The organism is Niveispirillum sp. GW835-FHT14G11, from assembly GCF_058793615.1.
Genome location: NZ_JBXAFZ010000029.1, coordinates 1 through 53,924, shown reverse-complemented (window position 1 = coordinate 53,924; position 53,924 = coordinate 1). Strand labels below are relative to the sequence as shown.

The following is a 53,924-nucleotide window of genomic DNA, read 5'->3' as shown; positions in this document are numbered from 1 at the left end:
GGCCTGACGCGGCTGATCGGCCTGCGCAAGGATTACGAGAAGATCGTCGCCGCGGAGGGCCAGAACCCCGACGAGGCGCGGGTGGCACTCAGCCGCATGGTCTTCGTGACCGACAGCAAGAAGGAAGCCGACCATTTCATCGACAGCGCCCGCTACCAGCAGCGCTTGGCGCTGAGCTTCAAGAACCGGCGCGAGAATGTCAGCGAGGACTACATCATCGGCGAGGAGCCGTTCGAGGGCGAGCCGGATTTCGAGCGCATCCGTCACAACCTGCCTGTCGGCGATGTCGATACCGTCGTGGAGAAGATGGTCCAGCTCCTGCGCGGCCTGCGGCCCTACCATGTGGCCCTGCTCATGCAGGTCGGCGACATGGAGCATCGCTCCGTCATGAAATCCATGGAGCGCTGGGCAACCGACGTCATGCCCGCAATCCATAAGGAACTCAAAAATAGCAACGCCGAAGCCGCTTAACTGCATCGGTTCGAAGGTAACGACACTGGAGCCGGTGCACGTCGTTTCCCGGTATGCCTCGCGGGTGGCGAAGACGCCGCCATGACGGCTGGTGGTCGGCTCGCTTTCGTTGAAATCGAAGTGCTCGGTGCGATCGAGGCGAGGCCGCGAGCGAAGCGCTTTCCCCGTGCCGTGATGTGGGGAGGGGCATCTCCACACCCTTTTCCTCGAGATTTCCCTGCTGACGCGGCAACCAGCCCCATGCGGGCGATGAGCGAATGGATTACATGAATGTCCAGGCTGACCGACTATACGAGCTATGCCGACGCGCAGCGAAATGCGTCATCGGCCGCGCTGTGGGATCTCTTTGACGGGAACCGTGACCGGCTGAACATCGCGCATGAATGCATCGACCGTCATGCGGACGGGTCAGGGCGGGCTGCCGTTTGTATCGCCCATGCTGACGGGGGCAGCAATGTGCTAAGCTTCGACACGATCTCGGCGGGTTCGTCGCGCTTCGCGCATTGGCTGAAGGAACGCGGCATTGAAAAAGGCGACCGGGTCGCCTTCATGCTGGAACCGTCGCTGCCCTTCTACCTGACGCTTTTCGGCGCCATCAAGGCGGGCGCGATCAGTGTTCCTCTGTTCACCTTGTTCGGCCTCGACGGGTTGAAGCTGCGCGTTGACGATTGCCGCCCGCGGCTGCTGATCACCAATGCCGACAAGGCGGAGATGGCGCGGCAGGTCGATGGCGTAGAGGTGGTCGTTGCCGACGATACGCTGCTTGCCGAACTGGAGGCTTATCCGATCCGCTATGAGCCGGACAGCAGGGCGGATGACCTTGCGGTGTTTCAATACACGTCCGGCACCACGCGCGAACTGCCCGAAGCGGTGAAGCACACGCATAAGGCCCTGGTGACGCTGATGTTCGCCGCCCTCTACGGGACGGGCATCCGTCCGGGCGACCAGTTCTTCTGCCCGTCCTCGCCAGCTTGGGGCCACGGCCTGTGGCACGGGACGCTGGCTCCCCTCGGGCTGGGGGTCACCACCGGCACGATGGGCATCGGCAGGTTCGATCCGGTTCGGCTGATGCAGGCGTTGCAGGAATTCGGCATTACCAACCTGTCGGCGGCGGCGACGCATTACCGGATGATGAAGAACAGCGGCCGGTCTGGCGAGTTCGCGTTCAAGATCGAAAAACTGTCCTTCACGGGCGAGCCGATCGATCCGGCGACACTGGACTGGATCGACGAGACATTCCATGTCCCCGCCTGCAGCATGTACGGCACAACCGAGATCGGCGTCGTGCTGGTCAATTTTCCTGGAGCGGCGGACTTCAAGGTCAAGCCCGGCTCACTGGGCAAGGCCATTCCGGGCCAGGAGTTGCAGGTACAGCGTCCCGACGGCACCGCCACCAGCCCGGACGAGATCGGCGAGCTGATGCTGAAACGCAAGGGTGGCTGGGTCTCGACCAAGGACAAGGCGAAGATCGACACGGACGGCTATTTCTATCATTGCGGTCGCGCCGATGACGTCATCATCTCCGCCGGCTGGACGATGAGCGCGGTCGAGATCGAGAACACCCTGCTCAAGCATGACGATGTCCTGGAATGCGCCGTCATCGGCGTGCCGGATGAAAAGCGTGGCCAAGTGGTCAAGGCCTTCGTCATCAGCAACCGTCCCGGTGACGATGACTTCGTGCGTGAGTTGCAGGACTTCACGCGCGAGCGCCTGGCACAGCACGAATATCCGCGCATCGTCGCATTCACTTCCGAAATTCCCAAGACGCCCGCGGGCAAGGTCCATCGCAAGAAGCTTCGCGACCTCGAAGCCCTGGCTGCGGCGCAATAAGTTCTGCAACGGAGAAAAAGTATGGCCATTTCGGCAGCAAACACGAATCGTTTCCCGAAGATCACCGAGGAAGGGCTGGACGATCTGCGCAAGCGTATCGGCGTTCGGATCACCGATACGGTTGAGCCCTGGAACTATGAAGCGACGCGCGATGGCATCCGCCACTATGCGCATGGCATTGGTGACGATAATCCGCTCTGGTGCGATCCGGCCTATGCCGAGAAGACGAGCTATGGGGATGTCGTGGCGCTGCCCAGCTTCCTGTTCTCGACCAGCCGCATCGTGTCGGGTTATTGCGGCGGTCTCGCTGGTGTGCATGCGATGTGGGCGGGTGCTGACTGGACCTGGTACAAGCCGGTGCTGCGCGGCGATGTCATCTCCACCCAGGCCCATCTCAAGGATCTGATCGAGCATCAGACCCGTTTTGCCGGCCGCTCCTTCCAGCAGATCTACCACACCGATTTTTTCAACCAGAACGGTGACAAGGTTGCGGAATGCGATAGCTGGGTGTTTCGCACCGATCGTGACGAGGCGCGTGAGCGCGGGACGAAATACACCGAGGCTCGTGGCCGCGTGGAGCCGTTCAGCGAGGAACAGCTCCAGGAATTCTACAAGCTCTATGAGGCCGAGGATATCCGTGGCGCCACGCCCCGTTATTGGGAAGATGTCACGGAAGGGGAGGCTCTGCCCCGGATGATGAAGGGGCCGATGACTGTCACCGGCTTCATCGGCTATGCGCAGGGCTGGGGCGGCCTTTACATCCGTACCAACAAGATCGCCTATAAGATGTTTGCCAAGCATCCGGGCCTGGGGATCAAGAACCGGTTCAACGTTCCCGACTGTCCCGAGCGCGTGCATTGGGACGAGGATTTCGCCCTGGCGGTTGGTGCGCCGGGTGCCTACGACTATGGTCCGGAACGGTGCTCCTGGCTGACCCACCATCTCACCAACTGGATCGGGGACGCGGGCTTCCTGCGCCAGAGCAAGTGCCAGATCCGTCGGCACAATCCTGATGGCGACGTGGTCCTGATCGACGGCACCGTCACGCGCAAGTTCCAGCAGGATGGCCGTCATCTGGTCGAGATCCAGCAGCGGGCGGAGACCCATCGCGGCGAAACATCGGCGATCGGCTCGGCGATCGTCGAACTGCCCTCGCGCGGTTGACGCCTATGTCTTGCCGGCCCGGCGTTCCGCGGGAACGCCGGGCCGGCGGTGGACGGTAGAGGAACAGACGGATGGCTGGACGCTAGTTTGACGAAAGGCAGGTTGGCGACCGGACTATCCATGAGATCCGGCGCACGGGCATGCGAGAGCGATCATAGCGGCCTTCGAGGCTGATTGGGCCGGCTCGCAACAGGAAGGACGGCGACATGTACATACGGAACTACGGTTTGGAAACGCATCCGGGCAATATTTCTGCCTTGCAGGATGCTCTTCGCGAGCTGGCCGCAAAAGTTTCTGCCGTGCCGGGTGCTGTGAGGGTCGATCTGTTCCAGGACGCCGTGAAGCAGACGCGCCTTGTTATGATGGAATATTGGGAGACGGAGGCTGCACACAAGGCGAGCAGTGCGTATCTAGGCAAAGAAGCCTTCCGGCCGGTCATGGCGCTGGTCATCGCACCACCCGAGGTCACGACGCTCCTGTCCCTGTTGCCATAGGAAGGCGGACGGAAGTCGGTCGGCATCGGATGGAAGGTGGCGATCGATTTTTAGGATCACATCAATCTTCCATCTGCTCCGTTTCCGCATCAATCCCTTGGCTGGCCGCGCTAACGGGCTGTGCAGCCGATTCCGGCCGAAGTGGCGACACTGGAGATGGATAGAATTCCCCCTTGAACTGGAGCTGCCGCCGTGCCGCATGGATCATCGCCTATGGAGCCCGCCTTGATTTCCGCCGAGACCCTGAAGATGCTGGGCCTGCTGGAGCGCAAGGTACTGTGGCTCAGCACCTGGATGATCCATAATGCCAACCATCTGCGTCCCTCGCGCGACGGGCTGAAGGTGGGCGGGCACCAGGCCTCCAGCGCTTCGGTGGCCAGCATCCTGACGGCGCTGTACTTCTCCGTGCTGCGCCCGGAGGATCGGGTGGCGGTGAAGCCGCATGCCAGCCCCATCTTCCATGCCATCCATTATCTCCTGGGCCGGCAGACTCGCGACAAGCTGGAGGGGTTCCGGGCCCTGGGCGGGGCGCAATCCTACCCGTCGCGGACCAAGGATTTCGACGATGTTGATTTCTCCACCGGCTCGGTGGGGCTGGGCGTGGCGCAGACGGCGTTCGCCTCCATCGTCCAGGATTATGTCCAGGCCAAGAACCTGTCGCCGCAGCCCGAAGGCCGCATGATCGCCATCGTCGGCGATGCCGAGCTGGACGAGGGCAATGTCTTCGAGGCCATGCTGGAGGGCTGGAAGCGCGACCTGCGCAATGCCTGGTGGATCATCGACTATAACCGTCAGAGCCTGGACAGCGTCGTCTCCGACGAGCTGTGGGTGCCCATCGAGGGCATGTTCCGCTCGCTGGGCTGGAACGTCGTCATCCTGAAGTATGGCAGGCGGCTGGAGGCGGCCTTCGCCCGGCCCGGCGGCGGGCGCCTGCGCCGCTGGATCGACCAGTGCCCCAACCAGCTCTATTCCGCCCTGACCTTCAAGGGCGGGGCCGCTTGGCGTGAGGTGCTGGTCCGCGACCTGGCTGACGATGCCGACGCCCTAGCCCTGGTCGCGGGCCATGACGACGAAGCTCTGGGCGCCCTGATGACCAATCTGGGCGGCCATTGCCTGCACAGCCTGCTGGACGCCTTCGACCGGGCCTCGCGCAACGAGGTGCCGACCTGCTTCATCGCCTATACGGTGAAGGGCAGGGGCCTGCCTTTCCAGGGCCACAAGGACAACCATGCAGGATTGATGAACCCCGACCAGGTGGCGACGTTCCGCGCCCAGTGCGGGGTCGGGCCGGGGCGGGAATGGGAGCCGTTCGCCGGGCTGGAGGCCGAGGAGGCGCGCCTGCACCGCTTCCTGGCGCAGGTGCCCTATGCGGCCCGGCCGAACCGCCGACTGTCGTCGCCGGCCCTGCCGGTGCCCGACCGGCTGGAGGTGGCGCTGGCCGAACGGATGAGCACGCAGGAAGGGTTCGGCAAAATCCTGGGCGAGTTGGCCAAATCCGATCAGGCGCTGGCGTCGCGCATCGTCACCACCAGCCCGGATGTCACCGTCTCCACCAACCTGGGCGCCTGGGTCAACCGCCGCGGCCTGTTCGACCGGCTGGGCCATGCCGACATCTTCCGCGAACAGAAGGTGGTGTCGGCCCAGCGCTGGGCCGGTGACGGGGCGGGCCAGCATATCGAACTGGGCATCGCCGAGCACAATTTATTCCTGCTGCTGGGCGCCCTGGGCCTGTCACATGACCTGTTCGGGGTGCGGCTGCTGCCCATCGGCACGCTCTACGATCCGTTCGTGAAGCGGGGGCTGGACGCGCTGAACTATGCGCTCTACCAGGATGCCCGCTTCATGCTGGTGGCCACGCCCTCGGGCGCCACCCTGGCGCCGGAGGGGGGCGCGCACCAGTCGATCATCACGCCCTTGATCGGCATGGGCCTGCCCAACCTGGCCTCGTTCGAGCCCGCCTATGTCGACGAACTGGCCGTGATCATGCGCTGGGGCCTCCAGCGTATGCAGGAGGCGGATGGCGGCTCGGTCTATCTGCGCCTCTCCACCCGCTCTTTGGAACAGCTGCGGCGGCCCATGACGCCAGCGCTGGCCACCGGCATCATCGACGGCGGCTATTGGCTGCGCCCGCCGGGCCGGGGCTGCGCCCTGGTCATCGCCTATACCGGTGCCCTGGCGCCGGAGGCGACGGAGGCCCTGCTGGAACTGGCTGAGCGCGATCCTGCCGTCGGCCTGCTGGCCATCACCTCCCCCGACCGGCTCTACCAGGGCTGGCTGGACACGCAGGCCCGGCGGCGCCAGGGGGAGGAGGGGGCCCTGTCGGCGGTGGAGCGGCTGCTGGCGCCGGTACCCGGCGATGCCGGCATCGTCTCCGTGATCGACGGCCATCCCAGCACGCTGGCCTGGCTGGGCTCCGTGCGCCGCCACGCTGTCGCCACGCTGGGGATCAGCCATTTCGGCCAATCCACCGACATCGACGACGGCTACCGGCTGCATGGCCTGGACAAGCAGGCCATCCTGGCCGCCGCGGCGGAACTGACGGTGCGGGCGAACCAGGCGAGGCTGGCTGCGCGCGCTTGAGCTGTGGCGAAAGCTGCCGCTGGGCGATGTCAATACGAAAGCAGCAGATGGTTCCCTTACTGTCGATCCTTTCGCCACTGAGAAGGCGGGACGCCGGTCGCTCTATGGAAACTGCCAGTAAAGTGGCTGGGCGTCGAATAGCCCAAGCGCAGTGCGATTTCCGTTATGCTAAGGCTTTCATCCATTAGCATTTCTTTTGCTTTATGTACCTTCCGCTGGGCGATATATCGGAATGGGGACATACCGGCGCTGGCTCTAAACGCTCTACCAAAATGATCAGAATTTAGACCTGCCACGGCTGCAAGCTCGCTAAGTGTTAGTTCATCGGTCAGATGAGTATCAATGTAATCATAAATCCGACGTTGACGAGAAAGGCCAAGGCCGCCGTTGATTGTTGGAATTGAGGTGGTAGAGTTCCCATAATTTTTGTGTATAACCCCCGCTAACATCGCGCATGGATGGGAGAGAGACATCACTGGCGATTGATGTTCCAATTTATCTTTTAGAAATTCGAAAATGCTAGACAAGCACTTATCATTGATGCCTATCCTTGGAGATAAATGAGCCAATGCATCAATTTCTGATAAAGAAATAGCTCTGGCAAAGAATCCTGATGACAATGCCACGATGAAAACGGGCTGCTTTTGACTCCACTTCACATGTACAATCTGTTCCGGCGGCATGATATGGATTTGTCCACGATGGATCTGTTGGTGGATAGGCGCGCGATGGTGTGACGGCTGCCAACTTAACGTGAATGGCTCGCCCTCGTGCTGTAACAAAGTGAACTGGGGTGAAGCCAGTTTCGCGCCAGGACATTCATCTACAATATAATGCCCAATTGAAAAACCATCCCAGCGTACCCGGCGGAGAGCGGAAATTCCGATGGGTAGCGTATCTGCTTGGAAGTCAATAAAGTTAAAGCCGTCCATGCGCCTCTCCATAAATTTTAGTATATAAGATAATTTTCTATTTTAAGTAACTTTCTTGGCTTGTGATTCGGTGTAATGGAGTTGACAGAGTTTACTCTCGTGTATATTCGGTGTATTGAGAGTCCATGGCTAATGCTCTTTAGTGGTAAGCTATATGTGGAAATTCCTGTTTAATTTATTGATATTATTGAAGTTTGTTTTGTCGATTTTGTGACGATCTAGCAGATTATATGGAAGCGTGAAATTATTCTCCTATCGATAATCATCGATATGGCGGCTACGACCGTGGCACTTGATATCGGTCGCTGTGCCGGTTTCCGACCTACCTGATAGGGAGGTAGCATACCCATGCGAAACATGAGCCTTCTCGACGCTGCATTGTCTCGCCCCGATTGGTGGCGCGCTACTTCCTACGTAAATTTAAGAACCTTGGATCGAATAGGCTGGGCGTGGCAATGGCTGCGCCGAAACAGCGACTTCAAGATGGCGCTGAAATCCAGCACCTGTTTGACCAACGTTGATCGCTCTATTGTACAAATGAATGCTAACCGGGATTGGCCCCATTGGGGGGTAATGTTTCGCCGACGTGACGGCAGAGCCTAAGGTTTATTGGGATCCTGCCATCTGCCCCGAGGTGATCACGGTTGTCGCCGAAGCAGCCGGTCAAGCTGTGCCAGCAGAAGATCTGTTTGATTTGGCCGCCGTTCGGAACATTGCGACACTCGTCAAGCTGGCCTCCGGTGACGAACATCTGCTGCTGGCCGATGGCATGCGGCACCTTCAACTTTGGGTGACAGAGGGCACCCTACTGGAAGGGCCGGTTCGGCTACGCTGCACGCTCAATGGGTTACGGGATATTGAACGAAAGGTTCTTTCCCTACGCCGCCTGTGCCTGTGCCGCCGATTTGGGCGACTGCCTCGTACTCTCTATCCGCCTGAGGCAATGGCTGTCCGGTGGATCGATAAATTGCGCGCCATTGATGCGGTCGCCGCGGGAGCGACGCAGCGGGAGATCGCCACAGCGCTCTTCGGAGAGAGACGGACAATTGTCGAATGGTCTCGTGGGTCGGACTGCCTGCGCCTGCGGGTCCAACGATTGGTTCGGGACGGCACGCAGCTGGTGCGGGGCGGATACCGCGATCTGCTGTCCTGACGGTGAACGGGAAGGCAGCGGTCAGAGCCAGAGGGCGGTAGGGAGTGGCGGGACATGGAGATTTCAGGAAAGTCCGGCCAGCGGCCCGCCTTTCGGAACTTTTAATCGGACCAGAAGGAGAATCTGTCATGAAACGGCTCAAGATTGTTCTGCCCGTGCTGGCTTTGGTCGGGGTTGGTGTCGGCGCCGTCATCTTCTGGCCCCGGGAGCGGGGCGAACAGGAGGGTCCGGCCACAGTCATCGACGCCGGCCTGCTGGAGATCGCCGGCACCCGGCACCGTCTGGCCGGCATCGTGCCGCCGTTGCCCGACCAGCACTGTGTCGACCGGAAAGGCACGACCTGGGCCTGCGGCCAGGAGGCCGTCCAGGGTTTGCGGGAACTGGTGACCGGCACACCCGTGTATTGCCGGCCCCATCCCGGCAGTGCCGACCTGTCCGATTGCTTCGTTGGTGGCACGTCCCTGTCGGAGCGGATGGTCCGTGGCGGCTGGGCCCTGGCCTGCCGGTTCGGCCGGGGCGATCTCAGCAATTGGGAGAACAATGCAAGGTTCCTGGCCTCGGGCCTGTGGCGGGGCGGGTTCGTTCCACCGACACCGACCGACCAATGTGCGGGGTGAAAGGGTGGAGAGTCAGAGGTGGGACGGATTTCCGGGTGACGGGCCACAGCCGGAGGAGAGGCTTCCGGCGCCCGTCCTGGAGATGATGTGCCATGACCCAAGTAGAAATCCTCGACGCCGCCTCTGACCGGAGCGGCGGCTACAAGGTGGACGTGACCCGTGGCCAGCGGATCGGTCGCGTGTCGTCCGAATGGTTCTCGCGGCCCGATGATGAACGTTTCCTGTCCCTGTCGGATCTCTACGCTTCCGTCCGGTCGCGGACCGAGCGCAGCCGGACCCGGACCCTGCCCAGCGCCGACATCCGCGTGGAGGCCAGGAGCGACAATCCGGAGAAACTGTCCCTGCTGCTCCCGGGCAGTGACAGGCCGGTTGCGCCCACGCATTGGAGCTTTGGCCAGTTGGCCAGCCTGGTGGGCGCGCCGGCCGCCTATTTGCGGCAGCTTCCGGCGGCACTGGCCGGGATCAATCTGCAATATGGCCTGACCTCGCACCGGGGCGAGCAGGTCAAGACGCTGGAAATCGAAGACGGCCGCACCGAACTGCGCGCCGTCACCGGCCCGGACTATGGCCGCATCTTCGACCATGAACTGGTCGAGGCTGTGCAGCGCATCGCCGGCAACGGCACGGGCGACACCCGCTGGAAGGTACCGGGTGTGCTGGACTGGTCGACGGGGGTCTATAATCCGCGCGTGGACATCACGCGGGACACGACGACACTCTACGCTTCCGACAGGGACGTCTTTCTGTTCCTCGTTGACGATCTGAATCCCATCGAGGCGGGCCGTTTGCCGGACGGCTCGCCGGATCTCTATTTCCGCGGCTTCTACTGCTGGAACAGCGAGGTGGGCGCCAAGACCCTGGGCATGGCCAGCTTCTATCTGCGGGCTGTGTGCCAGAACAGGAATATCTGGGGTGCTGAGGATTTCCAGGAGATTGCTATCCGCCACTCCAAATATGCCCCCTCCCGCTTTGCCCATGAGGCGGCCCCAGCCCTGACCCGTTTCGCCGATTCCTCGCCCATGCCCTTCATCAACGGCATCAAGGCGGCGCGGGAGCAGATCGTCGCCCGCGACGATGATGACCGCATGGAGTTTCTGCGCAAACGCGGCTTCTCCAAGGCTGAAACCGGCAGGATCATCGAGACGGTACTGGCCGAGGAGGGCCGCAAACCGGCGAGCATCTTCGATTTCGTGCAGGGCATTACGGCGGTGGCCCGTGACAAACCCCACCAGGATGCCCGGCTGGAGATGGAAACCCGGGCCAGGAAGCTGCTGGACCGGGTGGCCTGACCGGTGGCCGGGGGTTCGGCTCGGGATGGTTCGAGGCAGAGGAGGGCTGGGGGCTTTGTGGCGGGCTGCCAGGTGGGAGAGAGGCTTCCACCGGCCCGTCGTGGAGAAAACCCATGGCTGCCAATACTGCCAAGATCATCCTGAGCCGGTCCCAGGACATTCCGTTCAACAAGCTGGCCCTGTCCCAGGCCAATGTCCGCAAGGTCAAGGCCGGCGTGTCCATCGCCGACCTGGCGGAGGACATTGCCAACCGCACCCTGCTGCACGGCCTTCCCGTCCGTCCGCGGCTGGATGCCGAAGGCAAGGAAACGGGGATCTACGAAGTGGCGCCGGGCGGGCGGCGCTACCGGGCGCTGGAGCTGCTGATCAAGCAGAAGCGTCTCTCCCGTACCGCGCCCATCCCCTGTCTCATCCGCACGGAGGGGATGGGCGAGGAGGACTCCCTGGCAGAGAACCTGCAACGGGTGGCGCTGCACCCGCTCGACCAGTTCCGCACCTTCCAGACCCTGCGTGACAAGGGGTTGAGCGAGGAGGACATCGCCGCCCGGTTCTTCGTGACGTCCGCCGTGGTCAAACAGCGGCTGCGCCTGGCGTCGGTGTCGCCCAAGCTGCTGGAGCTTTATGCCGAGGACGGCATGACGCTGGAAATGGTAATGGCCTTCAGCGTCAGCAGCAATCACGAACACCAGGAGCAGGTCTGGGCCTCCCTGACCCAGTCCTGGCAGCGGGAAGCCCATCACATCCGCCGGGTGCTGACCGCCGATGCCGTCCAGGCCTATGACAAGCGGGCGCAGTTCGTGGGTCTGGATGCCTATGTCGCCGCCGGCGGTCCGGTCATGCGTGACCTGTTCACGCCCGACGATGGCGGCTGGCTGGGCGATGTGCCGTTGCTGGAACGCCTGGCGGCCGAGAAGCTGGCCAAGGAAGCCGAGGCGGTCATGGAGGAGGGGTGGAAGTGGATGGAGGTCGATACCGACTTCCTCTACGGCCATACCTCTGGCCAGCGCCGCCTGCGAGGTGAGGTGACGCCTCGCACGGAGCAGGAGGAGGCCCGCTATGCCGAGCTACAGGACGAATATGACCGGTTGGCTCAGGAGCATGACGATGATGGCGAGATTTCCGAGGAGGTCGATCAGCGGCTGACGGCGATTTCGGGCGAGATCGCCGTGCTGGAGCAACGGCCCGTGCGCTACGACCCGGAAGAGATCGAGCGGGCCGGCTGCTATGTCAGTATCGGCTCGGACGGGCAGTTGCGGGTGGAACGCGGCTATATCCGGCCGGAGGATGAACCGCGGGTCGAGGAGCCGGCGGCACCCGGCGCTGACCCTGTCGGCGAAGACGGCGATGCGGATGGCTCCCGCATCCCGGCTGCCGCCCATGCTGCCCATACCGGCGGTTCCGTCAGCCAGGAGCCCGAACCGGAAGACGAGGGGCTGAAGCCGTTGCCCGAACGGCTGGTGATGGAGTTGACGGCCTATCGGACCCTGGCCCTGCGTGACGCTCTGGCCCGGGACCCGGACACGGCTTTCATCGCCGCGCTGCACGTCCTCTGCCTCCAGTCCCTCTATCATCGCAGCTCCAACTCCTGCCTGCAGATCACGGCGCGCAGTCCGGGCTTCATGGCGGAACCTCCGGGGCTGGCAGACAGCATCCCGGCCCAGTCCATCAATGCCCGGCATGCGAACTGGGTGCAGCAGTTGCCCCAGGACCCGCGTGATCTCTGGGATGTGCTGGTGGGTTTCGATGCCGACAGCCGGGCGGCACTGTTCGCCCATTGTGTGGGCCTGACGGTGCATGCCGTGCAGTCGTCCGGTGAATACGGGCCGGAGAGCCGGCGGCACGCCGACGGGTTGGCGAGTGCCGTCCATCTCGACATGGCGGCGGTGGGCTGGATGGCGACGGCGCTGAACTATCTGGGCCGCGTCACCAAGGCCCGTATCCTGGAGGCGGTGACGGAGGCCAAGGGCGAGGCCGCCGCCCGCCAGATCGACCATCTCCGCAAGCCCGACATGGCGGTGCAGGCCGAACTGATGCTGGCCGGCACCGGCTGGCTGCCCGCGCTGCTTCGCACGCCGGGGCAGGCGGTTGTCGCACCGGAGACGCCCGACACGGTGACCGAACCGGCATCGGAACCGGAGGTGCCGCCGCAGTCGATCGCCGCCGAATAACTTCCGATCCCGCCCTTATGGAGCCTGGCCGCCCGCGCTGGGCTCCTTACCCCCACCTGGCCCGGCCTCAGCGCCGGGCCATTTTCGTTTCAGGAGACAGGAAATGGCGATACCCGACCATGCCCGCGCCAATTTCGACACCTTGTTGCGCGCCGCCCGGGACGGCAATCTGGCGCTGCTGGAGTGCAACGACGTCATCACCGGTGAGCCGCGCTACGTCATCTGTGCTGTCGGCCGAGATCAGCGCGGCATCGTCATGACCCCCTTCGGTCATCTCGCCGACGGCAATCCGTATGATGCCTACCGTCCGCCGGACGCTCCCGGTGGTCCGGGCGGCACGGGTGCCTGACCATGGGGGATGCCGGCCAACTGGCCCGCCGCCTCGCGCTGGAGGCCGAGGCGGTGTGCCGCCAGTTCCTGCCCAATGGCCGCCGGCAGGGCAATTATTGGCAGGTGGGCGACGTGCGGGGCCATCCCGGTCGCAGCCTTTATGTCCGCCTGACCGGGCCGCGCGCCGGTCGCTGGGCCGACGCCGCCCTGCTCCAGCATGGCGACCTGCTGGACCTGATCGCCCTGAATCGGGGCCTGTCCCTGCGCGATGCCATGACGGAGGCGCGGGCCTTCCTGCGGATGCCTTTGCCCGTCACCGCTCCGCCGATGCCCGCTCCCGGCGGGTCGCTCGAGGCTTGCCGGCGGCTGTTCGCGGCCAGCCGGCCCTTGCCCGGCACGCTGGCGGAACGCTATCTGGCCGGACGCGGCATCATCCTGGATGGCCCGGAACCGGCGCTGCGCTTCCATCCGCGTTGTCATTATCGCGGACCCCAGGATCGTATCAGCCTGCCGGCCCTGATCGCCGCCGTCACCGACCATGACGGCCATCTGACCGGCCTGCACCGCACCTGGCTGGACCCGTCGGGCCGGGACAAGGCACCGGTCGACCAGCCCCGCCGGGCCATGGGCCATCTGCTGGGCCATGGCGTCCGCTTCGGGTCGGGCGGTCCCGTCATGGCCGCCGGGGAAGGCATCGAGACCGTGCTGGCGCTGCGCATGGCCTTGCCCAGCCTGCCGATGGTGGCGGCCCTGTCCGCCGGCCATCTCGCCGCCCTGCTGTTCCCGCCCTGCCTGCGCCGGCTCTATGTCGCCCAGGACAGGGACGCCGCCGGTGTCCGGGCGCTGGAACGTCTGGTCGCGCGCGGCCGGGCCGGTGGCATCGACATCCGGCCGCTGCGGCCCCGCCGGGAGGATTTCAATGCCGACCTGCTGGCCTTCGGCCTGCCGGCACTGCGGGCGGATGTCGTCCGTCAGCTCCATCCCGACGATGCTCACAATGCCTGCCTCCAGCCGTGTGGGCCTTGCTGCTCGGGAGACGGACCGCGCGCCTGACCAGGCCGCAGCGGGGCAGGGGAGCATGCCGGAGCCTCCCGGTTCCGGTGGCGGGGGCCGCGCCCGCGGCCTTCCCGGGAGGGGGATCTGCCAGGGCCGGCCCAAGTCCGCAATGGCGCCCCGCTTGCTTTCTTCCCCTGCCGCCGGACGGGCCGGCGGCATTCCTCGCGGAAACAAGAAAGCGCGGGGGCACGCCATCCTCCGCTCTCGCTCCGGCCCGCAAAGCGGGTGCGGACCCGGCCTGAAGGCCCTGGCGGGCGATCCCCTGTGAAGGCCGCGGACGGCGCGGCCAGCCCAAACCCGAGGAGCCCCGCCATGACCCGTTCCATCCCCCGCCCTGCCGCCCTGGACGACGAGCCGCCCGCCGCGTCCGCCCCCACGGCCCACCTGCTGGAGGAATTGCAGCTCCGTGGCTATCGTCCCTTCCAGGACGAGCCCGATCCGCGTCCGCTGCCCGATGCCGACCAGGCCCGGGCCGAGATCGGCGCCAGCCTGGAAACCCTGGCCGGGCTGCTGACCGGCACGCGGCTGGAGGATGACCTGGCCGACCTGCTCTGGTCCTTCGTCAACCTGTTCCACCGTCGCATCGCCAGTCTGGAACGCGACCTGGACGCCAACGAGCAGGCCCAGCAGCACAGCCAGCGGGAACAGGACGGCTCGGAGATCCGCTCCGTCGAACTGGAACGGCTGACGGCCGAGGGTATCGGCCTGATCGAGCGCCGCAACGCCTTCGAGTTCTTCCGCGACATCGCCGCCGAGATGTACGAGGCCCTGACCGGCTCCACCTGGCGCCCGCGCCAGGGTTCGCAGCTGAACCACCGCGCCCTGACGGCGGCCATGATCGACAGTCGTGACTATATGGCCGCCCGCCGCCGGGCCGACACGCAACTGCTGCTGCCGGCCGGTCCCAAGGTGGCCTTCGCTGGCGGGGTCGAGTGCAACGACCATGTCCGCATATGGGAAGTGCTGGACAAGGTCCGCGCCAAGCATCCCGACATGGTGTTGCTGCACGGCGGCAGCCCGAAGGGTGCCGAGCGCATCGCCGCCTGCTGGGCCGACCATCGCCAGGTGCCGCAGATCGTCTACCGGCCCGACTGGACCCGCCATAAGAAGGCGGCTCCCTTCAAGCGCAACGACCTGATGCTGGAGGTTCTGCCCATCGGACTGGTGGCCTTCCCCGGCTCCGGCATCTCCCAGAATCTCACCGACAAGGCCCGCAAGATGGGCATCCCCGTCTGGCGGTTCGGGGCGGAGGGCGGCGCTTAGGCGCCGCCCTCCTCAGTCAATCGGTCGATCCTCATTCGCGACTGCAGGCGCCCGTTGCGAGCCGTTCAACGCAATCCCCCTGAGCCGCAGCATCAGGGATCTGGGCGGCGAGTGCCCGGAGCGATGTCCACAATCCTGTCGCTGGCCTTCTCGGCAGAGGCGCCGCGCACCGCTCAGGCGGTGGGGATGGTGCCGCCATCGATCACGTATTCGGTGCCGGTTATGGTCGCGGCGCGGTCGGAGGCGAGGAAGGCGATCAGGTTGGCGATCTCTTCGGGCTTCGATGGCCGGCCGATCGGAATACCGCCCAGCGAGTCCATGATGATGCGCTTGCCGCCCTCATAGTCCGTTCCCGCCTCCTTCGCGAGCCGTTCCGCCAGCCGCACGGAGGCTTCGGTCTCGATCCAGCCGGGGGCGACGCGCACCACGCGCACCCCCTTGGGCGAGACCTCCTTGGAGAGGCTCTTGCTGTAGGTCGACAGCGCCGCCTTCGCGGCGGCATAGGCGGTCGTCGCCTCCGGCAACGGCAGTTCGCGCTGGATGGAGGTGACATGGATGACGGTGCCGCTGCCCTGTGCCACCATCCCCGGCACGAGCGCGCGGTCGAGCCTGACGGCGGCCATCAGGTTGAGGTCGAGCTCCCGGGCCCATTCGGCGTCGCCCAGCTTCACGAAGCCACCCGCCGGGGCGGACGAACCGCCCAGCATATGGACGATGACGTCGACCCCGCCCAGACGCTCGCGCACCGCGGCAGCAAGGGTGGCGCAGCCCTCCGGCGTGGTCAGGTCGGCGGCGGCGAACATCACCCCGGAGAGCGTGTCCGGCCGGGATCGCGCCACCGTCAGGACCTGCGCGCCGAGTTCGCGAAACAGTGCCACCGTGGCCGCTCCCGCGCCGCGCGTGCCGGAGGTGATCAGCGCGCGTTTGCCTTCAAGCGTGAGGAAGCCGGTCATGCGCGGATGTCCAGATGCGAGATGCGGTCGCCGTCCAGCCGGAACAGGAAGCTGAGCAGGACGGGGCTGCCGGGGAATTGTCCGGTCACCCTGGCGCGGACCTTGGTGACATCGTCCGTCTTGTCCATCTCCAGCGGCTGGAGGATGGCCTGATACTTGTCTTTGGTTTCGCGCCACCAGGCACCGATGGCCTGATGGCCGGCATGGGTGTGGCCTTCATCCTCGACGATGGCGTTGGGTGCGAAGGTCTGGACCAGACCCGCGTCGTCGCCTCTTTCGTCGGCGTCGAAATAGGCCTGGATCGGGGAGGGCAGGTTCATCGTGCTGCTCCATCGGCTGGGTTGTCGTTTCTCTCCTCTCCCATGTAGGCGTGGACGTTCGTCCCGATAAGCAGGATAAAGAGGGATGAGGAATTGCGGATAACAGGACAATGTACCGGCCCGGATTGAACGATCTCGATGCCGTGATCGCGGTTGCCCGCAGGGCCTCGTTCCGCGTTGCTGCCCTTGACCTCGGCATGTCGACGACAGCTCTCAGCAACGCCGTGGCAAAGCTGGAGGCGAGCCTTGGTGTCCGCCTGTTCAATCGGACGACACGGAGCGTCTCACTCACCGATGCCGGCCGCCTGTTCGTCGAGCAGGTCCGCCCGGCCCTGCAGGACATCCACGGTGCCATGGAGGTCGTGCGGTCGCAGCAGGAAACGCCGTCAGGCACGCTGCGCATCAACGCCTTCGCCACGGCGGCGCGCGAGATCCTCTCGCCCCTGGTGTTGGAATTTCTCCGCCGCCATCCGCAGGTGCATGTCGACCTCGTCACCGAGGGGCGGCTGGTCGACATCGTCGCCGAGGGTTTCGATCTCGGTGTGCGGGTGGCCGACCTCGTGCCCAGCGACATGATCGCGGTTTCGCTCGGGCGTCCGCAGCGATATGCCGTCGTCGGTTCGCCAACCTATTTCGAGACGCGCGACCGGCCGCTTGTCCCGCTCGACCTCCTCGATCACCGCTGCGTCCGCGTCCGCCTGCCGAACGGCGCCCTGTATCGGTGGCAATTCGAGAAGGGCGGGCAGACGGCGCAGATCGATGTCGGCGGACCGATCACCCTGGATGAGGCCGGCCTGGCCCGAACCGCCGTGCTGGACGGCATCGGGCTGGGCTTCTTCATGGAACAGGATGTGCGATCCGACATCGAGGCAGGACACCTCGTCCGCGTGCTGGCGGACTGGACGCCGCCCTTTGCCGGCCTTTGCCTCTATTATCCTGGACGCCGTAATCCTTCGGCCGCACTGAAGGCCTTCATCCGCCTGGCCCGGGAACTCAGTGCAAGACCGGAAGCGTGATCATCCCCACGAGCACCCGGAGGTGCTTTATGATGCACCTGGGTGCCCCTCCAGTGCCACTATCGACTTGTATGGGGCCGGAAGCGGACGGGCAGATTTTAGAGCATGATAACGGAATAGCTGACATTCATCTGCGATTAAAGTTACCGATGGTCGCCATTAAATCCAACAGCTGTCCAGCGTAGATAAATTTCTACTCCACTGTTTTTAAATCATATAAACATGTGATCGCAGCCGCTGCTTGTACAGGCTAGTATCATGCTGGTTGGAAGCGAGTCCCTGGGAAAAGGTCAATGCCGCCCCTTTAATTTCGCAATGATATATCCGATTTCACCGGCCGAAAGTTGAGGAGCGAACGCATTTAATTCATTAAATGATCGACCTGAGTGAAGCAAGGCAATACCATACGTCTCCGCTAGCCCAGGGAGGAAGGGAAGCCAATTGCTCTGGTAATCCAAGTTCGTACGAGCAGAATTTAATTCATTGATAGCCTGACTAACAAGAACAGGTATTTTCGAACGTGCCAAAAAGCGCCATCGCTCAGTACGCAATTCAAATCTTGGGTCGACTTCAATAGCCCTGTCCATATATTGAACAGCGCTATTATAATCTCCTGTTAGCTCCGCCTCTTCCGCCCTCAATTCAAATGCGGCACTTCCAACACCGGGATCACTCTCAAGCGTAGAACGTGCGGCCTCCAACCTGCTATCGATATCCCGAGGGGCGGGACTTCTAGCATCCGCTCTGTACTTCCAATTTAGATACACTCTTGGCAAGGCCATCAGACTGAAAACTGTATGCCGCAGCTCAAGCCATTCTTTTGCGTAAGCCTCAGCACGGCGAAAGTCTGGACGAGACGAAAGAAGGATACATTGAATTAGCGGCCGATAAGTGCGCTCTATTCGGCTACTCTTACCTTTATTGAGCTCCAAAGATAACTCATATTGCTCAATTGCCTCTCTAAATTTCCCTTGATGATGAAGCAGGTCTGCCCTCAAAAAAGCAGCCATTCCTTTGTTGTTGTATACATTATCCAAATTCTTTATACAAGCATCCGCCTCATCGTATTTATAGTTTCTAGTCGCGCTCAGGCAAAAATATCTGATAAGTTCGACGCGTGACTCTGCTTTAAATTCTTCTCGAGTCTCAAACGCCTTCTTCAGAACGCGGTACGCAGGCCCCCTTCTTCTAGCATGATATAAACGCACCCCAGCTTGGAACCAATGCGACGCAGAGACAAACTCAATGACGCTCTTTGGAAGAAGATCGACATCTCCAAGAAGAGAAGCTTGAATTCGAGACTCTATCCTAATGTATTCATGCTGACTTGTTTCAAATTGTATCGGGTTTTTAACAAATTCCTGAAGAGCTCTCCTCAGCCAACTTAATAAATCTGCACGAATTAGGTCTCTACTTAAGCGATTTGCAAGCAATGGAGTCAGGCGATACAAATTCTCACCTTCTCTCTCAACAACCCCCAGCTCTAATAGCTTTCCCATTACACGTAGAATTGGCTTGCTAGGCCTCACAACTGATTCTATATCGATCAAATCACAAGGCGATACGTCGTTTAGAAATATTAGAACTCGCTGCTCATCCTCAGCGTTTCGTAGCTGATTGAAGGCCCACCGAACGTAAGAAGTAATTGATGCCGACATGGAACGACTATCGCGCGCAATAAACTGGTCAATGGTGTCAAAATCCTCAACCGTTGAAGCCGATCGAACCAACGAAACAAGAAAACCAATGCTTCCCCCTGATGCTTTAACCAGCCGGCGTATATCTTGATCGCTCCAGCGCTCCGGATTTTTATCAAAATAACTAACCAACTGATAGCAAAATTCGGTTAATTCATATTCTGAGATTGTGGGGACTCGCTGTACCGCAGCAGAAGATGCAATACTAATCCTACGCTCCCCCAAAATTGGCGTCTGCGAAATAATATATAATTTAGGGCGCCTCGAGGGAGGTAATAGATTAATTAAATCATCCAGCCAACGTGGAAGTTCTTCATTTTCCTCGATGACTCGCGCATGCTTAAATATAATGTAATCACCTGCTGCATGCACACGTTCAATAGCGGCCACTAATGCCGTCACTTCATCTTTGGACAAGGAATCCTTTAATTCCTTTAAGCTTTCCCTAGGTGCGCCAAACGCCTCACTCTCAATTCGTAGAAGGACTTGATTTGGTAATGATGTTTCATTGATTTCAATAAGAATCCCGCGCCCATTAGGCACAAATGCGCGATTAAAATTTCTGACCAACGTTTCTCGGCCAACTCCGTTGAAACCTGTGATCCACATGGCTGGCAAGCAATTGAAGCGATCTTTTTGAATTGCAGTGCGCCAAACTGGATCTAGATCAAGCCTGGGGAATTGAGGATGATCTGAGCGCAGAAAAGGCTCGACAGCTCGCTGAACCAGTTCGGTTGCATGAAAGAGATCAATGGAGGGAGGCGATGTTCTATACCCCAGCATCACTTTGAGTGCTTCGAATACAGGAGCAAGCGACGGATCAATCGTACCATCTATTGTAATGGGGTAGTCATCGAGCCTCAGAACGAGAGGTCTAATGCGCTCTTGTTGGACTAGTTCTTTGGCCTGCAGGATTTCCCTAACACATCCCCCTGCATTGATATAGCGCTTTGACCAAAAAATAATGACAAGGCGTGACTTGGGCAGCTCCTCTTTAGAAATCTCGTCCCACAGATGCGCACCATCGACTCCGGTTTTTGAGTACAAATATGTGGTGCCGTCTGGAATTCTTTGGAAAATACTTTCCGCAAATGAGATGTCCTTCGATGCAACTGAGAAAAATATAGGATACATGTTATTATACCCTCACGTGGCGCAATGCACAAGATACCACACCCGTACATTGCTGTGTAAAATTACCTGGAAACCAATTTAATGCGAAGGGAGCCGACTCTTCAATGAGAAACAAATTTGGGGAAAACACTTCACGTCCATTTCATCCACGATTACCACTGGTCCGAAGGCGGATTGAACCAGCAAAACTAATGGCGGCCAGCCGCCTTGGTGCTGAAAATAGACAGTCGGACCTTCTCAACCCAGCCATCTACTCGGCTAACGTTGGCACACGGTAGCGGCCGCTTCCGAGTACTACACTCGGGCGTTTAAGCGCTACAGTGGGAGGCGCTTCCCAGCCATAGCTCGGGCTTGATGAGGAGCAGGAGACCTTATCACCGCCCCGGCTCCTTGAAACGCAGGCGCAAAACCAGCATTGCGGCGACTGCGTACAGGACGACGACCGAGAGCCAGATGGCGCCGGGCCATTGCGGCCTCACCATGAAGTAGACGCTTGAAAACCCCAGCGGTGCCATGATCGACGCCAGGCTGACCACGGACGCCAGCACCCCCTGGAACTGTCCCTGCTGGCCGTCATCGACCTGGCGGCTCGCCAGGGATTGCAGGGCCGGCGTGCCGATGCCGCCGATGGCGAACAGCGGCATGATCGCGAAGACCACCCAGCCCTGCCGGGCGAACGCCATGACGGTCAGTGCGATGCACGCCCCGGCCACGCCGGTCAGAATGGCCACACGCTCGCCCAACAGCTTGACGGCGGGGCCGGGGAGAAACGCCTGGGCGAGGGTCTGGCAGACGCCGAATGTTCCCAGTGACAGGCCGATCCAAAGCCCGTTCCACCGAAAGGTGTCGCCGCCCCAAAGCGCCCAGCAGACAGCATAGGCCTCGCCGGTGGCGCTGAAGATGAAAAACACGAGGATGATCGGCAGGAGGCTCCTCACCGTAAGGACCCGGCGCAATGGCCGCAGCGGGTTCAGGGCGGCGAGGTCGATCCTCCCCTGGGTGGGCGGGCGCGATTCCGGCAGGACAAGGAATGCCAGCAGCAGGTTGCCGCCATTCAGCAAGGCCGCCGCGATGAAGGGCAGCCGCAGCCCATAGTCGCTGAGTGCGCCGCCAAGGACGGGGCCGATGATGAAGCCGATGCCGAACATGGCATTGAGCAGGCCGAAGCGGCGGGTGCGCCCGTCCTCGGGGGAAATGTCGGTGATATAGGCGGTCGCCACCGAGACATTGGCACTGGTCAGGCCGGCGATGGCACGGCCGGCGAACAGCATCCAGAGGCTGGGAGCGAACGCCAGGAACAGGTAGTTGACGACCGAGCCGGCGAGCGAGATCAGCAGAACCGGCCGCCGGCCGAGCCTGTCGCTGAGGGTCCCGAGGACCGGCGCGAAGATGAACTGCATGACCGCATAGAGGGCGATCATCATGCCGATATGAGGCGCCACATCCTGGGCATGGGTAACGTCCGCGAGCAGCGCGGGGAGGATCGGAAAGATGAGGCCGATGCCCAGGGCATCGAGGACGATGGTGATGAAGATGACGACAAGGGACCTGTTCATGATGACGTGCTCCGGTCGCCGCGAGCGTGCAGCGCCGCGAAGCGCCGATTGCTTGGCGATGAGGCCTGACGAGGGGTCAGGGGATTTCTGGGGAGTGCTGGCCGGCCCGTGCCTGCAAGGGGCATGGACGGGATATGCTTGACCGCCTGGACGCCAATCCGTCCACCTGCTTACTCCGCCATGGGGCGGATCAAGGGAGGCGGTCGCTTTTCGCGACGGCCGCAACCTACGTCCGCCGCGGGAGGACCGCAAGGCTCTTGTTTGCGATATCCCGGCACCCCGGCAATGCGGATAATGACGGCTCTCAACACCATGCGGGGCTTGCAGCATGCGTTTCGGCATCCTCCTCCTGCCGGTTCTGGTCCTGCTGTTTCCGTCACTGGCGCAGGCGCGGTGGCTGGAGGCCCGGTCGGCCAGTTTCATCGTCTACAGCGATGGCGGAGAAGATGACCTGCGCCGGTCGGTCGTGCTGCTCGAGGCCTATGACCGGCTGCTGCGGCAGGTGACCGGCACGACGGCGCCCCCGTCGCCGAACCCGCTCAGGGTCTATCGGGTCGCATCCATCGGCAAGCTCCAGCAGATCCGCGATGTGCCGTCGGCCGTGCGCGGGTTCTATTCCGCCCGCGTCGGGGGGACGGCGGCGTTCGCGGTGCGCGGCGACCGGCCGGGACTGGACGGCGAGGAGGTGCTGCTGCACGAATATGCGCACCATTTCGCGACGCGCTATTACCCCGCGTCATATCCGACCTGGTACAGCGAGGGCTTCGCCGAATATATGATGACGGCCCGGTTTGAAGCGGACCGGATCGAGATCGGCCGGTACAATCCGGCGCGCGCCGTGACGCTGCTGCGGGGCGCCTGGCTGCCGGTCGACCGGATCCTGTCCGGCGGGGTCGGCGGCCTGACTCCGGCCCAGGTCGGGCAGTATTATGCCCAGAGCTGGCTGATCGTGCATTACATCTTCGCCGCCGCCGACCGGCGCGACGCCCTGGCCCGCTATCTGGCCGACCTGCATCGCGGCGTGGCAGAGCCGGATGCGTTCCAGGCGGCCTTCGGCATGGATCATGCGACGTTCGAGGCCGACCTGAAGCGCTATATGCAGGGCGGCATCGCCTATGCCGTCATCGGCAGGCCGGCGGAACCGGCGGCGGAGATCAGTCTGCGCCCCTTGCCGGAGGCTGCCGACGATCTGCTGCTGCCCCACGCCGCCCTGATTCTGGGCATCCCCGATCCGAAGGACGAGATCGCGATGCTCCAGACGATCCGCAAGGCGGCGGCAGCCTATCCGGACGACCCCTATGCGCAACGGGTGCTGGCCCGCGCGGAGATCAGCAGCGGCGACCGCATGGCCGGGGTCGCGATGATCGACCGCCTGCTGCAACAAGCGCCGGACGATGCGGAACTGCTGTATGTCCGCGGTGTCGCGGATTTCTATTCGGGCCGGCGGGATGAGGCCCGGCGCGCGGCTTTTTTCGCCGCCGCGCGTCCCTGGTTCGCCCGCGCGGTGGCGGCCGACCCCGGCTATTACACTGCGCGCTACCGGCTCGCCCAATGCGCGCCGGCCGAGGAGGTGGCCGCGATCTCGGACGAGACTTTGGCCCATCTCATGACGGCGCAGGCGCTGGCCCCCCTGGTCGGCGACATCGCCATCGACACGGCGATAGCACTGATCGCGCGTCGGCGTTATGCCGAGGCGGAAAGGGTGCTGCTGCCCATCGCCACCAATCCGCATGGCGGCAATGTCGATCGGGCCCGGGCGCTGCTCGCCGGCATGCCACGCTCGGGCGGATGACAGAATACGCCGGCCGGTGGCGCTGCACGGGCCATGATATTCACGATCCGGTCCCGGTCTCATTGTCGGCGACATGGTGGTGCATCCGGCCGCCGTCGCAGGGCTGGCCGCCGGCAAGGCAGGAGGCGAGGCGGCGTTGAGGCCCTGGATCCGGGATGGATTGGGCGCCTGTCGATGGGGTTCGGATACAGGGAAGCGTCGGCGCCGGGCCTGACTGTGTCCTGGTGATGGGCATCGTCATCTCCTTCATCTTCGCTATTCGCAGCCCCTACCCCCGCTGTCCTCCTGATGGCGTAGAGCCCGCGGCGCCCGCGCCAACCCTCGGGGTCTTGAGAAAATTTCCCCTGCCGGGACCGCCCCGCCGAGGGCGGGGTTCGGGTCCCGGCATTCCTCGCGGGACAAATTTTCTCCCCCTCGGGTCCTCCACTTCATTGCGGCCCGTCGCTGGCGCTCGGGTGGCGCGGGACGCCCTTGCGGGCTCTGACGCCGGGGACATCGCGGGGATGGTCCCGCGACCGCAGCGAAGGAGACAGATCATGGCCATCACCCTCGGCACCTTCACCAAGGCCGATGACGGCAGCTTCACCGGCATCCTCAAGACCCTCAACGTCACGGCGGCCCTCACCATCGTCCCGGTGCAGAAGCTGTCCGACAACGCCCCCGACCATCGCGTCTATGCCGGCAATGGCCAGCGCTACGAGGTCGGCGCCGGCTGGAGCCAGGTCGCCAAGTCCAGCGGCGAGACCTACCTGAATCTCAAGCTGGGGGCACCTGAGTTTGGCCGGCAATGGTTGCGTGCCCGCCTCGTCAAGCTGGAGCATCCCGGTGAGGACGGCACCACCCATATCGCCCTCTGGGAGCCGAGCGACCGCTGACCCCGGCATCGAAGCAGCCCCGTTCCGGCACGCCCGGGACGGGGCTTTTCGTCTGTCTACGTCTGGGGGATCGAAAACAAGGGGGGCCTGATTCCGAGCGTCCCCAGCCACGCTCCCGGCCGCCATCCTCGCCTCATCTGCGGCGATACCCGCCGCTGTCGCCGAGGGAGATCGGGCATGGAGGACGAGGTCAATCGGGCTGCGCAGGCCAGGAAGGGCAGCCCCTTTCTCAACACCGCCCAGGCTGCCTTCTATATCGGCCTGTCGCACCGGACGCTGGAAAAGATGCGCCTGACGGGCGGCGGCCCGCGCTTCCGCAAGCATGGGCGCTACGTCCGCTATCACATCGATGACCTGGATGCCTGGTCGATGGGCGGGCGCCGCGACAGCACCTCGGGCAAGGGGGATGCGCCATGATCTGCTCGCCATTATTCGCCCCGCAGGCCGTCCGCCGACCCTCGCGCAAGCGCCGTCTGCCGCGTGCCATGCGTCGCCGCATGCTGATCCTGGTCGGGTTCGGGTTGGCGGCGCTGGGCTTCGCCACGCTGATCCGGCCGGTGCCATTGCTGGTGTGGAACAGCAGCGCCTCGGCGCCCATCGGGCTCTATCTCGTGCTGCCGGAGACAAGGGTGCGCAATGGTGATCTGGTCCTGGTCTGGCCGCCGGCCGCCATCGCCGACATGGCGGCGCGTCGGGGCTATCTACCGCGCGGCGTGCCGCTGATCAAGCAGGTGGCGGCCATGGGCGGTGACAATGTCTGCGCCTGGGACGACGACCTGTCCATCAATGGCGACATTGTCGCCCGGCGGCGGCGGGTCGATCGCGACGGCCGGCCGCTGCCGCGCTGGGAGGGCTGCCGCCACCTGCCGGCGGACGAAATCCTGCTGCTGATGCCGGCGGCGGACTCCCTGGACGGTCGCTATTTCGGGCCGGTGTCATCGCTGCATGTCATCGGCCGGCTGGTGCCGCTATGGGCCGGCTGAGCTTGGGCGGAATGGTGCTGGCCATGCTCCTGGCGGCACCCATCAACGCGGCAGACCGGCCCTTCTATGAGCCGGAAATCCAGGCGGCGGCGAAGCGTTTCGATCTGCCGGAGGGTTGGATCAGGGCCGTGATCGAGGCGGAAAGCGGCGGTGACGTGTGGGCGGTATCGCCCAAAGGGGCTCAGGGCCTGATGCAGTTGATGCCCGGCACCTGGGCGGAGATGCGCGACCGCTACGTCATTGCCGGCGATGTGTTCGATCCCGCCGCCAACATCATGGCCGGTGCCGCCTATCTCGCCGAGATGCGGGAGCGCTTCGGCTTTCCCGGTCTGTTCGCCGCCTACAATGCCGGTCCTGGCCGCTATGAGGCACATCTGCGTGACGGCATGCTGCTGCCGAAGGAGACCAGGGCTTATCTGGCCAAACTATCCGCCATGGTTGGGGCAGGAGAGGAGCAGGCGAAACCGCTTTTCGTACCTTTGAACGCCGCAGACAGGCGCCTGTTCGTTCCCTTGTCCGACGCTGATGCCGGGCGGCGATAGCGGTCGGAGAGAGGGGCTTCATCTCGATCCGCATGTCCTACCAGCCGGGGCGAGGCGCCCGTCAAGGAGGCGCGGTTCCCCCAAAATGCTGGCGCATTTCGGTTCCCCCACGCCCCGCTCCGCGGCGCCTTCGGCGTCCTTGACCGCCACCTCTCCGGCCGATGCCAGGGCTTGTCCTCGATGAGGAGGACGATAGCGATGGAGGATGCCATGTCGATCAACAACACCCAGCCGATCCCGGGGACGGACGCCTATTGGCGCCAGCGGGGAGAGGCTTTCGCCTTCATTCGGACCCTGGAGAGGGCAATCATCGCGCGCAGCCGTGCACCGATGTACATCGGCTCATCCGAGGACCCGGAAGAGAATATCGGGCCGTGGGAGCGGGTCTGCACGCTTCAGGATCAGGCTCGCCAGAACCCGATGGTGATGGAGACCCTGGCGGCGCAGAAGCGTCTGGCGCTGCTGGACGCATGACATTCCGGGAGCGGTGTCCAGGGGCGCCGCTCTCTTTTCTATCCAGCCCCTTCGCCCCTGTCTCCGATGTCGGAGCCTCACCGGAGAGGGTGGGTCTCATCTCGGTCCGCCCATCCTACCAGCCAGGCCGAGGCGCCCGTCAAGGATGCGCGGTCCCCCCGAATTGCTATGCAATTCGGCTCCCCCGCGCCCCGCTCCGCGGCGCCTTCGGCGTCCTTGACTGCCGCCTCTCCGGCTGAGGGGGGAACCCCGTCCTCGATGAGGGGGACGCCAGCCACGGAGGTTCCCATGTCGTTCATTGCAGCACACCCGCAGCCCGCGATCGACCGCTTTGCTGACCTTGTCGAAGGCGTCCGCGCCGAGTTCGGCGAGGAAGGGTTGATGGCCAATGTCGAGCGTTTCATCGCCTCCGAACAGCCCGATTTCATCTGGGAGGGGCGCTTCCGGGAGCATTATCTGGGCGAGTGGATAGGGGATGAGGAGGGTGAAGAAAGCCTTCACTGCATTCTCATTCTGAGCCATTTCCGGGGAGAATTCATCGTCGCCAGTTGCGTTGTCGACGGTGATGAACGTCTGCATTCCATGACCCGCCAGCGTGCCTATGCCAGCCGGGAGGTGGCCGAAAAGGCCTTCCAGATTGCTGCCGGCTCATAGACGGCGATGATGCGGGAGCGGCGGTTCTGCACCGTCGCTCCCTCTTTTCTTCGGCATGAGAGCGTATGAGGGCGTGGATAAGCGCTGATGCTGATTCCTGGCGTTGTAGGGCAAGATCAAGCGGTGGCGCCAGCGCCCCCGCAACCCCCTGTCTGCACATCCTTTTTGGGACCGGGCGGTGGCGCCACGGCGGCCGGACCGGCGCCATTCTGGCACCAGGGCTCGAAGGGGCCGCCTTTGGCCTCTGGATCGGGAGGATCGGCGATGTTCGGTGATGATCATGATTTCGAGCCTCGGATGGGCCGGATACGCACCGCCAGCGGACGCGGCGGCAAACGCTTTCTGAACCGGGTGCTGGCGGCGACCGCCTTGGCGCGCGGCGGACCGATGATTTTTGGGCGTCGGTCAACGCGCTTCGATGGCAGCCGGATCGGACGCGGGGCCGGCGTCGCCCGTGTCCTGGCGTCGCGCGACCAGTTCGCCGCCTATCGGCAGCGCCGCGTGATCGTCAAATCCCGCATCGTCAGGCTCGCCGGCAAGGGCATGCAGGGCGCCCGTGCCCACTTACGCTATATCCAGCGCGACGGTGTCACCCGCGAAGGACAGCCCGGACAGCTCTACGGTGCTGAGCAGGACCAAGTGAATGGCAAAGCCTTCCTCGACCGTGCCGAGGGCGACCGTCACCAATTCCGCTTCATCGTCTCGGCCGAGGATGGTGACCAGTATGACGACCTGAAGCCGCTGGTCCGCCGCCTGATGGCACAGATGGAACGGGATCTGGACACGAGTTTGGACTGGGTGGCCGTCGACCACTACAACACGGGTCATCCGCACAGCCACATCATCGTCCGGGGAACGGACGATCGCGGCAAGGACCTGATCATCGCGCGGGAATACTTGACCAAGGGCATGCGTGAGCGCGCCTCCGAAATCGTCAGCCTGGACCTGGGTCCGAAGACCAACGCCGAGGTGCAGGGCCAACTGCGCCGGGAGGTGGAGCAGGAACGGCTGACCAGCATCGATCGCCGCCTGCTACGCGACCTGTCGCCGGAGCACCTGGTGACAGGAGTTGATCGTGATCCCTTCCAGCAAGCCCTGCGCATGGGCCGGCTGCGCAAGCTGGAACGGCTGGGACTGGCCGGCGAGATGCGGCCTGGTCAATGGCGCTTGGCCGATGACCTGGAAACCACCTTGCGCCGGATGGGTGAACGCGGTGACATCATCAAGACCATGCACCGGGAGATGGCGGCCAGGAACCTGGCCCGACTGCCGGCCGATCTGATCATCCATGATCCGGCTGCCGCTGACGCTCATCCCATCACCGGCCGTGTCGTCGCCCGTGGCTTGGCCGACGAACTGAATGACCGGCACTACCTGATCATCGACGCTACAGACGGCCGGACCCATTATGTCGATATCGGCCGGGGGGAGGCCACCGACCCCTTACCGGATGGGGGCGTCATCCGTGTTGAGCCCCGGCGCCCAGAGGTGCGGGCCGCAGATCGCACCGTCGCTGAGATCGCGGCTGTGAACGGTGGTCGCTACAGCGCTGATATTCACCTGCGCCACGATCCGTCGGCCAGGGAGGCTTTCGCCGAAACCCATGTCCGACGGCTGGAGGCAATGCGACGGATGACTGGCGGTGCCACGCGTGAACCTGATGGCACCTGGACCATCGCGCCCGATCATCTCGATCGAGCCCTGGAGTATGAACGTCGGCAGACGAAGGCGGCACCAGTGACGGTGCGCATTCTCTCCGCGCTGCCGCTGGAACAGCAGATCGGCGCCGATGGCGCCACCTGGATCGACCACGAACTGGTTGCCGGAAATCCGGAGCCTTTGCGCGACGCCGGTTTCGGCCGTGAGGTCCGGGAGGCCCAGGCCCGCCGGCGGCAATGGCTGATCGCCGAGGGTCTGGCCCGGGAAGAGCAGGATCGTGTCGTCTATCGCTCCGGCTTGCTTGGTGCCCTGCGTCGGCGCGAGCTGCTGCGGGTCGCGGGCCAGCTTTCCGAAGAACTGGGGCTCGGCTATGTCGAGATGCGGCCCGGCCAGCCGGTGGAAGGCGTTCTCCGCCGCATCATCCCCCTGTCCGGTGACAAAGTGGCGTTGATCGAGCGGAGCCGCGACTTTACCCTGGTGCCTTGGCGGCCGGTCCTGGATCGGCATGTCGGACAGCCTGTCTCCGGGATCATGCGGGCGGAGGGGATTTCCTGGACGATCGGACGGCAGCGGGGCGGGCCGTCGGTCTCATGATCTATTCAACCAGTTCGGCGGGGCGGACACCCAGGCCATCCGCGATGCGTCCGAGGACCGTAACGGTACAGCTATGCTGGCCACGCTCAATGTCGCCCAGATAACGGTTGCTGATATCCGCTCGGCTGGCCAGTTCCTCCTGGCTCAACCCTCGCTCCTGGCGCAACCGCCGCACATTCCGGGAAACAGCTTCCATCAAGTCCATGGTGGAAACCATGACGAATGTGAAGCATACTTCCAGGAAGTATAGTTCCTAATCGAAGTGAGGATGCGATGGAAGCCGCTTCTGACGATTTCTATGCCGCCCTTGCCACGGTGCAGTTTGCCGATGGGTTCGCAAGCTGGGAGGAGTTCATGGAGCCGGAATGGACCCTGCTGGCAGTGTGGGCGAGAGCCGGCGCCGGGACCTTGATGGTACCATCGCGCGACACGTTGCCTCTCTGGGTGCTCAGTCCCTGGCTATCCAACCTCATGGTCTTTGATCGGATGGATGGCGGATGGCAGAAGATGCTGTCAGGGCCTGCCGCCACCAAACTGTTGCCGGACGCGGGAGGGGAGGCCTGGGACTGTTTGTCGGAGACGGTTCGGCATGTGGTCGGGCGGGTGGAGAGCGAGGCGCGTCCCATACATCAAATGCTGCCGGACGAGGCGTCTCCTATCGGCGAGGCCAGTGTCCTGGTCCTGCCAGTCGGGAACGCGATCGTGGATCGGATTTTGATCGCAGCCCATGCCGTGCCGGAGTTCGGATCGGTTGGCTGATGACAACAGTATCACCCCGGTCGCTTATTTGTTGTCGACTGCAAGTGTCGCCAGATCCGTTGCAGGATCGATAGGCCTACCGGCCTCACGCCGTTCCGAATAGCGGTCCACCAGCATGCCAGCATGTGGGCGCAGCAGCACCGTGAAGCGCACCAGTTCCTCCATGACATCAACGATGCGGTCGTAATAGGCCGAGGGCTTCATGCGGCCGGCTTCGTCGAATTCCTGAAAGGCCTTGGCGACACTGGACTGGTTGGGGATGGTCACCATCCGCATCCAGCGGCCCAGGATGCGCAGCGTGTTCACGGCATTGAAGCTCTGCGAGCCGCCGGACACCTGCATCACGGCCAGGGTGCGGCCTTGGGTGGGGCGGATGCCGCCCATGGCCAGCGGCAGATGGTCGATCTGCGCCTTCATGATGCCGGTGATCTGGCCATGGCGTTCGGGGCTGCACCAGACCTGACCTTCTGACCAGATGGAATGCTCCCGCAACTCGCGCACGGCCGGATGGTCGTCGCCCCTCACCTGATCGGGCAAAGGCAGATCGGAGGGATCGAAGATCCGCGTCTCCGCTCCGAAATATTCCAGCAGCCGAGCCGCCTCTTCCACCGCCAGCCGAGAAAAGGAGCGGTCGCGCAAGGAACCATAGAGCAGCAGGATGCGCGGCCTGTGCTCCAGCGGCCCCAGGCCGAGTGCGGGCTGCGGATGGGCATAGGCCGGATTGAAGGCCGGCAGGTAGGTCGGGTTGGAGAGGGTGCGCAGGCGGTTCATGGTTTTCACCCCTTGGCCGGTGCGGTTGCCGGATACCAACGCCGGCCCAGCCACAGGGCCAGTTGCACCATCAGGATCAGCACCGGCACTTCCACTAGCGGGCCGATGACGGCAGCGAAGGCGACGGGGGAGGCGAGACCGAAAGCGGCGATGGCGACCGCGATGGCCAGCTCGAAATTATTGCCCGCCGCCGTGAAGGCAACCGACGTCGCACGGGGATAGTCTGCCTCGATCAGCCGCCCCATGAAGAAGCTGACCAGGAACATGATGAAAAAATAGAGGGTCAGCGGCACCGCAATGGAAAGCGCATCCAGGGGCAGCCGGACGACGTCGCCGCCCTTCAGGCTGAACATGGCCACGATGGTGAATAGCAATGCGGCCAGCGTGAGGGGGGAGATGCGGGGCAGGAGCAGGTTCTCATACCAATTCTCGCCTTTGGCGCGGATCAGGACCTTGCGGGTCAGGAATCCGGCCAGGAAGGGGATGCCCAGATAGATCAGCACCGCTTCGGCGATGGTCCAGAAAGACACGTCGATGACGCTGCCCTCCAACCCCAGCAGGGACGGCAGCACGCCCAGGAATATCCAGGCATAGAGGCTGAAGAACAGGATCTGGAAGATCGAGTTGAAGGCTACCAGGCCCGCCACATACTCGTTTGAGCCGCGGGCGAGCTGGTTCCAGACCAGCACCATGGCGATGCACCGCGCCAGCCCGATGAGGATCAGGCCCGTCATGTAATCCGGCTGGTCGGCCAGGAAGATCACCGCCAGCGCGAACATCAGTACCGGCCCCACGATCCAGTTCTGGACCAGCGACAGGATCAGCAGGCGCCTGTCGGCGAAGACCCGGTGCAACTCCTCGTACCGGACCTTGGCCAGGGGCGGGTACATCATCAGCACCAGCCCGATGGCGATGGGGATGTTGGTCGTGCCCATGGACATCCGCTCCAGGGCCACAGGCAGGCCGGGCACCCATGTCCCCAGGGCCACGCCCAGCCCCATGGCGATGAAGATCCACAGGGTCAGATAGCGGTCGAGAAAGGACAGGCGGCGCGGTGCCGCCACGGTCTGGTCGGTCATGGAAGAGGCTTTCCAGGCGTGATCAGGAGGCGGGGGCGGGCGATGCGGCGACCGGCTTCGTCCACCACCGCCTCACCATCCTCCTTGGCGAAGGCGCCACGCTGCGGGTCTGGAAGGATGTCCAGCACCTGTTCCGACGGCCGGCACAGGCGCACGCCCAGCGGTGTAGCCACGATGGGCCGGTTGATCAGGATCGGATGCGCCATCATGGCGTCCAGCAGGGCCTCGTCCGGCAGGGTGGGATCGTCCAGCCCCAGCTCGGCATAGGGCGTGCCTTTCTCCCGGATCACGGCGCGTACCGGCACGCCCATGCGGGCGATCAGGTCGGCCAGAATCTCCCGCGTGGGCGGGGTCTTCAGGTATTCGATGATCACCGGCTCCACCCCGCTGTTGCGGATCATGGCCAGGGTGTTGCGCGAGGTGCCGCAGGCGGGGTTGTGCCAGATGGTGATCGCGGTCATGCCGAAGCCCCCGCGCTTGGCGCCACGCCCATCTCTGCCAGCTTGCGCTTCAGGACCAGCTTGTCCAGCGAGGCGATGGGCAGGCTGACAAAGAGCTGAAGGCGCCGCTCGATCTGGCGATAGATGTCGGCCGTGAAGGCGGCCTTCTCCGCGTCCGAGCCGGTTGCCGAGGACGGGTCCGTGAAGCTCCAATGCGCCGTCATCGGGTGGCCGGGCCAGACGGGGCAGACCTCTCCTGCCGCGCTGTCGCAGACCGTGAAGATGAAATCCATCTGCGGCGCGTCCGGTCCGGCGAACTCGTCCCAGGTCTTGGACTGCAAGCCGGCGACATCGTGGCCCAGATGGGCCAGCAGGTCATGGACGAACGGGTTGATGCGGCCCGAGGGCTGGCTGCCGGCGCTGAAGGCCCGGAAGCGGCCCTGGCCGATCCGGTTAAGGATGCATTCGGCCATGACGCTGCGGGCGGAATTGTGGGTGCAGAGGAAGAGGGTGTTGTAGGGCTGGTCACTCATGGCGCTCTCCAGCGGGGACGGGTTCGCATGGCTCGGGGCCGCAGCCGGTGGCGCAGGTCCTGGCCGCCTCCAGCAGCCCGTCGCCGCACAGTTCCGACCGGCCTCCACAGCAATCCTCCACCAGGAAGGAAAGCAGCCGCCGCGTCCCCTCGAAATCGGTTGCGTAATGGATATGCCGCTGCACCCGCCAGGATCGCAGCAGGCCCGCCCGCTCCAGCGTGGCCAGGTGGTGGGACAGGGTGGAGGCGGCGACGCCGAGCTGCTGCCCGACCTCACCCGCGGTCAGCCCGTTCGGCCCCACCTGCACCAGCAGGCGGAAGATGCCCAGGCGGGTTTCCTGGGACAGGGCGGCGAAGGCTTCGGTGGCGGCTTTGATTTCCATATTTCAATGATCATCGAATCATAGAAATGAGTCAAGGCTGCTTGTGAACCGCCGCCAGTGGGTCAATGGCGGTGAGGGCGTAGGTAAGGGCGATACCGCCTTCGACCGTTCCGGCGCCTCCTCGGGGCATGCCGGCTTGCTTCCGGCTGATACTGCTCGGAGGTGTTGCATGACCCCCACCAAGCTATTGATCGGCCAGATCCTGGTTGTCTTTGCCATTGTCATCCTGGGGGTCTGGGCGGCGACGCAATGGGCGGCATCCATGCTGGGCTATCAGGCGCAGCTTGGCCCTCCCTGGATCGTCATTGCTGGCTGGCCCATCTATCGTCCCTGGCAACTGTTCGAGTGGTGGTACTGGTACGAGGCCTACGCCCCGCATGTCTTCGACAAGGCCGGCATGTTGGCCGGTGCCAGCGGGTTCATGGGCTGTGCCGCCGCCGTCATCGGGTCGCTGTGGCGTGCTCGGCAGACCCGGATGGTCACGACCTATGGTTCTTCGCGCTGGGCGACCAGCCGGGAAGTGGAAGGAGCAGGGCTGTTCCGGCCGGTGGGCGTCTTTTTGGGGCGGTTGGGCAGCCGGTACCTCCGGCACGATGGGCCGGAACATGTGATGGCCTTTGCCCCCACTCGGTCGGGCAAGGGTGTGGGACTGGTGGTGCCGACGCTGCTGTCCTGGACCGGATCGACTGTCATCCACGACATCAAGGGCGAGAACTGGCAATTGACGGCGGGGTGGCGGGCACGCTTCTCCCATTGCTTGTTGTTCAACCCCACCGATCCGCGTTCCGCCCGCTACAATCCGCTGCTGGAGGTGCGCAAGGGGCTGGACGAGGTCCGCGATGTCCAGAACATCGCCGACATCCTGGTCGATCCCGAGGGCGCTCTGGAACGGCGGAGCCATTGGGAGAAGACCAGCCACAGCCTGCTGGTCGGCGCTATCCTGCATGTGCTCTATGCCGAGGAGGAGAAGACCTTGGCCCGTGTGGCCACCTTCCTTTCCGACCCACGCCGCAGCTTTGCCCACACGCTGCGCCGCATGATGGCGACCAACCATCTGGGCACACCCGACAAGCCGCTGGTCCATCCCGCTGTCGCCTCGGCTGCACGGGAGGTGCTGAACAAATCGGAGAACGAGCGGTCGGGGGTGCTATCCACGGCCATGTCCTTCCTGGGGCTGTACAGGGACCCCACTGTGGCCGCCACGACATCGGCCTGCGATTGGCGGATCGCCGACTTGGTGGACGCACCGCGCCCCGTGTCGCTCTACCTTGTCATCCCACCTTCGGACATTTCCCGCACAAAGCCGCTGGTGCGCCTAGTGCTGAATCAGATCGGCCGGCGGTTGACCGAGCGGTTGGAAGGTGACCCCGCCAAGCGGCGGCGGCACCAGTTGCTGATGATGCTGGACGAGTTTCCGGCTTTGGGTCGTCTGGACTTCTTTGAGACGGCGTTGGCCTTCATGGCGGGTTATGGCATCCGGGCCTACCTGATCGCCCAGAGTCTGAACCAGATTTCCAAGGCCTATGGGGAGAACAACGCCATCCTCGACAATTGTCATGTCCGCATCGCCTTCAGCAGCAATGACGAACGCACCGCCAAACGCATTTCGGACGCGCTGGGCACGGCGACGGAATTGCGGGCGCAGCGCAACTATGCCGGCCATCGTCTGGCCCCCTGGCTCTCCCATGTCATGGTCAGCCGGCAGGAGACGGCGCGGCCGTTGCTGACGCCGGGGGAGGTGATGCAGTTGCCGCCGAAGGATGAACTGGTACTGGTGTCCGGGCTGGCGCCGATCCGGGCGAAGAAGTTGCGCTATTATGAGGATCGGAACTTCACCGAGCGGGTATTGTCGGCGCCGACCCTTGCGGACGGGGCCTACGCGGATCGGCCACCGGCACGGTTGGATGATTGGGGCGGCCAAGTGCGGGGGATGGATCAGCGGTTGGCTGAGGAGGACGAAGAGGCCTCCGTGGACGAGATGACTGAAGGTGGCTTGCAGCAGCAGCGTCATCCGGGGTTGCCGGAGGAAGGGATATCTAATCCGGCGGAACCTGAAGCCGGTGATCTGTTTGGCTCAATGGATGATGAAACCGATGTGGCCGCGGACAAGCGGGCCATGGACCGCTTGTCCAATGTCGCCCGCGCCCATGCGATCAACGAAGGATCACGGGACGATCTGCTGCCCAGTTTCTGACAGCGAGTACCGGCAGACTGGCGATGCCCGTCTATGGGGCATCGCCCTGTCGATCAGCCGTTCAGCGCATCCTTCAGCGCCTTCGCCGGTGAGAACTTGGCTTTGGTCTGGGCGGCGATGGTGGTGGGCGCACCCGTTTGCGGATTGCGACCCTGGCGTTCCGGCACCTGCTGGGCCGTGAACTTCCCGAACCCGGCCAAGTTGATTTCCTTGCCGTCCTTCAGGCCGGCGGTGATGGCGCCCAAGAGGCGCTCCACGGCTTCCTTGCTGCCGGCCTTGGTGCTGCCCGTCACTTCGGCGACGATTGCGGCGAGGTCGTCTTTGCTGATCTTTTCCGTCATCTTGCGTCCTGCTGTGTCGATGCGGCCACTTCCAGAGTGGCAATTTCCAAGGCTTTAACCCGAAAGACCAACGTTTGACCAGTTGCCTTGATGGGGGTGCTGGGGCTGGGAAAGTTCCCTCTGTGGCCACAAACTCCATTGCCTGTGTAAATTTTCTCTGGCACATTTGTGGATGAGAAAATTTACACGAGGGCGACCATGTTTGCGGGCGTGAAGATTGTCAAAGAACCGCTGAGCATCGCGCAGCGTTTGGCGGATTTCGGCACGACGCTGGACGAATGGCGCCATGTTGTCCGCGTGGCAGTGAATGCGCGTCGTGAAATTTTGAGGGTCCATCCCCCAGGTTCAGATAGTTCCTACGCCTACATCCAGGGAACTGGAGCTATCCGCCAATTGCTGATGCCCAAGGGCTGGGAGATGGAAGCGATTAATGGCGTGTGCGCTACCTTTGATCCTCAACAGGGTATTCGGATTATTTTTCAGAATGCTGATTCCGCCTGCATCGAAGGCCGCGATCCGAGGTCTGTGAATGATAAAGGGGCTGCCTCGGAACGGGCGGTCAGTTCTAGTTGTGGGTTTCTCTTTCCCTACATGGAGGAGGAGCGCCGTAAGCGTCAAAATGCATCTGTATGGTATCTTTTTGTTCATGCGAATGGTGATGATGTTCGCGCTGAACTGTCTTGTCCCAAGGCGATTATCGATGGACAGTTCGAAGATTTCCACGAGCGGATTTTTCTGATTCAACACGGCGAATGGGATGGACCGTCGGTACTGAAGTCTGATATCTCGCCGCCCGGTCAGTACGAGGTTGCCGTAACCCGGAAGTGAGTGGATCAATGTTCAGCGCTCAACGCCTTATCATCGCCAGGAAACGGCGGCGGAAAACGGGCCGTGAGCTGGCGGAAGCCATGAATGTTGATCCAGTCTATGTGACCCGGTGGGAGCAGCAGTATCATATGCCGGACGATCGATATATCGATGCGATGGCGTCAGTACTCTGCTTCCCCAGGTCGTTCTTTTTTGCATCTGACCTAGATACGCCGACTGCGGACGCTGTGAGCTTTCGCAGCTTAACAGATATGACCGCTCGTGAACGGGACGCCGCGCTTGCTGCCGGCGCATTGGCATATCTCCTGAGCGATTGGGTAGATGAACGCTTCAACCTGCCTACTTCAGAGTTGGTGGATCTTTCAAACGATATCACGCCATCCATGGCCGCTGTTTACATTCGGCGACAGTGGGGGCTTGGTGAAGCACCGATTGGTAATATAATTCATCTTATGGAGTCTAAGGGTGTTCGGGTGTTTTCTCTTGCTGAAAATACCAAGCATGTGGACGCCTTCTCATGTTGGCGAGATGGGGTTCCATATGTTTTCTTGAATACGTTCAAAACATCGGAGCGTAGTCGATTTGATGCTGCCCATGAATTGGGACATCTGTTGCTTCATAAGCACGGGGGGCCAAATCAAGGTAAGCGTGCTGAGGCTGAGGCAAATGAATTTGCTTCAGCTTTCCTTATGCCTGAAAATGACGTGAAGGCGCATGTTTTTCACGTTTCTGATCTTGATAGCTTAATTCCGATGAAGCGTCGCTGGGGAGTTGCATTGTCTGCTTTGGTTTATAGGTTAGGGAAGATTGGGCGCATTACATCTTGGCAGAATCGTGGATTCAATATTGAGATTAATCGACGTGGATTTCGTGAGAACGAGCCCAATGGTATGGACCGCGAGACATCTGCTGTGTGGAAGCAGGTCTTTGGTAGCCTTTGGCAAGACAGAATAACTAAAGCCACTGTCGCTGCTCAATTGCACATTCCTGAAGATGAACTGGAGAATTTGGTTTTTGGTCTTAATAATAACCCCAGAGCTCCAGCAATAGATTCTAGGAAATTGTCTGTGGTTTGATCCGAGGTAAATGATCGTACTGGCTCGTATCTAACGGCCGTAAGAGATTCTGCGCTTCCGTTCGACCCTTAGCGCCAACGTCCCCCACGTTGGAGCCGGGTCATGAAGCCCCGCCATCACCTCTATCTCGACGATGAGCTAAGTGCCCAGCTCGACGCTCTGGCGTCCAAACCGGGTTCGACCAAGTCCGCCATCGTCGCCGATGCTCTGCGCCAGTACCTGTCCCGCCGAGGTGCCCAGGCGATTGCTGAGGCGCTGCGCATTCGGCTTGACCGGCAGACGCGGCAGTTGGAACGGATTGAGCGGGATACCCAGGTGCTGCTGGAAAGCCTGGCCCTGTTTGTCCGCTACCAACTGACCGTCACCGCGCCATTGCCCGAACCTGACCGGGCCGCCCACGCCGTGGGCAAGGAGCGGTTTCAGAAGTTCATCGACCAGGTGGGCCGCCAGATGGCAGCTCCAACCCGTACCCTGCCCGCAGGCCGGGAGGATGCGCCATGAGCCCCCGGCGCGAGGCAGACGAACGTCGCCACTCCATGCTGCGCACCGCCCTGGGGTCGAACATCGCCAATGCCCTGGCCGATCCCGTCGTTACCGAGGTGATGGTCAATCCCGATGGCACCCTGCGCCTGGAACGGGCGGGTCAGGGGATCGGCCTGGCTGGTGTCAGCATGCCCGCGGCTGAGGTGGAACGTATCATCCGGCTGGTGGCTTCTCATGTCGGGGCCGAAATCCATGCCGACCGACCCATCCTGTCGGCGGAACTGCCCACCGGCGAGCGGTTCGAGGGTCTGCTGCCGCCCGTGGTGACGGGACCCTGCTTCACGATCCGCAAACCGGCGGTACGCATCCTGCGCCTGGGAGACTATGCCGCCGATGGCATCCTGACGCCCCTCCAGGCCGAGGCCCTGCGCCGGGCCGTGCGGGCGCGGCGGAACATCCTTGTCGCCGGTGGCACGGCGTCGGGCAAGACCACCCTGACCAATGCCCTGCTGGCCGAACTGGCCGACAGCAGCGAACGGCTGGTGCTGATCGAGGATACGCGGGAGCTGCAATGCGCCGCCCCGGACTGCGTGGCCCTGCGCACCCGGCCGGGTGTCGTCAGCTTGCGCGACCTGGTGCGCTCCACCCTGCGCCTGCGGCCCGACCGGATCATCGTCGGCGAGGTGCGGGGCGGGGAGGCGCTGGACCTGCTCAAGGCCTGGAACACCGGCCATCCCGGCGGCATCGCCACCCTGCATGCCAATTCCGCCCATGCCGCCCTCTACCGGCTGGAACAGCTGGCGCAGGAGGCGGTGGTCACCGTGCCCCGTCGGCTCATCGCCGAGGCGGTGGATCTCATCGTCCATATCCGCTCCCGCGGCGGTCAGCGTCTCGTCGATGCCATCGCCCGCACCGACAGGCTGGATGCCCAGGGCGACTATCGCGTGGTCACCCTGGCGCCAGCCGACCTGCAATCAATCTGACAGGAGAATGAAATGTCGCGCCTCATCTTTCCCCGTCTGCGCTCCCTGGCCTTTGCCGGGTTGGCCCTACTGCTGGCCGCCCCGGTTCAGGCCGCCGGCTCCGGCATGCCCTGGGAGGATCCCCTCCAGCGGATCCTGGATTCCGTCCAGGGTCCCGTCGCCAAGATCGTGGCGGTGATCATCATCATCACCACGGGTTTGACCCTGGCCTTCGGCGAAACCTCGGGCGGTTTCCGGCGGCTGATCCAGATCGTCTTCGGGTTGTCGGTGGCCTTCGCCGCCTCCAGCTTCTTCCTGTCCTTCTTCTCCTTCGGCGGTGGGGCGCTGGTGTGATGGCCGCGACCGAGATGCCGGAGGGCTTCACCATCCCGCTGCACCGGGCGCTGACCGAGCCGATCCGGCTCGGCGGGGCGCCGCGGGCGCTCGCCATCCTCAATGGCACCATCGCCGCCGCCATCGGCCTGGGGCTTCAGCAATGGCTGGCGGGCCTGCTGCTGGCGCTGGGCGGCCACAGCCTGGCCGTGCTGGTCAGCCGGCGTGATCCGCACATCGCCGCCATCCTGGCCCGCCACCTGCGGCAGGCGGGAGGCTGGTCATGCTGAACCTCGCCGAATACCGGCCCCGGCACGACCGGCTGGCCGATCATCTGCCCTGGGCGGCCTTGGTGGCGCCGGGCACGGTGCTGAACAAGGATGGCAGTTTCCAGCGTACCCTGCGCTATCGCGGACCGGACCTGGACTCTGCCACCGAGGCCGAACTGATTGCCCTGTCGGCTCGCGCCAACAACGCGCTCCGCCGCCTGGGTTCGGGCTGGGCCTTGTTCTTCGAGGCCGAGCGGGTGGAGGTGGCGGCCTATCCGGACGGGAGCTTTCCCGACCCCGCCTCCTGGCTGGTCGACGAGGAACGCCGTGCAGCGTTCCGCGAGGCCGGCCGCCATTACGAGAGCCTCTATCACCTGACTATCCTCTATCTGCCTTCCCCCGACAGCCAGGACCAAGCGCACAAGGCCCTGGTCGATGATGGCCGGAAAACCCGAGCACGGGACTGGCGGCAGGAGCTGGACCGGTTCCGGGATGAGTTCTTCCGGCTGGCCGGCCTGCTGCAATCCATCCTGCCCGAGCAGCATGATCTGGACGATGCGGAGACGCTGACCCATCTGCATGGCTGCATCTCCACCCGTCGGCATCGGCTGACGGTACCCGCCGTGCCCATGCACCTTGACGGGGTGCTGGTCGACACGCCGCTGCTGGGTGGGCTGGAACCCATGCTGGGCGACCGGCACCTGCGCATCCTGACGGTGCTGGGCTTCCCCAACCAGACGCGGCCCGGCCTGCTGGACGCGCTGAACCACCTGGATTTTCCCTATCGCTGGGTGACGCGCTGGATCCCGCTCGACAAGGAGGACGCCACCCGCATCCTGACCCGGTTGCGCCGCCACTGGTTCGCCAAGCGCAAATCCATCGGCGCCCTGCTGCGCGAGGTGCTGACCAACGAGCCATCCACCCTGCTGGACAGCGATGCCGACAACAAGGCCGCCGATGTCGATCTGGCCCTGCAAGGGCTGGGCGCCGACCATGTCGGCTATGGCTATGTCACCGCCACCGTCACGGTCTGGGATACCGACCAGCAGGCCGCCGACGACAAGCTGGTCGCGGTGGAACGCGCCATCACGGGATTGGGCTTCTCCGTGATCAGGGAGAGCGTCAATGCCGTGGAGGCCTGGCTGGGCAGCCTGCCGGGCCATGTCTATGCCAATGTCCGCCAGCCGATGATCCATAGCCTCAACCTGGTCCACCTGATGCCGCTATCGGCCATCTGGGCCGGTCCCGCCCGCAACAAGCATCTGGATGGGCCGCCGCTGCTTCAAGCCGAGACCAGTGGGGCGACACCCTTCCGGCTCTCCACCCATGTCGGCGATGTCGGGCACATGCTGGTCGTCGGTCCGACGGGGGCCGGCAAGTCGGTGCTGCTGGCCCTGATGGCTTTGCAGTTCCGCCGCTATGCCGGGGCGCAGGTCTATATCTTCGACAAGGGCAATTCCGCCCGTGCGGCCACCCTCGCCATGGGTGGACGGCACCATATGCTGGGACAGGCCGGCGACCTGTCCTTCCAGCCGTTGCGCCGCATCGACGATCCCGACCGGCGCGCCTGGGCGGCCGACTGGATCACCGGCCTGCTGGAGCATGAGCAGGTCAGCGTCACACCGGAGATCAAGGAGATGGTCTGGTCGGCGCTGAACAGCCTGGCCGGCGCGCCGCCCGTACAGCGCACCCTGACCGGCCTGTCCCTGCTGCTGCAATCCAACCCGCTCAAGGCCGCCCTCCAGCCCTATACGCTGGAAGGTCCCCATGGCGGTCTGCTGGATGCGGCATCCGACGGGCTTGACCTGGCTGCCGTCCAGTGCTTCGAGATGGAGGTGCTGCTGCACCGGACGGGTGCTGTGTTGCCGGTCCTCACCTATCTCTTCCACCGGCTGGAGGAGCGCTTCACCGGGGCGCCGACCCTGCTGATCCTGGACGAGGCCTGGGTCTATCTCGACAATCCCGCCTTCGCGGCCCGCATCCGGGAATGGCTGAAGGTCCTGCGCAAGAAGAACGTCGCCGTTCTCTTCGCCACCCAGTCATTGGCCGACGTGGCCGGCAGCAGCATCGCGCCGGCCCTGATCGAAAGCTGCCCACAGCGCATCTTCCTGCCCAACGATCGGGCCATCGAGCCCCAGGCCAGGGCGGTCTATAGCGCCTTCGGGCTGAACGACCGCCAGATTACGCTGATCGCCCAGGCCACGCCCAAGCGGGACTATTACCTGCAATCCAGGCGCGGCAACCGGTTGTTCCAGCTTGGTCTGGGACCGGTGGCCAAGGCCTTCTGCGCCGCGTCCGATCCCGTATCGCAGGTGCTGATCGACAAGCTGCTGGCCGAGGGTGGGACGCAGGCATTTGCCGCCCGCTGGCTGGGCATCCAGGAACTCGATTGGGCTGCCGACCTGCTGGACCGCTTTCCAGGGGAGACCATGCCATGATGATGCGCTTGCCGGCTGCGGCACTGCTGTCCGCCACCCTGATGGTGGGCAGTGCCGCCGCCTTCACCGTCTACGACCCGACCAACTATGCCCAGAACGCCCTCCAGGCGGCCCGCGCCCTGGAGCAGATCAATAACCAGATCCGCAGCCTGCAGAACCAGGCCACCATGTTGCAGAACATGGCAAGGCAGCTCCAGCGGCTGGACTATTCCTCGCTCAACCAGATCACCAGCGCGCTGAACCGCATCGATGGGCTGATGATCCAGGCCGACAGCATCGGCTTCGACTTGGCCGGCAGCGAGGACGCCTGGCGCCGCACCTATCCGGGCAGCTATCCCGAGGCCGATGCTGCCAGCCTCGACCGGCAGGCAGAGATGCAATGGCAAAGTGCCCGCGCCGCTTACCGCCAGACCATGCGCGTCCAATCGGGCATTGTCGGTTCCATCCAGGCCGATGCGCCCCTGCTGGCCGACCTGGTCGGTCGCAGCCAGGACGCCGCCGGCAGCCTGCAAGCCCAACAGGCGGGCAACCAGCTGCTGGCGCTGTCCATCAAGCAGCAGATGCAGCTGCAGAACCTGATGGCCGCCCAATACCGCGCCGATGCCGAGACCCAGGCCGCCACCGCCGAGGCCAATGCCATGGCCCGCGAGCGCACCCGGCGCTTCCTGGGCGATGGCCACGCCTATAGCCGCTGAGGGAGACCGCAATGGGCGACCTGGGCATTATCGACCGGTTCACGGAAACCTTCATCCGCTATATCGACAGCGGCTTTGGCCTGTTGTCCGGCGATGTTGCCTGGCTCACCGGTATCCTGATCACCATCGACATGGTCCTGGCCGGCCTGTTCTGGGCGCTGGATGGCGATCACGATGTGATGCCCCGGCTGGTGCGCAAGACCCTCTATGTCGGCTTCTTCGCCCTGATCCTGAACAATTTCCAGTCCCTGTCGGAGGCCATCTACAGCTCCTTCGCGCAGTTGGGTTTGCGGGCTGGTGGTTCGGGCCTGTCCGCCCAGGATCTGCTGCATCCTGGACACCTGGCCGCGGTGGGGTTCGAGGCGGCCCACCCGCTGCTCAAGCAGGCGGAGACCATGATCGGGTTTCCGGAGGTCTTCGGGAACATCCTGAGCCTAACCATCCTCATGCTGGCTTGGTTCTTCGTGGTCATCGCGTTCTTCATCCTGGCGGTGCAGTTCTTCATCACACTGGTGGAATTCAAGCTGACCTCGCTGGCCGGCTTCGTGCTGGTGCCCTTCGCCCTGTGGAGCAAGACCGCCTTCCTGGCCGAGCGCGTGCTGGGCCATGTCATCTCGTCCGGCATCAAGATCATGGTGCTGGCCGTCATTGTCGGCATCGGCTCGGGCTTCTTCCGGGAATTCACCGAGGCGCTCAATGGCCGGGAGCCCGGTATCGCCGAGGCCATGACCATGGTGCTGGCATCCTTGGCCCTGCTGGGGCTGGGCATCTTCGGACCGGGTATCGCCGCCGGCCTCGTTTCCGGCGCGCCGCAACTGGGGGCAGGGGCGGCCCTGGGCACCGTGGGAGCCGCCGCGGGCACCATGATGCTGGCGGGTGGGGCTGCTGCCGCCGGCGCCCGTCTCGCCGGCAGTGCCGGGATGGCCGCCCTGCGGGCCGGCGCCAGCATGGGTGGGCCGGCAACGGGCGCCTTCCAGTCGGCGTCAGCTGCCGGTCACGCCGGTGTTAGCGGTGCCGCCCGCGCCGCCGGGGAGGCCACCATGCGCGGTGCCCGCAATGCCGGCAGCCGCATGACGGAACCGGTGCGGGAGGCCTTCAAGGCCGGACGCCAATCGACCCATCCGGATGCGGACGGGGCAGGGGGCGTCGAGCCATCGCCACGATCCAGCACCAATAGCGCGCCTGATTGGGCGCAAAAGCTGCGCGCCGAACAGGCCGCCCGCGCCCATCGCCATGCCACCGCCCAGGCCATCAAGGATGGCGATCGTTCCGGCGGCTCCGCCAACCCGTCCCTCGATCAGAAGGATGATTGAGCCATGTTCTTCAAACGCTCTCTGCAACGCTATGGCCGCACACCCGAGCCGGTGACGCCCTATCAGAAGGCCGCCCAGCAATGGGACGAGCGCATCGGCAGTGCCCGCGTCCAGGCCCGGAATTGGCGGCTGATGGCTTTCGGCTGCCTGGGCCTCGCCATGGGCCTGGCCGCGACCTCTGCCTGGCAGTCCGGCCAGAGCCGCATCGTGCCCTATGTCGTGGAAGTGGACCGGCTGGGTGAGGCCCGCGCTATCGCTCCGGCCGTCAACGCCTATCAGCCGACCGATGCCCAGGTCGCCTATTATCTGGGTCGCTTCATCGGCAATGTCCGCGCACTCTCCACCGATCCTGTGCTGGTCCGTCAGAACTGGCTGGCGGCCTATGATTTCGTGGCCGACCGTGCCGCCCTGTTCCTGAACGAACAGGCCAAGGTCAATGACCCGTTCAGCCGTATCGGCACCAACAGCGTCACGGTCCAGGTGACCAGCATCGTCCGCGCTTCGGACCTCTCCTTCCAGGTGAAATGGACCGAGCAGCTGTTCGAGCGCGGCAGTCTGGTCCGCACCGAGCGCTGGACCTCCATCCTGGCCGTCAGCCTGCGTCCGCCCCGCACGCCGGAGGCGCTGACCCGCAACCCGCTGGGCGTCACCATCACCGCCATCGACTGGTCGCGTGAATTCGACGCCCCCGCTACCCAGAGGACCATGCCATGACCAAGCTGATCCTGCCGGCCCTGCTGGTCGGCCTGCTGACCGCATGCGCCGGCCAGCCTAAGAAGCCCCCCGCCATCACCTATGACAGCGCCGACTTCCGGCCGGCCGAGGTCGAGCCGGAACCCCCGCTGCCGGTGCAGGTGGTCGAGAGGCCCGTGCTCCTGCCGCTGCTGGGCCAGTTGCAGCCGCCGCCCCAGACCAGCGTGACGCCCGACAACCGTCCGCCGACCCAACGGGTGGCCGATGCCAACAAGGCCGCCACCCAGGAACCGACCCGCTATGGCTATGTCAATGCCATCCAGGTCTATCCTTATACCGAGGGTGCCCTCTATCGGCTCTATGCCGCGCCGGAACGGGTCAGCGACATTGCCCTCCAGCCGGGCGAAGGCGTCGTCGCCGTCTCGGCCGGCGACACGGTGCGCTGGATCATCGGCGGCACCAGCAGTGGGGCCGGCACCAGCCAGCGGGTCCATGTGCTGGTCAAGCCCGTGGCCGCCGGCCTGACGACGAACCTCGTCATCACCACTGATCGCCGTGCCTACCATCTGCTGCTGGAAAGCACGGAGCAGACCGCCATGGCGGCCCTGTCCTGGACCTACCCCCAGGATCAGTTGCTGGCCCTGCAACGCCGGAACAGCCAGGCCGAGGCCGCCCAGCCCATTGCCAGCGGCCTGTCCTTGGAAGAACTACATTTCCGTTACGCCCTCAGCGGCGACGATCCACCCTGGCGGCCCCTGCGCGCCTTCGACGATGGCTCCAAGGTTTATATCGAGTTTCCCCGCCGTCTGGACCAGGGCGAAGCGCCACCGCTATTCGTTATCGGGCCACTGGGGGAGGCCCAGCTGGTCAACTATCGGGTCCGTGGCCGCCATTATATCGTCGACCGACTGTTCGCCGCCGCCGAACTGCGCCTGGGCAGCGAGCCGCAGCAGATCGTCCGCATTGAGCGTACCGACGGGAGGCCGTCATGACCGCGCCCGTCGGTGACGACAAGATCCCTTCTGAAAAGCTGGAACTGCGCGCCGCCCCACGTCGGGCCATCCGCTTTCGGCGGGGGTTGATCATTGCTGGCACCGGCATCGCCGCCGGCACCATCCTGGCTCTGACGTTGATCTCTTTGCAGAGCGTCGATCGTAAACAGGATGGGCAGGGGCAGGAGCTGTCCCATCCCAACCGGCCGCCCCCACCGGAAGGGCTGGCCTCCCTGCCGACCGATTACAGCCAGATCAAGCCCGACACCCCGGTTCTGGGGCCGCCCCTGCCGGGTGATCTGGGCCGGCCGATCCTGGAACACCAGAAGCGGCATGGCACCGAATGGCCAGCAACGGGACCGGCCCAACAGCTTACGCCAGAGCAAGTGCAGGCCAACCAGGCCCGGCAATCCGGCCTGTTCTTCCGCAGCGAACCGAAGGCCGTGCCGGGACCGCCAGGAAATCGGAATCCGGTTCCCGGTGGTGGCCCCATGCCTCCCACCGACCTGTCGCCGGCTACCCAGCCCGACGCCCAGCAGCGCAAGCTGGACTTCCTGTCCCAACCGAATAGCAGCGGCATCTACAATCCTTATGCCGAACAGCAACCCACCTCGCCCCACCAAATCATGGCCGGCAGCATCATTGCCGCCGCCCTCGTCACCGGCCTCAATTCCGACCTGCCTGGCATGGTCGTGGCCCAGGTGACGGAGAACGTCCATGACAGCATCACCGGCCGGACCTTGCTGATCCCCCAGGGATCCCGTCTCATAGGCACCTATGACAGCCGGGTCAGCTTTGGACAAAGCCGCGCCCTGCTGGTCTGGCAGCGCCTGATCCGGCCCGATGGCTCGTCCGTGCAACTGGACAACCTGCCGGCCACCGATACCGAGGGCCGATCCGGCCTTTCCGACGCGGTGGATTTCCATACCAGCCGCCTGCTGAAGGGCATCGCCATGGCGACGCTGCTGGGCGTCGGCACCGAACTGACCTTCGGGCAACAGGAAGGTGAACTGGTCCGCGCCGTGCGGGAATCCATCCAGCAGAACGCCGACCGCGCCGGCCAGCGCCTCACCGAGCGCAACCTGGATATCCAGCCCACCCTGACCATCCGCCCTGGCTGGCCGCTGCGCGTCATCGTCCGGCGCGACCTGATCCTCTCTCCCTACCGTGGAGGCTGACATATTGAAGCTCCCCAAGCTGCCTGATCGCACGCCGGTCAAGCTGACCATCTCCGTCAGTCCCGACCTGCATCAGCGCCTACTGTCTTACGCCGCGCTCTACCGTGCCACCTACGGCACGGCTGAACCTGTCGCCGATCTGGTCCCCTACATGCTGGATGCCTTCCTGGATAGCGACCGTGTCTATGCCAAGGCCCGGAAGGAAGAACTGCCCGTTGTTGTGGAGCCTATCCGCCGCCGGGGAGGGCGCAAGGTCAGCGCGGATGCGGCACCTCCCACCGATGACAAGGAAGCTTGAGCCATGAGCACCATCGGTCATTTTAAGCTGGCGAAGGATGGCAGCTGGACCGGCATCATCCGCACCCTGACCGTCAATGCCAAGGTGCGTCTCGTTCCCAACGACAATTGCGACCAGGATACTGCGCCAGCCTACCGCCTGCTGCTGGGGCACGACCGTATCGGCGATGCCTGGGAAGCACAGACCACAGGGGAGGAACCACGCGCCTATCTCCGGGTGCGCTTTGACGACCCGGCTTTGCTCGAACCTGTAAGTGCCGCCTTGTTTCCGACCGAGGATGGGGCGGCGGCGAAGCTCATTTGGAATCGTCGCAGGCAGTAAAGTGCGTAGGTCCTATTGTGGCTGCCGCGGGGCCGGTTGCGGACGGGCGGGTTTGGGTGTGAAGATGGCAAAGCGGGCTAATGGGATTAAGTATAGTGTCACCGGAATCCAAGATCCAGATGGTGTGCATAGTGGCGTGCCGCCCTGGTGGCAATTGCTTCGGGCGGGCACGCTATGCCGGTCGGGATATGCCGGGTATGGGGGATTTTACGAATGGACGCCGACCGCGGGGCAGCGATGACAACTTCGCGACACCGCCAAGGACACCTCCGGTTCACCATGCTACATTGGCTGCAACCGTATAAGCGAGTTTCCGTTGGGGGAAGCCGAATTGAGCCATTACGATTTTCGAACACTGTCGCCTCTGGACTTCGAGGAGTTGGTTCGCGACCTATTGCAGGCTGAGTTTGGGTTATTGTTCGAAAGCTTTGGCCCAGGGAAAGACCTCGGCATTGATTTCCGCTTTGCAGTAAACACTGGGTGCTCAGTAGTGCAGGCTAAGCACTACGCTGACAGTGGCTTCGATGCCCTTCTAGCAGCGGCAAAGAAAGAGGATGCGAAGGTTAAGAAACTTAGGCCAATCCGCTATCTACTCGTGACATCCGTGTCGCTCAATCCAATGAGAAAGGCAAAACTAAAAGCAGCATTGCCGTCGGCACCCATTGATATCCATGATATTTACGGCTGCGAAGACCTCAATAATCTCCTTGGGCGCCATAGCGAAATAGAAAAGAAACATTTCAAGCTTTGGCTCGCGAGTGCGGCTGTTCTGGACCGTATCATTCACAGTGGCGTCTATAATCGGACACAGGCCGAAATGGATGAGATTCGTGCCGTCGTGCCCAAATTCGTCCAGAACGATAGCGTTCCTCAGGCCCAGGCCATTCTGGAAAATGCCGGCGTGCTAATCATCGAGGGGCAACCAGGTGTTGGTAAAAGCACACTTGCAAGAATGCTAATATGGCTGCACGCCCAACAAGGATGGACGATTTCGGTAATTGAAGACATTGCAGATGCGTTCACTATCGCTAATGACGGTGAGCGCCGTTTAGTGTTCTTTGACGACTTTCTGGGGCAGGTGCGATTGACTCCTGATTGGATACGCACCGTTGATCAGCGCTTACCGCCATTCTTGCGGCGTGTGAAATCGTCCAAATCTCTACGTTTTATCATGACGACACGCGACTATATTTTTCACCAAGCGCAGATACAATCAGACCGCCTCAGTGGGTCGGCTATCAAACCAAGTGAGTTCACTCTAAATGTTGGCTTTTATACACGCTCCGTCAAAGCGCGAATGTTATTCAATCACATATTTTTCTCTGATCTCGCACCCCAGGATCGGAGAGCGCTGCTTGATGATGACTTCTTTTTGGGGATCATTAATCATAGAAATTTCAATCCACGCATCATTAGTCTTTTGACGTCAGCGGAATATTTTTCTCTCGTTGATGTGCCGATACGAGAAGCCATAAACACTGTCTTAGAAAATCCGCATGTTATTTGGGAAAAGCCGTACCGAAGCCACATTTCCGATGATGCCCGGTCCCTCACGCTGGCTTTGTTTTTCAACAATGAAAACGTGCAAATGTCTGCATTAGAACTGACATTTGGCCGAATTTCAAGATCTCTTGGTCGCCCGATTGCTCAAAGCGAGCATCCGGCAAGGTTCAGAAGCGCCGTTAAAGAACTCGAAGGATCTGTTCTCGCCATCGAAAGCTGCAGGGTCAGGTTTTCTAACCCTGGTGTTCAGGATTTTCTTCAACGTGTAGCAGAAGAGGACAGGCTTCTGCCAGCGATCATTGGCGTGATCGAGGCACTTCCCGAGTTGGAAAAAGCTTGGGCTGTCTGGTGTGCCCTGAACCTCTCAACAACGGGAATGGTAGAGGCATGGGCCAGCGCAGTAGTGCGCCTCATAGAGGGAGGCAGCGGGAGTCCCCTTCAACGGCTAACATTTATCATAGACATCTATGACCGCTTTCAGGCCGAAGAAATCGCCGCTTTGGCTGATAGAGCCATCGATGACTTAATTCAGATGGAAATCGAGGGCGATGAGGCAGAATTAGCCGAATTTGTTTTAGAGCAACTGACGGCCACACTGCTTCCGACGTGGGTACGAGAAAAGGGCATTGACGCCGTTACCGCCGCCGCCGCAACCATGCTCAAAGATTTTGGGTCCGCCCTCTCACTAGACACGATCAAATCTGTTAGCGATGCCTTCATTCGGTATGGTTCAGATGAGGATTTGTCCATAGAGGCGGCTAAGGTCGCCCTAAAAGGCTATATAGCAGAATTAGGCAATGCGCTCGACGATATCTCCTCGGTAGATGAACTCGAAACCTTTGAAAATGAACTGAAAGCTGTGTTGAGTGATTATGGCGTGACGGACAGAGGCGTCACCAGCCGAATAGAGAGTAAGCGTGAGTACCTGCTTGAACGAGAAAATAGTCACACCGATGAGGGCTCCAGCTGGCACCGTTCATCCTCGCCGGGTTATATGTCGGATGATGACATTAGGTGTTTGTTTGGGGCGCTGCGTGAACACTAATTTCCAAAAATGAAGAGGGACTGCTATGGCGTTGTTTGCGTATAACAGCTTTCGGACGTTGGGGCGTAGCCTCGAATGTCGCAGATAGGGCGCTTTCCAGCCGACGCGACCTGTCACCAGAAGACCCGACCCTTGGCAGCCTTTAGCCGGATCCGTGAAACATGTCACGGGCTGTCACCATAGGTCACCTATCCGCAGCGGCAGTCCGCTGAGGGCCGGATCGGGGGCCGCTGCCAACTCATGTCTTCAACCATGCAGGCTGTAGGCCTCCCTCAGGAAACCCACTGCATCGGTGGGTCGCCGTCCGATCAGCCTCTCAAGGTCCCCCGTCACCTCCGCGAATTCGCCCAAAGCCACCGCCTCGGCCCATTGCGCCAGGAAGCCGGCCGCGGGCGGCGGCAGCCCGTCGGCGAGGCGGTCGGCAACGAAGGCTTCACGGTCCACAGCCGCATAGGGCACACCCAGATCACGCGCCATGTCGGCGAAGGAGACGGCGTGGCTGGCGCCCAATGTGTAGAGGTGGCCGGCATGGCCCGCACCGGTCATGACCACGGCATTCGCCTCTGCGAAGTCCCGCCTTGTGCCCAGCGCCGCCGCGCCGTCGCCGGCCGGGACGCGAAAACCGCGCTCCGCGAGGCGCGGGCCCAGGATCAGCGGCAGCGAGTCGACATAGAGGCTGTTGCGCATGATGGTCCAGTCCAGACCGGACCCGCGCAGCGCTTCTTCCGTGGCGATGTCCGTCTCCGTCACCATGTCGATGGCGAAGCCCGACCCCTCGCGCCGCTGGATGCCCGTGTAGACGATGTGGCCCACGCCGGCAGCGGCGGCGGCGGCCACGGTGTTGCGGTGGTGGCCGATCGTGTCGGTGAACATCACCGTGGACACCATCAGCAACCGGTCCACACCCGCGAAGGCCCGCTCCAGCGAGGCGGGATCAGCATAGTCCCCCCGCCGCACCTCCACGCCCAGCGCCACAAGATCGGCGGCCTTGGCGGGATCGCGGGCCAGCGCCGCGACATGGCCTGCCGGCACGCGCTCCAGCAGAAATTCCACGCTCTGCCGGCCCAGATGGCCGGTGGCGCCGGTGACAAGCAGTTTACCCATGATGTTTCTCCTCAGCGCACCGGCCGGATAGGTGCATCGATCAGGTCGGCCTTGCCGGCCGCCAACTGGTTGCGCACGCCGGCATCGGCCAGCATCTCGTGCGGAAAGCCCAGGGGGACGGCGCTGGCCGTGTCCAGCCGGACCAGATGGCCGGTCTCAAGCACCACCTTCGCCGCCGCCAGATTGTCCGCCGCCTGTTCCGGCGTGCGTGGGCCCAGGATGGGGGTGACGCCCCGCGCCATGACCCAGGCGATGGCCGCCTGCCCCGGCGGAACGCCCAGTTCCCCGGCCACGGCCAGCAGCGCATCGACCGTGGCGGTCTTGCGCGCATCGCTCTCCGCATGGGTCAGCACGCCCAGCCCTTCCGCACGGCCCTTCTCCCCGCGCCGATACTTGCCCGTCAGCAGCCCGCCCCCCAGTGGCGACCAGCCGACGGTGCCCAGGCCGAAGGCGTCGGCCATGGGCAGCAGCTCCCGCTCCGCTGTGCGCTCCACCAGGCTGTATTCAAGCTGCACCGCCGCCACCCCGGCCCAGCCGCGCAGGTCAGACAGAGTGGCCGCCGTGGCCACCCGCCAGGCGGGGAAGTCGGACAAGCCGGCATAATGGATCTTGCCGGCCCTGGTCAGGTCGTCCAGGGCGCGCATGATCTCCTCCACGGGCGTCACCCCGTCGGGCATATGGACCCACAGCAGGTCGACATGGTCGGTGGCCAGCCGCTTCAGGCTGTCCTCCACCGACCGGACCATGGCCTTACGGCTATTGCCGGTGGTCATCAGCCCGCTGTCGGCGGCAGCGCCCAGCGAGAATTTCGTGGCCAGGACGATATCGTCGCGCTCGGCCCGGATGAACTCGCCCACCAGTTTTTCCGCCTGCCCGAACTGGTAGTTGTTGGCCGTGTCGATGAAGTTGCCGCCGGCGGCGCGATAGGCGTCATAGATGCGGGCGGCTTGGCCCCGGTCGGCGCCATAGCCCCAGCCGGTGCCGAAATTGCCGGTTCCCAGCGCCAGCGCGGAGACGCGCAGACCGGTGCGGCCGAAGATGCGGTAACGCATGGATCGCTTCCGTGATGAACAGGAATGTCATCGCGGAAGATAGGGCCGGTGGACGGGACGGTCTTGACCGCCGGCGCCATCTTTGGAACGCCGGCGCCGTCCTGTTCCTATCCCCGCCGCTGCCGTCGATAGCCGGCGGGGGTGGCGTCATGGAAACGTCGGAAGACCCGGGTGAAGTGGCTTTGGTCGGCGAAGCCGCACACGGCGCTGATCAAGGCCAGCGGCTCATCCCCCTCCTCCAGCATCCGGCGGGCCCGTTCCACCCGCTGCTTCAGGCGCCAGCGATGGGGCGGGGCGCCGAAACTGACGGTGAAGGCCCGCTCGAAATGCCGTGCCGACAGGCCGCAGGCCGTCGCCACCACCTCCACCGAGATGTCGGCCCCCAGGTCGGCCAGCATCATCTCCGTGGCCCGGCGTTCCTGCCAGGGCGCCAGCCTTCCCGTGCGCCGCGCCTCCGACACTTTCAGCCCGCCATAGGCGACGGCGAAATGCAGGCGGCAGGCGCCGAAGATATAGTCCGCGAACAGCGCGCCGGCCTCATGGGGATGGGTCAGCAGCGGCAGTAGCGCCTGGGCCAGACCGAAGGCATGCGGATCGAAGCGGGTCTCCTGCTCCGCCGGGCAGTCGAAGCGCGCGATGCGCCGCCCACCCAGGCTGTCGGTCAGTTCGTCCATCGCCGCCTGCGGGATCACCAGCACCAGCGCCTCGAACGGGTCACGCAGGTCGGCCGACCAGGTGCGCCGCCAGTCGAAGAAGCCGGGCGCGCCGGCTTCGTGCGCGGGCAACTCGATCCGCTTTCCGTCCATCCAGCCGCCATGGGCTGGCATGGTGACCAAGGGGATCACAAACTGGAAAGCCGGCATCACCGGGTTGGGCCCCAGCGGCTCCTCCCCGCCGCCATCGCGCCGGTAATAGGCGGCGGCCATGCCATGATGCTCGTACCGCCGGGACTGCATCGTCCGGCGTTCGTCGAGCCGTTCGGGGGGAAGGAAGTCGGGGCGCAGCATGTCCGATGATAACATGGCGTCCGCGATCGCATAAGTTGGTTAACGGGCCGATGTCAGGCCGCGGCGAAGGCCGGAACCCGCGAAACCCGGTTGCGGCCCCTGGCCTTGGCTTCGTATAGCGCGGTGTCCGCCCGACTCATCAGCGCCAGGATCTGCTGCTCAATCTCCTTCGCCCGCGCCGGCACGATGGTGGCGATGCCGAGGCTCGCGGTGACGACGCCGCCGCATTCGGCATTGCC

Annotated in this window: 55 protein-coding genes; 39 read left to right on the top strand and 16 right to left on the bottom strand. The window is 63.4% G+C overall.

What is annotated here, in order from left to right; genetic code table 11:
- The 5 genes from AC1Q7F_RS31060 to AC1Q7F_RS31040 all read left to right on the top strand — a co-directional run.
- On the top strand, positions 1-471 hold a 471-nt coding region (locus AC1Q7F_RS31060; protein ID WP_492512424.1), incomplete at its 5' end, for a hypothetical protein.
- 270 nt (positions 472-741) lie between these two features.
- Positions 742-2,301: an acetate--CoA ligase gene (locus AC1Q7F_RS31055; RefSeq protein WP_492512423.1), complete on the top strand. Its 1,560-nt coding sequence runs from the start codon at positions 742-744 to the stop codon at positions 2,299-2,301.
- A 21-nt stretch (positions 2,302-2,322) separates the two neighbouring features.
- Positions 2,323-3,465, top strand: a complete 1,143-nt coding sequence (locus AC1Q7F_RS31050; RefSeq protein ID WP_492512422.1) for an FAS1-like dehydratase domain-containing protein — start codon at positions 2,323-2,325, stop codon at positions 3,463-3,465.
- Between the two features lie 206 nt (positions 3,466-3,671).
- Entirely contained in the window at positions 3,672-3,959 is a 288-nt protein-coding gene (locus tag AC1Q7F_RS31045; protein WP_492512421.1) for a putative quinol monooxygenase, read from the top strand.
- A 213-nt stretch (positions 3,960-4,172) separates the two neighbouring features.
- Positions 4,173-6,539: a thiamine pyrophosphate-binding protein gene (locus AC1Q7F_RS31040; RefSeq protein WP_492512420.1), complete on the top strand. Its 2,367-nt coding sequence runs from the start codon at positions 4,173-4,175 to the stop codon at positions 6,537-6,539.
- 56 nt (positions 6,540-6,595) lie between these two features.
- Here the strand turns inward: AC1Q7F_RS31040 and AC1Q7F_RS31035 are convergent, their stop codons facing one another.
- Positions 6,596-7,471, bottom strand: a complete 876-nt coding sequence (locus AC1Q7F_RS31035) for a helix-turn-helix domain-containing protein (protein ID WP_492512419.1) — start codon at positions 7,469-7,471, stop codon at positions 6,596-6,598.
- A gap of 348 nt (positions 7,472-7,819) precedes the next feature.
- Here AC1Q7F_RS31035 and AC1Q7F_RS31030 point away from each other — a divergent pair, with 348 nt between their 5' ends.
- From AC1Q7F_RS31030 to AC1Q7F_RS30995, 8 genes are all read left to right on the top strand, one after another.
- Positions 7,820-8,074, top strand: coding sequence for a transcriptional regulator domain-containing protein (locus AC1Q7F_RS31030; protein WP_492512418.1), 255 nt, complete (start codon positions 7,820-7,822; stop codon positions 8,072-8,074).
- Entirely contained in the window at positions 8,058-8,624 is a 567-nt protein-coding gene (locus AC1Q7F_RS31025; RefSeq protein WP_492512417.1) for a DUF2285 domain-containing protein, read from the top strand. Before AC1Q7F_RS31030 ends, AC1Q7F_RS31025 begins: the two co-directional genes overlap by 17 nt.
- A gap of 128 nt (positions 8,625-8,752) precedes the next feature.
- Positions 8,753-9,241 (top strand): thermonuclease family protein, encoded by a 489-nt coding sequence (locus AC1Q7F_RS31020; RefSeq protein ID WP_492512416.1) that lies wholly within the window; start codon positions 8,753-8,755, stop codon positions 9,239-9,241.
- Positions 9,242-9,333: 92 nt separating this feature from the next.
- Entirely contained in the window at positions 9,334-10,530 is a 1,197-nt protein-coding gene (locus AC1Q7F_RS31015; protein WP_492512415.1) for a DUF932 domain-containing protein, read from the top strand.
- Between the two features lie 113 nt (positions 10,531-10,643).
- Positions 10,644-12,698, top strand: a complete 2,055-nt coding sequence (locus AC1Q7F_RS31010; RefSeq protein WP_492512414.1) for a ParB/RepB/Spo0J family partition protein — start codon at positions 10,644-10,646, stop codon at positions 12,696-12,698.
- A gap of 103 nt (positions 12,699-12,801) precedes the next feature.
- Complete coding sequence (locus tag AC1Q7F_RS31005) at positions 12,802-13,047, top strand: DUF6117 family protein (protein WP_492512413.1); 246 nt, start codon at positions 12,802-12,804, stop codon at positions 13,045-13,047.
- A 2-nt stretch (positions 13,048-13,049) separates the two neighbouring features.
- Positions 13,050-14,081, top strand: coding sequence for a DUF7146 domain-containing protein (locus AC1Q7F_RS31000; RefSeq protein ID WP_492512412.1), 1,032 nt, complete (start codon positions 13,050-13,052; stop codon positions 14,079-14,081).
- A 315-nt stretch (positions 14,082-14,396) separates the two neighbouring features.
- Entirely contained in the window at positions 14,397-15,347 is a 951-nt protein-coding gene (locus tag AC1Q7F_RS30995) for a DUF2493 domain-containing protein (protein ID WP_492512411.1), read from the top strand.
- Positions 15,348-15,520: 173 nt separating this feature from the next.
- Here AC1Q7F_RS30995 and AC1Q7F_RS30990 read toward each other — a convergent pair whose 3' ends face one another.
- Both AC1Q7F_RS30990 and AC1Q7F_RS30985 read right to left on the bottom strand, forming a co-directional pair.
- Positions 15,521-16,300 (bottom strand): SDR family oxidoreductase, encoded by a 780-nt coding sequence (locus AC1Q7F_RS30990; RefSeq protein ID WP_492512410.1) that lies wholly within the window; start codon positions 16,298-16,300, stop codon positions 15,521-15,523.
- A complete protein-coding gene (locus tag AC1Q7F_RS30985) occupies positions 16,297-16,620 on the bottom strand; it encodes a nuclear transport factor 2 family protein (protein WP_492512409.1) in 324 nt (107 codons plus the stop codon). The genes AC1Q7F_RS30990 and AC1Q7F_RS30985 overlap by 4 nt, the downstream gene beginning before the upstream one ends.
- A 110-nt stretch (positions 16,621-16,730) precedes the next feature.
- Between AC1Q7F_RS30985 and AC1Q7F_RS30980 the strand changes: the two genes are divergently transcribed.
- Complete coding sequence (locus tag AC1Q7F_RS30980) at positions 16,731-17,636, top strand: LysR family transcriptional regulator (protein ID WP_492512408.1); 906 nt, start codon at positions 16,731-16,733, stop codon at positions 17,634-17,636.
- A 290-nt stretch (positions 17,637-17,926) separates the two neighbouring features.
- On the opposite strand, the gene AC1Q7F_RS30975 is transcribed toward AC1Q7F_RS30980, so the two are convergent.
- A complete protein-coding gene (locus AC1Q7F_RS30975; protein ID WP_492512407.1) occupies positions 17,927-20,467 on the bottom strand; it encodes a hypothetical protein in 2,541 nt (846 codons plus the stop codon).
- Positions 20,468-20,841: 374 nt separating this feature from the next.
- Complete coding sequence (locus tag AC1Q7F_RS30970; RefSeq protein ID WP_492512406.1) at positions 20,842-22,353, bottom strand: TCR/Tet family MFS transporter; 1,512 nt, start codon at positions 22,351-22,353, stop codon at positions 20,842-20,844.
- On the opposite strand from AC1Q7F_RS30970, the gene AC1Q7F_RS30965 reads away from it, so the two are divergent.
- The 8 genes from AC1Q7F_RS30965 (at position 22,352) to rlxS (ending at position 29,596) form a co-directional block, all read left to right on the top strand.
- Entirely contained in the window at positions 22,352-23,815 is a 1,464-nt protein-coding gene (locus AC1Q7F_RS30965) for a tetratricopeptide repeat protein (RefSeq protein ID WP_492512405.1), read from the top strand. The two genes, AC1Q7F_RS30970 and AC1Q7F_RS30965, sit on opposite strands and share 2 nt — an antisense overlap.
- 536 nt (positions 23,816-24,351) lie before the next feature.
- Positions 24,352-24,690 carry a DUF736 domain-containing protein gene (locus AC1Q7F_RS30960; RefSeq protein ID WP_492512404.1) on the top strand — a complete coding sequence of 113 codons (339 nt, stop codon included), beginning with the start codon at positions 24,352-24,354 and terminating at the stop codon, positions 24,688-24,690.
- A gap of 177 nt (positions 24,691-24,867) precedes the next feature.
- Positions 24,868-25,107: a helix-turn-helix transcriptional regulator gene (locus tag AC1Q7F_RS30955; RefSeq protein WP_492512403.1), complete on the top strand. Its 240-nt coding sequence runs from the start codon at positions 24,868-24,870 to the stop codon at positions 25,105-25,107.
- Entirely contained in the window at positions 25,104-25,673 is a 570-nt protein-coding gene (locus tag AC1Q7F_RS30950) for a S26 family signal peptidase (RefSeq protein ID WP_492512402.1), read from the top strand. Before AC1Q7F_RS30955 ends, AC1Q7F_RS30950 begins: the two co-directional genes overlap by 4 nt.
- Positions 25,661-26,215 (top strand): lytic transglycosylase domain-containing protein, encoded by a 555-nt coding sequence (locus tag AC1Q7F_RS30945; protein WP_492512401.1) that lies wholly within the window; start codon positions 25,661-25,663, stop codon positions 26,213-26,215. Before AC1Q7F_RS30950 ends, AC1Q7F_RS30945 begins: the two co-directional genes overlap by 13 nt.
- 210 nt (positions 26,216-26,425) lie before the next feature.
- Positions 26,426-26,689, top strand: coding sequence for a hypothetical protein (locus AC1Q7F_RS30940; RefSeq protein WP_492512400.1), 264 nt, complete (start codon positions 26,426-26,428; stop codon positions 26,687-26,689).
- Between the two features lie 288 nt (positions 26,690-26,977).
- Entirely contained in the window at positions 26,978-27,343 is a 366-nt protein-coding gene (locus AC1Q7F_RS30935) for a hypothetical protein (protein WP_492512399.1), read from the top strand.
- 264 nt (positions 27,344-27,607) lie between these two features.
- Positions 27,608-29,596, top strand: a complete 1,989-nt coding sequence (gene rlxS / locus AC1Q7F_RS30930; protein WP_492512398.1) for a relaxase/mobilization nuclease RlxS — start codon at positions 27,608-27,610, stop codon at positions 29,594-29,596.
- Position 29,597: 1 nt separating this feature from the next.
- Here rlxS and AC1Q7F_RS30925 read toward each other — a convergent pair whose 3' ends face one another.
- Positions 29,598-29,792: a helix-turn-helix domain-containing protein gene (locus AC1Q7F_RS30925; protein ID WP_416574900.1), complete on the bottom strand. Its 195-nt coding sequence runs from the start codon at positions 29,790-29,792 to the stop codon at positions 29,598-29,600.
- 77 nt (positions 29,793-29,869) lie between these two features.
- Here AC1Q7F_RS30925 and AC1Q7F_RS30920 point away from each other — a divergent pair, with 77 nt between their 5' ends.
- On the top strand, positions 29,870-30,355 hold the full coding sequence (locus AC1Q7F_RS30920; RefSeq protein WP_492512397.1) for a hypothetical protein: 486 nt from the start codon (positions 29,870-29,872) through the stop codon (positions 30,353-30,355).
- A gap of 24 nt (positions 30,356-30,379) precedes the next feature.
- Here the strand turns inward: AC1Q7F_RS30920 and arsH are convergent, their stop codons facing one another.
- From arsH to AC1Q7F_RS30895, 5 genes are read right to left on the bottom strand one after another with little or no spacing between them, the layout of a single operon-like run.
- Positions 30,380-31,126, bottom strand: a complete 747-nt coding sequence (arsH, locus tag AC1Q7F_RS30915) for an arsenical resistance protein ArsH (protein WP_492512396.1) — start codon at positions 31,124-31,126, stop codon at positions 30,380-30,382.
- A 5-nt stretch (positions 31,127-31,131) separates the two neighbouring features.
- A complete protein-coding gene (gene arsB / locus AC1Q7F_RS30910; RefSeq protein WP_492512395.1) occupies positions 31,132-32,205 on the bottom strand; it encodes an ACR3 family arsenite efflux transporter in 1,074 nt (357 codons plus the stop codon).
- On the bottom strand, positions 32,202-32,666 hold the full coding sequence (arsC, locus tag AC1Q7F_RS30905) for an arsenate reductase (glutaredoxin) (protein WP_492512394.1): 465 nt from the start codon (positions 32,664-32,666) through the stop codon (positions 32,202-32,204). Before arsC ends, arsB begins: the two co-directional genes overlap by 4 nt.
- A complete protein-coding gene (locus AC1Q7F_RS30900) occupies positions 32,663-33,178 on the bottom strand; it encodes an arsenate reductase ArsC (RefSeq protein ID WP_492512393.1) in 516 nt (171 codons plus the stop codon). The genes arsC and AC1Q7F_RS30900 overlap by 4 nt, the downstream gene beginning before the upstream one ends.
- A complete protein-coding gene (locus AC1Q7F_RS30895) occupies positions 33,171-33,560 on the bottom strand; it encodes an ArsR/SmtB family transcription factor (protein WP_492512392.1) in 390 nt (129 codons plus the stop codon). Before AC1Q7F_RS30895 ends, AC1Q7F_RS30900 begins: the two co-directional genes overlap by 8 nt.
- A 169-nt stretch (positions 33,561-33,729) precedes the next feature.
- Here AC1Q7F_RS30895 and AC1Q7F_RS30890 point away from each other — a divergent pair, with 169 nt between their 5' ends.
- Positions 33,730-35,754, top strand: coding sequence for a conjugal transfer protein TraG (locus AC1Q7F_RS30890; protein WP_492512391.1), 2,025 nt, complete (start codon positions 33,730-33,732; stop codon positions 35,752-35,754).
- Positions 35,755-35,807: 53 nt separating this feature from the next.
- On the opposite strand, the gene AC1Q7F_RS30885 is transcribed toward AC1Q7F_RS30890, so the two are convergent.
- Positions 35,808-36,095, bottom strand: coding sequence for an HU family DNA-binding protein (locus AC1Q7F_RS30885; RefSeq protein ID WP_492512390.1), 288 nt, complete (start codon positions 36,093-36,095; stop codon positions 35,808-35,810).
- 198 nt (positions 36,096-36,293) lie between these two features.
- Here AC1Q7F_RS30885 and AC1Q7F_RS30880 point away from each other — a divergent pair, with 198 nt between their 5' ends.
- The 15 genes from AC1Q7F_RS30880 to AC1Q7F_RS30810 all read left to right on the top strand — a co-directional run bounded on the left by AC1Q7F_RS30880 (position 36,294) and on the right by AC1Q7F_RS30810 (position 50,522).
- A complete protein-coding gene (locus tag AC1Q7F_RS30880) occupies positions 36,294-36,923 on the top strand; it encodes a hypothetical protein (protein ID WP_492512389.1) in 630 nt (209 codons plus the stop codon).
- Between the two features lie 8 nt (positions 36,924-36,931).
- The gene (locus AC1Q7F_RS30875) at positions 36,932-37,999 is read left to right on the top strand and encodes a helix-turn-helix domain-containing protein (RefSeq protein ID WP_492512388.1); all 1,068 of its coding nucleotides are present in this window, start codon (positions 36,932-36,934) and stop codon (positions 37,997-37,999) included.
- A gap of 102 nt (positions 38,000-38,101) precedes the next feature.
- The gene (locus AC1Q7F_RS30870) at positions 38,102-38,500 is read left to right on the top strand and encodes a ribbon-helix-helix domain-containing protein (RefSeq protein WP_492512387.1); all 399 of its coding nucleotides are present in this window, start codon (positions 38,102-38,104) and stop codon (positions 38,498-38,500) included.
- Positions 38,497-39,465 (top strand): P-type conjugative transfer ATPase TrbB, encoded by a 969-nt coding sequence (gene trbB / locus AC1Q7F_RS30865; protein WP_492512386.1) that lies wholly within the window; start codon positions 38,497-38,499, stop codon positions 39,463-39,465. The genes AC1Q7F_RS30870 and trbB overlap by 4 nt, the downstream gene beginning before the upstream one ends.
- A 12-nt stretch (positions 39,466-39,477) precedes the next feature.
- A complete protein-coding gene (locus AC1Q7F_RS30860; protein WP_492512385.1) occupies positions 39,478-39,798 on the top strand; it encodes a TrbC/VirB2 family type IV secretion system protein in 321 nt (106 codons plus the stop codon).
- On the top strand, positions 39,798-40,067 hold the full coding sequence (locus AC1Q7F_RS30855; protein ID WP_492512384.1) for a VirB3 family type IV secretion system protein: 270 nt from the start codon (positions 39,798-39,800) through the stop codon (positions 40,065-40,067). The genes AC1Q7F_RS30860 and AC1Q7F_RS30855 overlap by 1 nt, the downstream gene beginning before the upstream one ends.
- A complete protein-coding gene (trbE, locus tag AC1Q7F_RS30850) occupies positions 40,061-42,484 on the top strand; it encodes a conjugal transfer protein TrbE (protein WP_492512383.1) in 2,424 nt (807 codons plus the stop codon). The genes AC1Q7F_RS30855 and trbE overlap by 7 nt, the downstream gene beginning before the upstream one ends.
- Positions 42,481-43,179 (top strand): P-type conjugative transfer protein TrbJ, encoded by a 699-nt coding sequence (trbJ, locus tag AC1Q7F_RS30845; RefSeq protein ID WP_492512382.1) that lies wholly within the window; start codon positions 42,481-42,483, stop codon positions 43,177-43,179. Before trbE ends, trbJ begins: the two co-directional genes overlap by 4 nt.
- An 11-nt stretch (positions 43,180-43,190) precedes the next feature.
- Complete coding sequence (gene trbL, locus AC1Q7F_RS30840; RefSeq protein WP_492512381.1) at positions 43,191-44,492, top strand: P-type conjugative transfer protein TrbL; 1,302 nt, start codon at positions 43,191-43,193, stop codon at positions 44,490-44,492.
- Positions 44,493-44,495: 3 nt separating this feature from the next.
- Positions 44,496-45,206 carry a conjugal transfer protein TrbF gene (gene trbF / locus AC1Q7F_RS30835; protein ID WP_492512380.1) on the top strand — a complete coding sequence of 237 codons (711 nt, stop codon included), beginning with the start codon at positions 44,496-44,498 and terminating at the stop codon, positions 45,204-45,206.
- Positions 45,203-46,177 carry a P-type conjugative transfer protein TrbG gene (trbG, locus tag AC1Q7F_RS30830; protein ID WP_492512379.1) on the top strand — a complete coding sequence of 325 codons (975 nt, stop codon included), beginning with the start codon at positions 45,203-45,205 and terminating at the stop codon, positions 46,175-46,177. The genes trbF and trbG overlap by 4 nt, the downstream gene beginning before the upstream one ends.
- Positions 46,174-47,355: a TraB/TrbI/VirB10 family type IV secretion system protein gene (locus AC1Q7F_RS30825; RefSeq protein WP_492512378.1), complete on the top strand. Its 1,182-nt coding sequence runs from the start codon at positions 46,174-46,176 to the stop codon at positions 47,353-47,355. The genes trbG and AC1Q7F_RS30825 overlap by 4 nt, the downstream gene beginning before the upstream one ends.
- A 4-nt stretch (positions 47,356-47,359) precedes the next feature.
- The gene (locus tag AC1Q7F_RS30820) at positions 47,360-47,653 is read left to right on the top strand and encodes a DUF2274 domain-containing protein (RefSeq protein WP_492512377.1); all 294 of its coding nucleotides are present in this window, start codon (positions 47,360-47,362) and stop codon (positions 47,651-47,653) included.
- Positions 47,654-47,656: 3 nt separating this feature from the next.
- Positions 47,657-47,974 carry a DUF736 domain-containing protein gene (locus AC1Q7F_RS30815; protein ID WP_492512376.1) on the top strand — a complete coding sequence of 106 codons (318 nt, stop codon included), beginning with the start codon at positions 47,657-47,659 and terminating at the stop codon, positions 47,972-47,974.
- 331 nt (positions 47,975-48,305) lie between these two features.
- Complete coding sequence (locus tag AC1Q7F_RS30810) at positions 48,306-50,522, top strand: nSTAND3 domain-containing NTPase (RefSeq protein ID WP_492512375.1); 2,217 nt, start codon at positions 48,306-48,308, stop codon at positions 50,520-50,522.
- A gap of 246 nt (positions 50,523-50,768) precedes the next feature.
- Here AC1Q7F_RS30810 and AC1Q7F_RS30805 read toward each other — a convergent pair whose 3' ends face one another.
- The 4 genes from AC1Q7F_RS30805 to AC1Q7F_RS30790 all read right to left on the bottom strand — a co-directional run.
- Entirely contained in the window at positions 50,769-51,626 is an 858-nt protein-coding gene (locus tag AC1Q7F_RS30805; RefSeq protein ID WP_492512374.1) for an NAD(P)H-binding protein, read from the bottom strand.
- 11 nt (positions 51,627-51,637) lie between these two features.
- Positions 51,638-52,678 carry an aldo/keto reductase gene (locus AC1Q7F_RS30800; RefSeq protein ID WP_492512373.1) on the bottom strand — a complete coding sequence of 347 codons (1,041 nt, stop codon included), beginning with the start codon at positions 52,676-52,678 and terminating at the stop codon, positions 51,638-51,640.
- Positions 52,679-52,785: 107 nt separating this feature from the next.
- Entirely contained in the window at positions 52,786-53,700 is a 915-nt protein-coding gene (locus AC1Q7F_RS30795) for a helix-turn-helix domain-containing protein (RefSeq protein WP_492512372.1), read from the bottom strand.
- A 38-nt stretch (positions 53,701-53,738) separates the two neighbouring features.
- A partial coding sequence (locus AC1Q7F_RS30790) for a diguanylate cyclase domain-containing protein (protein WP_492512371.1) occupies positions 53,739-53,924 on the bottom strand: 186 nt, incomplete at its 5' end.

Bases quoted from the DNA above. Each gene is read 5' to 3' on its own strand.
- AC1Q7F_RS30795 (WP_492512372.1), bottom strand. From the start codon at position 53,700: ATGTTATCATCGGACATGCTGCGCCCCGACTTCCTTCCCCCCGAACGG.
- AC1Q7F_RS30995 (WP_492512411.1), top strand. From the start codon at position 14,397: ATGACCCGTTCCATCCCCCGCCCTGCCGCCCTGGACGACGAGCCGCCC.
- AC1Q7F_RS30935 (WP_492512399.1), top strand. From the start codon at position 26,978: ATGTCGTTCATTGCAGCACACCCGCAGCCCGCGATCGACCGCTTTGCT.
- AC1Q7F_RS31040 (WP_492512420.1), top strand. From the start codon at position 4,173: ATGGAGCCCGCCTTGATTTCCGCCGAGACCCTGAAGATGCTGGGCCTG.
- AC1Q7F_RS30880 (WP_492512389.1), top strand. From the start codon at position 36,294: ATGTTTGCGGGCGTGAAGATTGTCAAAGAACCGCTGAGCATCGCGCAG.
- AC1Q7F_RS31050 (WP_492512422.1), top strand. From the start codon at position 2,323: ATGGCCATTTCGGCAGCAAACACGAATCGTTTCCCGAAGATCACCGAG.
- AC1Q7F_RS30815 (WP_492512376.1), top strand. From the start codon at position 47,657: ATGAGCACCATCGGTCATTTTAAGCTGGCGAAGGATGGCAGCTGGACC.
- AC1Q7F_RS31015 (WP_492512415.1), top strand. From the start codon at position 9,334: ATGACCCAAGTAGAAATCCTCGACGCCGCCTCTGACCGGAGCGGCGGC.
- AC1Q7F_RS30805 (WP_492512374.1), bottom strand. From the start codon at position 51,626: ATGGGTAAACTGCTTGTCACCGGCGCCACCGGCCATCTGGGCCGGCAG.
- AC1Q7F_RS30960 (WP_492512404.1), top strand. From the start codon at position 24,352: ATGGCCATCACCCTCGGCACCTTCACCAAGGCCGATGACGGCAGCTTC.
- AC1Q7F_RS30945 (WP_492512401.1), top strand. From the start codon at position 25,661: ATGGGCCGGCTGAGCTTGGGCGGAATGGTGCTGGCCATGCTCCTGGCG.
- AC1Q7F_RS31045 (WP_492512421.1), top strand. From the start codon at position 3,672: ATGTACATACGGAACTACGGTTTGGAAACGCATCCGGGCAATATTTCT.
- AC1Q7F_RS30975 (WP_492512407.1), bottom strand. From the start codon at position 20,467: ATGTATCCTATATTTTTCTCAGTTGCATCGAAGGACATCTCATTTGCG.
- AC1Q7F_RS30895 (WP_492512392.1), bottom strand. From the start codon at position 33,560: ATGGAAATCAAAGCCGCCACCGAAGCCTTCGCCGCCCTGTCCCAGGAA.
- AC1Q7F_RS30950 (WP_492512402.1), top strand. From the start codon at position 25,104: ATGATCTGCTCGCCATTATTCGCCCCGCAGGCCGTCCGCCGACCCTCG.
- AC1Q7F_RS31005 (WP_492512413.1), top strand. From the start codon at position 12,802: ATGGCGATACCCGACCATGCCCGCGCCAATTTCGACACCTTGTTGCGC.
- trbG (WP_492512379.1), top strand. From the start codon at position 45,203: ATGACCAAGCTGATCCTGCCGGCCCTGCTGGTCGGCCTGCTGACCGCA.
- AC1Q7F_RS30970 (WP_492512406.1), bottom strand. From the start codon at position 22,353: ATGCTGCAAGCCCCGCATGGTGTTGAGAGCCGTCATTATCCGCATTGC.
- AC1Q7F_RS30825 (WP_492512378.1), top strand. From the start codon at position 46,174: ATGACCGCGCCCGTCGGTGACGACAAGATCCCTTCTGAAAAGCTGGAA.
- AC1Q7F_RS30875 (WP_492512388.1), top strand. From the start codon at position 36,932: ATGTTCAGCGCTCAACGCCTTATCATCGCCAGGAAACGGCGGCGGAAA.
- AC1Q7F_RS31020 (WP_492512416.1), top strand. From the start codon at position 8,753: ATGAAACGGCTCAAGATTGTTCTGCCCGTGCTGGCTTTGGTCGGGGTT.
- trbE (WP_492512383.1), top strand. From the start codon at position 40,061: ATGCTGAACCTCGCCGAATACCGGCCCCGGCACGACCGGCTGGCCGAT.
- AC1Q7F_RS30940 (WP_492512400.1), top strand. From the start codon at position 26,426: ATGTCGATCAACAACACCCAGCCGATCCCGGGGACGGACGCCTATTGG.
- arsB (WP_492512395.1), bottom strand. From the start codon at position 32,205: ATGACCGACCAGACCGTGGCGGCACCGCGCCGCCTGTCCTTTCTCGAC.
- AC1Q7F_RS30885 (WP_492512390.1), bottom strand. From the start codon at position 36,095: ATGACGGAAAAGATCAGCAAAGACGACCTCGCCGCAATCGTCGCCGAA.
- AC1Q7F_RS30860 (WP_492512385.1), top strand. From the start codon at position 39,478: ATGTCGCGCCTCATCTTTCCCCGTCTGCGCTCCCTGGCCTTTGCCGGG.
- AC1Q7F_RS30890 (WP_492512391.1), top strand. From the start codon at position 33,730: ATGACCCCCACCAAGCTATTGATCGGCCAGATCCTGGTTGTCTTTGCC.
- arsH (WP_492512396.1), bottom strand. From the start codon at position 31,126: ATGAACCGCCTGCGCACCCTCTCCAACCCGACCTACCTGCCGGCCTTC.
- AC1Q7F_RS30955 (WP_492512403.1), top strand. From the start codon at position 24,868: ATGGAGGACGAGGTCAATCGGGCTGCGCAGGCCAGGAAGGGCAGCCCC.
- AC1Q7F_RS30870 (WP_492512387.1), top strand. From the start codon at position 38,102: ATGAAGCCCCGCCATCACCTCTATCTCGACGATGAGCTAAGTGCCCAG.
- AC1Q7F_RS30900 (WP_492512393.1), bottom strand. From the start codon at position 33,178: ATGAGTGACCAGCCCTACAACACCCTCTTCCTCTGCACCCACAATTCC.
- arsC (WP_492512394.1), bottom strand. From the start codon at position 32,666: ATGACCGCGATCACCATCTGGCACAACCCCGCCTGCGGCACCTCGCGC.
- AC1Q7F_RS30855 (WP_492512384.1), top strand. From the start codon at position 39,798: ATGGCCGCGACCGAGATGCCGGAGGGCTTCACCATCCCGCTGCACCGG.
- AC1Q7F_RS31055 (WP_492512423.1), top strand. From the start codon at position 742: ATGTCCAGGCTGACCGACTATACGAGCTATGCCGACGCGCAGCGAAAT.
- AC1Q7F_RS30985 (WP_492512409.1), bottom strand. From the start codon at position 16,620: ATGAACCTGCCCTCCCCGATCCAGGCCTATTTCGACGCCGACGAAAGA.
- AC1Q7F_RS30980 (WP_492512408.1), top strand. From the start codon at position 16,731: ATGTACCGGCCCGGATTGAACGATCTCGATGCCGTGATCGCGGTTGCC.
- AC1Q7F_RS30800 (WP_492512373.1), bottom strand. From the start codon at position 52,678: ATGCGTTACCGCATCTTCGGCCGCACCGGTCTGCGCGTCTCCGCGCTG.
- trbB (WP_492512386.1), top strand. From the start codon at position 38,497: ATGAGCCCCCGGCGCGAGGCAGACGAACGTCGCCACTCCATGCTGCGC.
- AC1Q7F_RS31035 (WP_492512419.1), bottom strand. From the start codon at position 7,471: ATGGACGGCTTTAACTTTATTGACTTCCAAGCAGATACGCTACCCATC.
- AC1Q7F_RS30965 (WP_492512405.1), top strand. From the start codon at position 22,352: ATGCGTTTCGGCATCCTCCTCCTGCCGGTTCTGGTCCTGCTGTTTCCG.
- AC1Q7F_RS31030 (WP_492512418.1), top strand. From the start codon at position 7,820: ATGCGAAACATGAGCCTTCTCGACGCTGCATTGTCTCGCCCCGATTGG.
- trbF (WP_492512380.1), top strand. From the start codon at position 44,496: ATGTTCTTCAAACGCTCTCTGCAACGCTATGGCCGCACACCCGAGCCG.
- AC1Q7F_RS30925 (WP_416574900.1), bottom strand. From the start codon at position 29,792: ATGGAAGCTGTTTCCCGGAATGTGCGGCGGTTGCGCCAGGAGCGAGGG.
- trbL (WP_492512381.1), top strand. From the start codon at position 43,191: ATGGGCGACCTGGGCATTATCGACCGGTTCACGGAAACCTTCATCCGC.
- AC1Q7F_RS31010 (WP_492512414.1), top strand. From the start codon at position 10,644: ATGGCTGCCAATACTGCCAAGATCATCCTGAGCCGGTCCCAGGACATT.
- AC1Q7F_RS31000 (WP_492512412.1), top strand. From the start codon at position 13,050: ATGGGGGATGCCGGCCAACTGGCCCGCCGCCTCGCGCTGGAGGCCGAG.
- AC1Q7F_RS30990 (WP_492512410.1), bottom strand. From the start codon at position 16,300: ATGACCGGCTTCCTCACGCTTGAAGGCAAACGCGCGCTGATCACCTCC.
- AC1Q7F_RS30920 (WP_492512397.1), top strand. From the start codon at position 29,870: ATGGAAGCCGCTTCTGACGATTTCTATGCCGCCCTTGCCACGGTGCAG.
- trbJ (WP_492512382.1), top strand. From the start codon at position 42,481: ATGATGATGCGCTTGCCGGCTGCGGCACTGCTGTCCGCCACCCTGATG.
- rlxS (WP_492512398.1), top strand. From the start codon at position 27,608: ATGTTCGGTGATGATCATGATTTCGAGCCTCGGATGGGCCGGATACGC.